This window comes from Amycolatopsis sp. NPDC005961 (assembly GCF_040629235.1).
Taxonomy (GTDB): Bacteria; Actinomycetota; Actinomycetes; order Mycobacteriales; family Pseudonocardiaceae; genus Amycolatopsis; species Amycolatopsis camponoti.
Genome location: NZ_JBEXVF010000030.1, coordinates 55,388 through 102,951 on the forward strand (window position 1 = coordinate 55,388; position 47,564 = coordinate 102,951).

A 47,564-nucleotide genomic window follows, 5' to 3' on the forward strand; every position below is an offset into this window, starting at 1 on the left:
CGACGTCGGTCAGCCAGTTGTCGTCCCGTCTTCCCCCGGAGACGAGCAACCGGACGGCCAGGGTCGTGTTGCCGGACTTGAGCGCCACGCGCACCAGGCTCGGCAGGCGCGCCACCGTGTCGGCCCAGTCCTCCAGCTCGCGCTCCACCGAGAACCCGGTTCCACGGTCCCCATCGGACAGCCCGGGGATGTCCGCCGCGAACGGGCTGGTCAGCGGGAAAGATCGGTCAGCCACAGCCAGCCCGTCCTTCCCGCGTGCCGCCCGCCGGTCACCGTGACCTTCGTCCAGAACCACGCCTGGGACGGCACTAGCGAACTCGGGCGGATCTCGATCCGCTGCAGCGGCGTGCCCTTCGGCAGGGCGGCGATCGTCACGCGCGTGACCGGGTTGTCCCACAGCTGCGCGGTTTTCGCCGTCACCGTGCGGTTCTCGGCGATCGGCACCGCCTCCGGCCGGGCGTCACCGGTGGTCTTGCTGTCGTTCCACAACCGGGCCGCGGCCAGGAAGGCCGGCGACGGCACGCCCGCCGAGACGACCTCGAACTTCAGCAGCTCGGGAGCCCGCCGTTCCGGCCAGCTCCAGCCCCACCGCACGGAGCCGTAGTAGGTGCCCTTCTGCGGCCCCGCGGTCGCGACCGCCGCCGTCTCGAACTGCTGGCTCCACGCCCCGGTGTGCGCCGCGGCCGCCGACGTGCCGTCGTCGCCGGAGCTCAGGTTCGGCCCGTCGGTCATCGACGCATCCGTCGGCTTTTCCTTCGCGTCCTTGCGGCGACGGCCGGGAGTCGCCGGGGCGTACCACGGTACCGGGCTCCGCGGGAACTGGTCGATGTGCGCGCCGTCGCCGGGAACCATCCGGCTTTCGGCGGTCTTCCGCTCCTGGTCGGTCGCGGCGTACTTGTTGTACGGCGCGCCGTTCTTGACCGACCGCGCCAGCTGGACGAACTCGATCCGGTCGGCGTCGACGAACGCGTTGGGCCGGAACGACATGCCGATGGCCGCCCCGTACCCGACGACCAGGTCGCCGACGTCCGGGAACACTTCCTGAAGGGCGTAGCGGCCCACGGTGAACGAGCCGGCCCACGTCCCCACGGTGGCGATCCGGCTCGGTGCCCGACCGGCCGGGCCTTCCCGTTCCACCGCCGGCGGCTCGGGCCCGGACGGGTGCGTCCACTCCCACTCCCACCGGGGTTCGGGGAGCGTCCAGCCGCGCACCGTCCTCACTCCTTCCGGCCGTTGACCGAGGGCATGAGGGTCGCGCCGTTCGACGACGGCACCTTCGCGCCGGACGGCGGCGACGCGGGCACGGGCACCCGCAGCGGCTGGGTGCCGGTGACGACGGGACGCGGGTAGGCGGGCGATTCCTTGACCCGCTCGCCGGTGGCCGACTGCCAGTTGTTGATCACCGAACGGGCGTCGCTGACGAGGTTGTTCTTGCCGGTGAACAGGCTCGCCGCGGTCTCCTCGGTGTCGAACAGCCCGAGCTCGATGCCGCGCAGCAGCGTCGACATCGGTTCGGCGAGGTCGAACAGCTCCCGCGACCGCAGGGCCGGGGTGATCCCCACCTTCTGGCCGAGCGCGCCCAGCCGGTCGGCCGCGTTGCTCGCCTGCGCCTGCAGGTCGGTGATCACCGACGTGTCGGTGTCGATGGTCAGGTGGAACCAGTTCAGCATGGTCACGTAGGCGAACTCCTCGCGGGCGAGCGCGCCGCCGCGGCGGCGGTTGCCGAGCAGGTCCTTGATCGCGGTGGACAGCAGGGCGATGTAGCCCGGGTCGGTGGGGTTGGGACCGCTGTTGTTCGCCGTGTTCTCCAGGCCGATCCAGACCTGGCGCAGGAACTCGCTCCACTTCTGCCGGAAGTCGAGGTTCACCGGGCCGGTCAGCGCCGTCCAGTCGGCGAGCGGGCCCGACCCGGCCCACACCGGCGGCACCGGGTGCGCGAGGTCCAGGCCGAACATGCGCCAGTACGCGTTGCGCCGGTTGGTCCGGTCGAACGGGCGGACCTCGCTGAGCACGCTGGCCACGGAGAACGTCGGGATGTCCCGGAAGAACAGCTGCTCGGTCGCGCGCAGCCAGGCGATGCTGTCCGGCGACAGGACGCCCATCGTCTCGCCGACCAGCAGCCGCCGCACGACCTCGGCGAAGATTTCGACGATGCCCGTGCTCTCGAGGACGTACGCGTAGGCCAGGTGGTGCCAGAGCAGCGGCGGGCAGAACAGCTGGTTCGGCCGCCCGCTCCACTCGAACGGGCCGCCCGAGTTGACGCCGGACGGCGCCAGGAACGCGTCGAGCCCGTCGGTCGAGGTGAACGTGTCGTCGCCCGGCTGCGTCGGCAGGTCGAGCGCGTCGAGCACCTTGTCGTCGAAGAACGTGGTGAAGAAGACGAGGTCCGACTGCCCGGTCGGGTCCGGGATCTGCGGTGTCCGGCGGGCCGAACCCCACACCTCGTCCAGCAAGTACGCGATCTGCCAGGGATGCAGGCGGAACACCCGCTGCGTGCCGAGGATCTTGGCCAAGGGAAAGAACATGACGCTGTCTCCGTTGTCTAGGGGGTCATTCGCCCGGTACCGGGTCGAGGCACGGGCCGATCGCGACCGGCGTCCCGTTGCGCGCGGTGAAGGTGACGATCGAGTCGATCCGCTGGTCGTACCGGATGGCGTCCTTGCCGTCGTCGATGGTCACGGGGGTGCCGTCCACCAGCCCTTCGAGCAGCCGGACGACGTTGTTCGCCGCCCGGACCCGCGCCACCGTCGCCGGGCCGAGGCCGGTGAAGGTGAGCGTGCGGGTGTCCCGGTGGACGTCCACTTTGGTCAGCTGGAAGACGCTCGGCGCCCGCCGGCCCAGTGCCACGCCGAGGAAGTTGTAGGCGAAGCGGACCCGGTCCGGCTTCGAGGTGTCGTCGGCCGCCGTGGCCGTCACCTGGGCTCCGGCGGAGCCGTTCTTCTGCTGGGCTAGTTCGCCGATCGACTGCGTGAGCGAGACCAGCTGGGCCAGCATGGCGTCGCGGTCGCCGGTGGACTGCACCTCCGCGGCGGCCGGCTTCGCACGGCCGGCGACAGCGCGGGATTCGGAGGTCTTCGGATTCGTCATGGCGTCTTCTCGTTCCGTCCGGTCAGGCTGCACGATGGGGGGCGAGCGGTGCGGCGTCCGCGCCGACGGCGGTGACCCAGGCCAGCAGGGCCGCCTGGTGGTCCGCCGCCGCCTCGGGAGCGAGCACCGCGCGGGTGGACAAGTGGGCGAGGATCCGCAGGGGCTCGCGCCGTCTCAGGTAGGCCGAGGTGAGCAGCGACGGGCCGGCCTGCCGGGCCAGTGATTCCAGCGCCGGCGGCGACACCCGGCGCGGATCGAGCAGCGCCGAGAGCGGTTCGCCGCCGAACGCCGCCATCGGCAGGCGGGTGCACACGTCGGCCACGTCCGCCAGCACCGGGAGGCTCGCCCGCGCCAGCGCACCCGCGTCCCCGGGGGCCCGCTCGACCGGGTGCCGGTGCTGCCACGCCGCCGCGAGGTCGTCCCACGGTCCGGCGCCGAACCAGCGGCGGCAGAGCTCGACGTTGAACATCACCCGCAGGAACGGGAACGGGTGCGGGTCGCCGAACCTGATCCGGTACACCGCCGACGTGGGACCGTCGACGACGTTGGCCAGCGCGGCGACCGGTGCCCAGCCCGCCTGGACGAAGGCGTGGACGTCGCCGGCGATCTCCCCGGCCCAGTCCCGCCAGGCCTGCGCCAGCTCGGCGGACCGCGGCGCGAGCCGGGCCGCCAGCGCGTCGGCGAGCTCGGTGTTCCAGCCGGTCAGGTGGGCGACCTGGTGGCCGGTCTCGTGCAGCAGCGCGGTCGGGTAGGCCAGGTTGTGCCGGGTCAGCTTGATCGCCGCGGCCGGCGAGGGGTGGCTGTGGTCCCACAGCCGGATGCCGGCGCGCAGGATCGACGCGCCCAGCCCGTGGTCCAGGTACACCAGGGCGGGCGGCGGCTCGATGCCGACGCGGGTCAGGATCGCAGCCATGCTGTCGCCCGCGAGCGTGTCGTAGCCGCGCAGCACCGCCCGCAGTGCCGGGTTGGTCCGGCTGTTGACCGCGTGACCGTAGAAGTCGAGGATCGTCTCGACCTGGAGGTACCGCGTGCGCAGCTTCAGCACCGCCCGCCGCACCGCGCCGGGATCGCCGCCCTGGCCGAGCATGCGGCGCACCGCCGTGCCTTCGGCCACCAGCACGGCGACCACCTCGGACAGCCGGTCGCGGACCCGGCGCTGCAGGTAGTCCTCCAGTGCCTGCCACGCCTCGGGCGCGGCCACCGCGTCGAGGTCGGCGAGGGCCTCGACCGCGAGCTGCCAGTGGGCCAGCTCCGCCTCGGTCTGCCGGTCCACCGCCTCAGTCACGGTGGCGCCCCGGCCTGATCGCGACGGCCGGGTCGCTCGTGGGAGTTCCCGCCGCGAGCGCCGCCCGGTCGGCGAACCCGAACGTGAACGTCAGCGTGGCGCCCGGGGCCGGGTCCTGCGCGGCCTTGGCGAGGGTGGCCGCGGCGGCGGGAAGCTGGTCGGACACCGTGCGCAGGACGCCGTCGACGAGCCGCTGCGCGAGCTTGGCCGCCGCGCCGGCCTCCACCGTGATGCCGTGCTTGGTCATCAGCCGGGTCAGCCTGCGTTCGATCGCCCGCAGCGCGGCCGTGTCGAGCAGCTTCCGGACGATCGAGACGACCTGGACGAAATGCCGCCGCTGGAGGTGCGCGGCGAGCTCGTGGGTGTCCCGCTCGCCGAGCACGAGGTTCAGGCGGAGCACCGGCTGCGGCGCGGTGAAGTCGACCAGCACACCGAGGAAGTGCTTGCGGCGCAGGGAATGCCCGTTGCGGCGGAAGCGGAAGTAGCGGCTGCCCGGGCGCCGGTGCCTGCCCGGCGTGCCGTGGTGCCCGGCGTGGGCCAGGCGCGGGTTGCCGGCCAGCACGGTCGCCGCGGACTCGGTGAGCTCCTCGAACTCCTCGGCCGCGGCGACCGGCCCGTCGGCGGATTCGAACGCGGACACGTGCCCGAGCCCGCCACCGGGAAGGAGCTCGTACAGCTCGACCTCGCCGTCGACCGGCCAGGCCTCGGTTCCGTCGTCGACCAGCCGTCGTTCCAGCGAGTCGCCACCGGACAGGATCACCGCGCGGGCCATCGGCCGGGTGATCCGCACCGGGATGACCCGGCTGTACTTCTTGTAGCGGAAGCACGGCCGGGTGGCGCGCGGCATCATCAGCCACACCCCGTGCTCGCCGTCGGCACCCCGCTCGACCAGTTCGGGGCGGAGCACGGTCGCGGGCAGGTGACGGGCGGCCGCCTCGGCGAACGCGTCCTGGATCTCGGTTTCCAGCAGCAGCTCGTTCTCCAGCGACTCCGGCGGCAGCGTCAGCACCTCCCGCACGGTGTCCTCGGCCGCCGCGGCGAGCGCCTCGCCGCCCAGTGCCGGGTCGCCGCCGCCGGCCTCCAGGCCGAGCAGGCCCAGCCCGGCGCTCGCGATGTGCCGCGACAGCAGGTTCGCCGCGTCCTGCCCGACCATGCTCGCGATCAGCTGTGAGAGCGGCTTGGCGATCCCGTCGACGATCCGGTCGCGGCCGATCAGCCGGACACCCGTGCGGATCAACGGCATCGCCGCCATCACCACGGGGATGAACTGCTCGAGCTGCGCGACGGGCGGGACACCGGGGTCGGCCTCGGTCAGCTCGCGGGCCAGCCGGACGCGGGCCGAGTCCAGCTGGTGCGCGGCCGAGAGCGCGTACGCGTCCTCCTCCGCCGGCTGCAGCTCGGCCAGCATCCGCGCGGCCGTGGCGTCGTCGGGGGCGGTCACCAGCTCGGCGAGGCTGCGGTCGAACGTCTCCGCGAGCTCCTCCTCGTGGCTGCCGGTCTCGCCGCGGAGCTTGGCGGCGAGCTGGGTGGCCAACGGGCGCAACGATTCGGGCAGCTTGCCGATCGCGGTGTCGAGCACCTTGCCCAGCAACGGCTTGACGAGCAGGCGCAGCTGTCCGAACAACGGTCCGAGCGCGAGGTTGCCGACGACGGAAATGCCCTTCTTCGCGAGCTTGACCGCGCCCTTCGCGAGCTTCTTCGCCTTGTCCAGCAACCTTCCGAAGAACAGCTGCTGCACGTCCGCCGGATCGGTGAAGCCGTCGATCCCGGTGGCCGCCTCGATCTCGCCCTCCTGCAGCGAGTCCGCCGGGCGGTCGCCGAAGTACGCCTCCAGCGCGCCCAGCATCCGGTCGGCCTCGCCGGCCAGGTGCTCCAGCCATTGCGTGGTGTCGGCGGTGGCGAGCGTCGGCGCTTCCGAGTCGTTCGACCAGGTGCCGACCGACTTGAGGTGCCGGGCGGCGGCTTCGTCCGCCAGCGCCTCCAGCGCCTCGGTGAAACCGGGGTCTTCGAGCTCGGCGAGCAGGGCATCGGTCGCCTCGGCGGCGCGGTCACTGTCGCCCGCGGCGACCGCGGCCTCCGCGAACGGGGAATGCAGCGCCTGGCCGGGCCGCGGCGCCGCGGCCGCGGGCTCGGCCGTGGCCGCCAGGCTCACCGGCGCGAACGGCGAGGTCGCGCCCCTCTCGGTGGTCACATCTTCGCCGTACGGATCGAGCACGGGAATGCTCATCGGAACCTCCACAGCCGACCGCTCCGGCCCGGGGCCGGCGCGACGAGTTCGACATCGCGGAGAGCCGGCGAGCCGCCACGGTTCTCCGCACGCGTCCTATCTGGACGGACGATGTGACATCAGCGTGACAGCCCGCTCCGGTGGTCACCAGTGGCTTTTCCGCCACATGTGAGCAGGAACAGGGCCGAACGGCCCTGGTACTCCTGCCGCGCCGACCGGAAAGAATCGAAGGCGACACCGCACCGGCGGAGCTTCGGGAAAGGTCTCACGATGACCGACAGAATCGCGGTTCTTTCCACCGTCAAACGCACAGTGAAACAATTCGCCAAAAGCGCCGAAGACGTCGTTCAGCGCCTGCTGGCCGCGGCCGGAGCCCGCCAGTCCGAGTCGAGGCTCGCCGCCGACTCGCAGGCCTACTGGGCCGGCGCGGGCGGCGACCGGTGGCGGGCGAACTCGCACTGGCGTGCCGCACACGTCTTCGACCACGACGACCTCTGGCAGCGGATCGGCCACGACCACCTCGCGATGGCGGACCGCGGCGCGCGGATGATCGGCTTCGACCGGCCCTGGTCGCGCATCGTCGACTGGGGCTGCGGCGGCGGGGCCAACGCGGTCGCCTTCGCCCCGCGCGCGGCGGAGTACGTCGGCGTCGACGTCTCCGCGGAAACGCTGGAGACGTGCGAGAAGGAAGTCGCCGCCGTCTGCGACACGCCGTTCACCGGGCTTCGCATCGACGTCGACGACCCCGAGGCCGTTCTCCGCCGGATCAGCCCGCCCTACGACCTGTTCCTGTGCTTCTACGTGTTCGAGCTGATTCCGTCCCCCGAATACGGCGCCCGCCTGCTGCGCATCGCCGAACAGCTGCTCGGCTTGGGCGGCGCCGCCCTGATCCAGATCAAGTACACGACCGGGACGTGGCGCACGCGTCCGCGCCGCCGCGCCTACCGCACCGGTTTGGCCGAGATGACCACCTACACGGTGCCCGAATTCTGGGAGCTGGCCACCGCGTGCGGCCTCACGCCCCACTCGGTGCAGCTGGTTCCGCGCAATGAGCTCGACGAGCGCTACGCGTACTTCCTGCTCACCAAGCCATGACGTAGCCGGTGAAGGACCGGGGCGGCTCCGGTCGTCACGGTGACGTCGGCCACGACGATCTCCTTCCGCGGCAACCGGTTCAGGCGGTGAGAACGTTCAACGCCGCGGCGTGTACTCCCGGGGCGGCGGCCAGGTAGCTCTCCGAGGTGACCGTCCACGGTTTCCCGTCGAGGTCGGTGACCACCCCTCCGGCCTCGAGCACCAGCAGCACACCGCCGGCGTGGGCGCGGACGTTGTCGAACTGCCAGTGCAGATCCATCCGTCCCGCCGCGACCTGGGCGAGCTGGTGGCTCACCGGCACCGAGATCCGGACGTACAGCGCGGCCTTGGACATCGCGGCGAACGAGGCGCCCGTGCGGTCGGCCAGTGCGACGGTCGTGCCGGGCTGTGCCTGGCCGGTTCCGGTCAGCGCGCCGTCGAGTGACTGCTTGTCGGAGACCCGCACGGGCACGCCGTTCAGGAAGGTGCCGCCGCCCTCGGTGGCGGTGAACATCTCGTCCAGCAGCGGGAAGTACAGCACCGCGAGCACCGGACGGCCGTCGCGGACCAGGCTGACCCCGATGTTCCAGTCGGTCATCCCGTGCACGGCGTTGAGGTTGCCGCCGACCGGATCGATCAGCCACCACGCACCCTCGGGCAGCGGGCCGGAGCCGTGCTCGTCGTTGAGCCAGCGCGCCTCGGGGACGATCTCGGCCAGCGCGGGTTCCAGCACGTCGACGACGGTCAGGTCATTGGCGTGGAGCTCGGCGAGCAGCTCGGGCAGCCCCGGCTGGCGGGCGGCGGTGGAGTACCGCTTCAGCAGCCGGGCGCCCGCCTGGCGGACGGCGGCGGTCGTGGCACGCAACAGGTCCTGAGACACACTTATCTCCTGAGTCGGCGATCGAAAGGGTGGTGAACCGGACCGTCATTTCGCGAGCGGGAGCGCGATTCGCCCGCCGTATTCCGGCCGCTCCGCCTCGTCGAGCATGGCGGCCGCGACGGTGGCACGGCTGATCCGGGCGGGAAAGAGCCGGCGAGGAGCGTCGTCGAGCGATACCGTGCGCCGAGCCGGGCTGAGTTCCCCGTCGGACAACGGGCCGGCGTGGAAAACCGTGCCGCCGCTGCGGCGCACGATCGCGTCCGCCGTGGTGCGGTCGTCCAGCTCGTTCCGCATGAAGGTGCGCAGCAGCGTCCGGGTGAGAACGCCGGCGAACGGCGCCGACTCACCGGTGCCGAAGGCGGCGAGCCACACGAGGAAATCCGGTTCGGCGCCGACCGCCGCCCGAGCTCCCGCGGTCAGCACTCCGGGGGCGTCCTTACCGGCGATGCCGAGCCCGGACAGAATCACCTTGGCGCCCTTCAGCGCGCGGCCGATCGACTCGGGATCGCGGACGTCGCCCGCGACGCGAACCAGGCGATCGGATGCCGGCACCGTGATCCGGTCCGGGTTGCGGGCGACCGCGGTGACGGTGTGACCCCGTTCCAGAGCCTGGCGAGTCAGTTCGACGCCGGTGGCACCGGTGGCGCCGAGAACGGTGAATTCCATGAAGTCTCCGGATTCGGAAAAAGAGCGACTGACGTTTTTCACCCTAGGGCGATACGACGGTCACTTCAAATGAGTGCGCTGCACTCGTGGGATTACCCGAACGCAACTGTCGGCGCGATCGCCCTTCCTCACTGTGCCGGGGGAAGCGAGACCAGCAGCCGTCCGTACTGTTCGCGGGCGAGTTCGGTGACGAAGGCGGGGTGCCGGGTCGCGGTACCCAGATCGCGCCAGATCCGCTGCCCCGGATCCGATTCGGCGAACCGGCCGGCACCGCCGACGTCCAGCAGCTTGTCCACCGCCTGCCGGATCTGCCGCGCGGCGAACCCGCAGTCCATCCGGGAGCGGGCGATGGCGACGGAAGACAGGTGCGCGCCCGTGCGGGTGGCTCGGTCGACGGCGTGGGCGGTGCGCGCGGCCTGCAGGATCGCACTGTCGATGAGCAGGGCGGCGTCGGCGATGTTCGCCAGTACGGCGGGAGAGTCGATCGCCCGCGCGGGCGATCTCGCCGCGGAGACCAGCGGCCGGCCGGCGCGGAGTTTCTCCACGACGTGATCGTGGAGCGCCATGCCCATCCCCAGCACCGGCGCGGCCAGCGCCCCCATCAGGCCCTGCGGTTTCGGCACGCTCAGGGGCGTCGAAGCCCCCTGGGACGCGGCCACCCTGGACGGGAAGACGACCTGCTCCCCCGGCACGAACACGTCGTCCGCGATGATCGTGTCACTGCCCGTGCCGCGCATCCCGGCCATGTTCCAGGTGTCTTCGACCGACAGTTCGCTCGTCCGCACCAGGGCGAACCCGCCTTCCGGAGGGGACGCCGCGGCGTCGGTCACCACGCTGAGGATCGCCCAGGACGCGTGGTGGATGCCCGAAGCCCAGCCCCAGCGGCCGCTGAGCAGGTAGCCGCCGTCGACCGCCCGCGCCGGCGCGGCGCCGGCGGAGGAACCGCACACGGTCGCGTCCGGATCCTCGTCCCAGACCCGATGCCGCACCTGCTCCGGGAAGAGCCAGAGGGCGACACTCGCGGTGTAGTACACCGTCAGCACCCAAGACGCCGAGGGGCAGCCGCGCGCCACTTCGGCGGCCACAGCCGTCGCGGTGCACGCGCCGGTCTCGTGGCCGCCGTACTTCCGCGGGGTGGCGAGGCGGAACAAGCCCTCTTTGCGCAGCGCCGCGATGGTGTCGCCGGGCAGTCTTCCCGTGGCATCCGCTGTCTCCGCGTCGGCGCTCAAGGCCGGCACCAGCGACGCCGCGGCCGACACCAGCGCCCGTTCTTCCGCGGGCAGGTCGGCGGTGAGCGCCTCCAGCCGATCGTTCACGGGGGGCGTGGCGTTCGTGGCCTGGCTCGGGTCCATCGACGTACATCTCCGCTCAGAATGTGATACCGAGTAGCGTTTGTGAAACCACGGTACCAGATTTGGGGTGTAGTACCATCGGCCGGTGACCAGGCTGCCGGAGGGGGACGAGCGTCGTCCCGGTGCGCGCGAACTCGCCCGGCGCGCCATGCGGGCGCAGGTGTCCGAGATGGCGCTCGACCTGTTCCTGGACCGCGGCTACGAGCAGACCACCATCGACGACATCTGCGCGGTCGCCGGGATCTCGCGGAGCACGTTCTTCCGCTACTTCCCTTCGAAAGAAGACGTCTTCGCGAGCGAGACCTCGAATGCCGTCGACGAGATAGCGCGGGCGTTGCGGCAGCGACCCGATGACGAATCCCCGTGGTCCGCGCTCCGCCACGCGATGGGCCCGCTCGTCGAGCACTACGCGAGCCAGACCGAGCGCGCCCACCGACTGGCCGCGCTCGCCGTGGCGACCCCCGCCCTCGCGGCGCTCAACCAGGAAAAGCACGCGAAGTTCCGCGCCCTGATCGCACCCGAGCTCGCCCGCCGGCTCGGTTCGGACCCGGACGACCCGGTTGATCCGCGACCGCGTGCCCTCATCGCCAGCGCCCTGGGATGTCTCGAGGCCGCCGTCGCGGCTTGGATCGCCGGCGATGGCAAGCACCAGCTGGGCCGGCTGCTCGACCGCGCGATGGACTCGATCAGCTCTTGACGCCTGAGCCGTAGCGAGATCGCCAGCGGCACCGAACCGGGGACGAGGCGGCGGAGACCTTCACCGGGCCGACCACGTCCACGGCGACGCCGCGAACGCGATCCGGTCCTCCCGGTGCGGCTGACCCGCTGACCGACCGGTCCTGGCGACCCCGGTGGGGGGCGCGTGTGCGGGCCGGGCCGTCCGCGCACCTCCGGATCAGCCTGAGCCTGGGCGAGCAGGTCGCAGGTGCGGGTTCTCCAGCGGGAGCACGTGGTGCTGAACGCACTGCGGCCGCACGACCGGGCGGCCGCTGCCGACAGCGGCCGGGAGTAAGGGTATGCGTCGATCGCGGGCCGGTTTCAGGGCGGAAACTCAGCTCGGTCCGCCAGGGCGACGGCGATCACGGGGTGGACTTGGGTGCCGCGGCCTTGCGGGCGCGCACGAACGCCTCGTAGTCGGCGTACGGCTTGTGGTGGAAGAGGTGCACCTCGGCGAAGCCGATCGCCTGCCGGTGGTCGATGTTCCGGAAGTCGAGAGCCGGCACGCCGAGCGCTTTCTTCGCCCATTCGAAGCCGGTCTTGGACGGGTTCCAGAACTGGCCGAACTTGTCCGGGTCCAACGTCTCGTTGAGTTCACTGACGACGGCACCGGTGAACCGCGAAGGGTTCTTGGTGATGAAGTTCTCGACCGTTCGCTGCTCGTTCTGCACCATCCGGATGTCGAAGTCGAACCCGCCGATCGGCCCGGGCGCACCGGTCACCGGGTCGCGGGGTTGCTTCCATTCGAAGATCAGGTTGTGGATGACCTTCATGTTGAGGGCGAACAGCTGTTCGTTGACGTCGCGGAGGATCTGGCGAGTCTCCTTGCCCAGCATCCCCGCGCCCAGCGCCGTGTCCACCGAGCCGACTCCGGGCGTTCCGGTGACCACCGTGGCCGCGTGGAAGAAACGGATGTCACGCAGGGGACCCGGTGTGTTCCGGTCGAATTCGAGGACGTAGCTGATCAGGTCGTAATAGTCGTGGCGCTGGCGCACCGTCGTGTATTCGGCGGGCAGGACGTTCTGCGTGTTGTAGAACACCGCGCGCATGAACGTGTTGGACGGGGACAGGGACCGGATACCGCCGTTGAGGCTGAGGATCTCCCATTCCTGCCGGTCCAGGGCCAGCCAGTCGGACGGGCCGACGTTCGCCCGGTTGCCCCCGGCCAGTGACGAGTCGATCTCCTTGCGGTGCACCTGCTCCGCCCCGGCCCGCTGCTGCAGCACGTGGGTGAGCTCGTGCGCGATCAGCGACCGGCCGGCCGGCGTGTCGGGCTGGTACTGGCCGGCGCCGAACACGACGTCGTCTCCGACCGTGTACGCGGCGGCCGAGAGCGAACGCGCCGCGCGCTCCGCGCCGGGCCCGGTGTGCACCCGCACCGAACCGAAGTCGGGGCCGCCGGCGGTCGTCGGTGCGGGCCCGGCGACCACCCTGGCCGCGATCGCGTCGGCCTCCCGCTCCCCGGCGTCTCCGGCCTGGCTCACCGCGGACTTGCCCTGCGCCGATGCCGGCGCCGGCGAGACGGCGGTGCCCGCGAACGCCTGCTCCATCGACGAACGCACCCCGTCCGGCAGCGGCATCCCGGAGCCGTGGGCCACCGTGTCCCTGGCGAACGCGGCACCCCACCAGTGGTTGCCCAACGCGCGGTGGACGGCCGCCACCGGGCTGACCGGTACGGCCGCCGGTGCGGTCCCGGCCGGTCGAGCCGGCCGGTTCGGTTCCCTGCTCGTCACACGTTTACTGGCCATGTCCCCTCCGGAGCCGCGACCGGACGGAGGCCCGGGAGCCTCCGTCCGGTCGCCGATCAGTCGTCGTCCTCGAAGCCGAGCAGCCGCCTGCGGATGTCGATCGTCGGCAGCAGCACACCGGCGGCCGACACCTTCAGCGTCGGCCGCTGGCGGTTGGTGAACAGGATGACCCGCTGGTAGGTGCCGTCGGTCTGCACCGGCGCCGGCTGGTGGTTGACGACGTGCTGGAACGCGCCGTCCCGCAGCGCGAAGATGACCTCGTCGTCCTTGCCGGGTCCGAGGTCTTCACCGCGCTTGTCCTGCGGCAGGACGACGACCTGGGCGGCCAGCATGCCGCTCGGGTCGTGGGCGATCCGGGTCACCGTGATCTTGGTGGCCTTCGGGTCGACCTTCACCCGCACGAACGTCGTGATGGTCAGCTCCCGGGTGAACGGGTTGCCGTTCAGGTCCGTGCCCGCCACCGACAGGTGCCAGACGTACGTGCCTTCCTTGAACACCTTGGCGAACGTGTTGGTGTAGTTGCCGTCGCCGTCCGGGTCGAACAGGCCGTTCGTACCGTCGACGAACAGCCCGCTGCCGCCGTGGCAGGTGCGCGGCAGCGTCTTCCACTGCTGCTTGGTGAGCAGCGCGCCGATGCGCTGCTCCATCCAGGTCGGCTTGTCCGGGCTGCCGGCGACCGAACTCGACGCCGCGCCGGTCAGCGCCGTCAGCTGCTGGCCGAGACCGACGGTCGGCGCGTCCAGCGTCGCCGTGACGGTCGCGCCGCGGATCGGCTGGTCGTCCTGGCGGACGCGGACGGTCAGCACCATCCGGTCCCCGGTCAGGTAGGACGGCTTGTCCAGCACCACGTCGGCGAGCAGGTGCAGGTCGAGGTAGACCAGCACCTGGCTGGGGTCCAGCTCCTCCGCGGTGGACGGCCCGGTGCCGTGGATGAGCCGCCAGTCGATCTTCTTCCCCTTGGCGACGGCGGGCAGCTGCGCCACCGACAACGCCCGGTCCGACTGGGTTTCCTGGATCTCCACCGGGAACGGCTGGAACGAGGCACCGTCCCACCGGGACAGCTGGATGGTGTCGGTGAAGACGGTGGTGCCGGCCTTCGGGGTCACGGCGAGCACCAGCCGGTCGACACTCGGTTCGGTGGAGAAGTAGACCGCGGGCAGCACAGCGGGGGCCGGCGGCGCGTCCGGGTCCGCAACACCCGTGGTCGGCGTCGTGGCCTTGGTGACCGCGTTCACCTTCTGGACGTCCGCCAGGATGTCCCCGACGTGCTGGGTCAGCTCGCTGGGGTCGTTGGCGAGAGCGAACACGCCACCGTTGAACTCCGACAGCTTCGAGAGCACGTTCTGGTCGGCGCTGGGGCCCAGCGCGATGGCCGAGAGGGAGCAGCGTTTCGGGTCCAGCACGGCCTGCCGCAGCGAACTGGAGTTGACGGCGTCGTGGAAGGAGATCGCCCCGTTCGCGGGCGTCGCCGACGCGGGCACCAGCGCCACGTGACCGCCGTTCTCCTGACCGTCGGTGAACATGATGATCGAGAACCGCTGGTCGGTGATCGGTCCGGCGTTGCCCAGCAGGTCGATGGCGAAGATGAGCCCGTCCCCGATCGGCGTGTTCGTCCCCGGGGCACCGAAGTCGAAGGCCGGGTTGTTGATGGCCTTCAGGGCGTCGTCGAGCGGGGTCAGCGGCAACAGGGCCACGATCCGGCTGGACGGCGGGCCGGCGCGGAAGCCGGCGACCTCGTCCTCGAACGCGACGATGGCCACCCGGTCGTCGGTGCCCACCCCGGTGAGCAGGCCGTTGATCAGGTGGACCAGCACCCGGCTCGCGATCTTGGCGTTCTCGAAGCGGTTCTCCAGCGCCATGCTGCCGGAGCGGTCCAGCACGAAGACGATGTCCTTGCGGCGCTGGGTGATCGTCGTCGGCGCGGTCGTGGAGTTGTGCAGGAATCCGGTGTAGAGGCCGGCTGTGTCGGTCAGCTTGACGTTCAGGCCGAACTGGATGGGGACCTGTTCGTACACGCTCGGCAGGTTGACCGTCAGTGTCGTGCCGTCGGTCTCCGTGGGCTCCGTGGGATTGTTCGAGATGGCCGTGATGGGAGCGGCGCCGGTGTAGGACCAATCGTACTTCGCGGTGAAGCCCGGCGGCGTACCGGCGAACGTCGTGGCCGGCATGGCGTTGCCGGCGTGCAGGTCGAGGTTCTGCAGTTCCACCGCCGTGGCCGGCACGTTCAGCGTGGCCACCGGGTTGACGGCGGCCCACTGGACCTTCACGTTGTCGCTGGAGAAGCCGAGCGACCAGTCGGCCGGAGCACCGGCGGAGACGCGGAGCTCCCACAGCTCACCGTCGACGACACCGCCGTTCAGGTCGGTGAAGGTGACGCCGACGTTCACCGTGTCGCCCTGGACGGTCTCGGTCACGACGTCGATCTGGTACTGGTGGGTGCCGGTGGGCGGCACGAACAGGGTGCCGTTGGCGGGCAGCTGCTGGGTGATGCGGGCGCCGGTGCCGGTGTCGATGTGGGTCAGCGACGACGTCACGCCGGTCACCGTTTCGGCGTACTGCAGGGTGAAGCTCTCCTGGGAGCCCCCACCTGCTTGCAGGGCCACGGAGAACACCGTGACGAACGCGCTGGTGTCCGACATCGTGTAGGCGGCGGCGCCACCGGTCGTCGGGTCGATGGTCGGGTCTGGCATGGTGTTTCCCCTCAAATTGCCGTGATGATCTGCTTGGCGTAGATGTCGAAATCCGCGGCGGCGCGATTGCTCTGCCACAGCAGCCACAAACCCAGGTTCGGGACCAGGAGCGGGTGCGGCGCCTGGTTGATCTGGACGTTGGTGATCAGCCGCTGCGCGTTCGCCCAGCCCCCGCTGATCGGACTGCGCCTGCGCAGCACGAGATCGATGAGGCTGTTGGAGAGCACCCGGGCGCTCACGAGGTAGACGGTGCCGTCGGCGTCGCGCACCAACGTCGGAAAGCCGTCGATGGCGTCCGAATCGGCGATGTGGCTGGTCGTCCACACGCCGTTGCTGCACGAGGCGATCCCCAGCCCGGCGGTGCCGTCGTCGTAGCAGACGAGGGCGTCGGTGGCGCTGAGCGCGAGCACGAACACGTCCAGCGCGCCGGTCGCCGCCGTGTTGAACGTGAAGTCGATGACGGGCGGGTCCTGCGGGTTCGAAGTGGCCGGCACCGGGTTGAACCGCAGCGCCTGCAGTTTCGTGCCGTCGGCGTAGGCCACCCACACGACACCGCCCGCCGCGGCGCAGTGCAGGTTCCGCTGGGTGAGGCCGGTCGCGGACAGCGCCACCGGGGCCCCGTCCGGGAAGGTGTTGTCCGTGTGCCGGTAGCGCCGGTAGAACCACTGTTTCAGGGTGGAACTGCTCTGGTGGGTGAAGAACACGACCTGGTCCCCGGCGATCGCCGCGCGCGCGGCCTGGTCGGCGACGGGATTGGCGGTGTTCGCCACCGGCTGTTCGCTCGCCGAGCCGATGGTGGCCAGCGGGCCGCGCTTCATCATCACGTCGGTGCCGGTCTGGTCGAACCCCCCGGTCTGGTAGGCGACGAGGACGTCGCCGTTCGGCAGCGCGACGGCGGCCGGTTCCAGGTGCGCGCCACCACTGGTGATCGCGGGCGCGGTGGTGAAGCCGAGTTCGGGATGGGCCGGGTCGAGCCGGGCGGCGAGGATCTGGTTGGTGCCCGCGGTGCGCGCGGACTGCCAGACGGCGACCAGGCCGCCGTTCGCGTCCACCACGCTGGCCTTGGTCAGCACGTCCAGCCCGGCGGCCGGCGACACCGGGATGTCCTGGCTGGCCGGCAGCTGACCGGTCAGCAGGGCGTTGATCGTGTCGCGCAGATTCACCTTGGGACGGTTGCGGCCCTGCCGGTAGTCGGCGGCCGTGCCGCCCAGCATGTCCTCCGCCAGGGTGCTCGGCGCCAGCTGGAGGCTGCGGGGCCGCAGGTCGGTGAGGGCGGGCGGGAGGATCGCCGGGGTGGCGGCCTGCCGGGTCAGCTGGGCGAGCGGCAGGTAGGAGTGCCCGGCGGTGAAGTCGCCGTCCCCGCTCGCCGGGACCGTCGTGGCGCCCGTCCGGACCCGCACCGCCCACTCCCGCTTGAGCCGCACGCTCGTCTCGACGCCGACGAACGGATCGACCAGCGAACCGTCCTCGGCGGAGGTCACCTCGCGGTCCCACACGTCGAGGTACACCAGGTCCGACCGGGTGCCGCTGGACGGCGCGGAGAGCGGCGCCACGACGGGCACGCCCCACGCGGCGGCCAGCGCGCTGTTGGCGTACAGCGGCTGGGAACCGTAGGCCGACCGTCCTTCCTGGACGGCGTCCCGGCCCTCGGCCAGGCAGCGCCCCGCGCGCTCCGGTGTGCCGTCGCCACCGGTGATGACGAAGTCGTCGCCGGCGCCGGCGGACGCCGTGACCCGGGTCGCGGACGCGTTGATCGCGGCGGCCACCTGGGCGGCCGAGAAGCTCCCGGCCGCGAACGTCACCGTCTCGGCGGCGGCACCGTCGGCGGCGATCGACAGCGTCATGCCGGCGGTGAGCGCGAACGGCTCGGCCGCGTCACCGATGAGCCGGGCGGGGGCCAGCCCGCGGGTCGCCTGTCGGTTCGCCGTGGTGAACCCGAGCGCGGCCGCGGCCGTGGAGTGCGCCAGGTCCACGCTCACCGTCGAGGCGGTGGGCGCGGACGCCGTCGACGTGAGCCGGATGGTGGCGACGCCGCCCCCGGCGGCCGCCGCGATCCGGAAGCCGTCGTTGCCGGCCGGGACGCCGTCGCCGACGAACCACTTGAGGAAGGCCTGCACCTCGAAGCGCCGGATGTCCTCCAGCTCGTTCCAGTCGGCGTCCACCAGCGGCACGCCCTGTTGCAGGCGAACACCGACGTAGTGCTTGACGCGGTCGAACGTACTGCGTGAAAAGTCACCCACGGTGACCCCCCTCTGCGATGATCGTGCCGGTTCGCGGCGTGATGAAGACGGATCTGGTCGTCACCGGTGCGAAGTCGTCGAGCACCCCGGCCAACCGGTCGGTGGTCGCCTTCACCTGCGCCGGATCGGTGACGGTCGGCGTGAGGTAGAGCCCGAGGGTGTCTCGCGAGATGTGCACGTCGTCGTCGCGCTCGCCGTTGGCGCCGGTGTCGTAGGTGTAGGTCTGGAAGTCGTCGAACTTCCCGCGCCGGTCCAGTTTCTGCGCGCCACCGGTGTCCACAGTGGTCGTTCCCGCGTAGCGGTTGTCCAGCGTCGCGGTCGCGCCGTACTCGCTGCTGGCGTACGGGATGCTCGCGTTGGACCGGTGCACGAGCAGGGTGCCGGTGCCCAGGTCGGCCGCCATCGGGCCGCGTCGCGCGTACGGGCCGTCGACCACCAGCTGGTTCGTGCCCCAGGTGAGGGTGCCGACGGCCAGGGAGTTGCGGACGATGGTCCAGCCGCCGTTCTGGGTGGAGCTGAAGAACAGTTCGATGTCCCCGGTCGCGGTCACCAGCGGGGCCGGCTGCCGATCGTGGTAGGCGGTCGTCGTCTTGGGCAGCGATCGGACCGGCGACCAGTCGGACGCGTTCAGGTCGAGGCCCTGCTTGACGCGGTGGACGATGCTCCACCGGGTCTGCCCGGCCGGGCCGCCCGGCTCGTGCCGGGCCCAGAACAGCCACAGCCGCTGCGTCGTGCTGGTGGGGTGGAACAGCACGTACAGGTCGTCCTCGACCCTGGGGTTCGCGCCGCCGTCCGAGGGCAGGGTGGGCGGCGTGGTCGACTGCCACGCCGTGCCGTCGTGCCGGTTGTAGCGGACCTGCCAGCCGCCCGCCACGAGTTCCAGCCAGAACAGCCAGACGCCACCGGCGTTGTCGGCCACCGCGGCCGGCAGCCGCCGCTGCGTCGCCGCGTCGCCGAACACCGAGGGCGCCGACCAGGTCGTGCCGGTCCGGGTGGCGGTCGAGATCCGCCAGCCGAAGGCGGGGTCGTAGGTCTGCCAGAACAGCCGCAGCAGGCCGCCTTGCACGGCGACGGCCGGGTTCTTGTCGATGCCGGGCCGGTCGACGACCGGCACGCTGGGCTGCCACGCCCCGTCGGCGAACCGCTTGGCCCAGATGTCCCAGCCGTGCTGCCGCAGCGTGTGGAAGAAGACCAGCGTCGAGCCGTCGGTGTCGCGGACCGCGACCGGACGGCCGTCGTAGGCGAAGTTCACCGACGCCGGCGCGGGCGCCGACCACGTGCCGGTGGCGTCCCGCGTCGTGGACCACAGGTTCAGCCGCTCCGGCTGGTTGCTGCGCGCGACGTTGTGCACGAACTCCTTGGTGCGGTTGGCCCACCCGGTGACCCGGGCGACGGTCGCGTCCAGCGTCGGCACGCCGCCCACGGTCGGGTAGAGGCGGGGCGCGTAGCGGATCTCGTTGCGCTGCGCACCGACCGGCAGGCGCGCGTCGGTGGGCCAGCCGATCCACTGGGCCAGCAGCGGCAACAGCCGGCCGTCGACCCGATCGGTGTCCAGGAAGCCCAGCGCGGCCCGGTTGAGGCTGTACAGCCGGTCCAGCTCGGCGCCGGGCAGGTCCAGGAACCCGCGTAGCTGTCCGGGATCGGTGACCGGCGACTGACCGGGCCGCAGCGCGGGCGGGCGTTCGGCGTCGTAGCGGCGGTAGATCGACGGCAGCAGGGCGTAGAGCCGGCCGGCGAAGTCGTAGGACGCCGTGGCCATCGCCTCGGCCACGTTGTGCGGGTCGGGGTCGTACACCGGCGGACTGCCGGTGAACGGGAACAGTGTGTAGTAGTAGACGTGCTCGCCGAGCAGGCCGGAGTCGGTGGCCGTGGTGATCCCGTTGCCCTGCGCCACGAGCACGCCGTCCTCCGGTCCCACCGGATGGGTGCGCTCCGCCCGGACCACCCGGACGCTCACCGGGTGCTCCGGGTCCGGGAACGACCAGGAGAGCGTGATGCGGTTGCCGTCGCTGTGCGCGGTAGCCGTGATGCCGACCAGTCGCATCGTCACCGGCCCCCTTGGTCGACCAGCACCACGTTCAGGCCCAGCGCGTAGGCGGCCTCGGTGGGAACGATCGGCACTTCGTTCGGGCCGAGCACGATCGTGCCGTGCGGTTCGACCGCGGGAGCCGAGACGTCACCGCGGCGGAACTCGGTGATGTTGACGAACCGGACGCCGGGCACGTTCTGGCTGTCCTCGTAGAACCGGCTCAGGTACACGGTCTGGCTGAAGCCGACGTTGTCGAACGCCAGCAGGTCGGCCGCGGCCTGCCGGACCGCGGCGATGACGTCGGCGGGCACGAAGAAGCTCTGCACGGCGATCTCGGCCGTCACGAAGATCGGCACGTAGTCCACATCGGACACTTCGACGATCTGGCTGAGCATCCGCTTGTCCTCGAAGTAGCCGATCAGGCCAGCTTCCAGCACGTCGCTGACCTTGCCGCCCCCCTCCGGCGCGACGTAGAGCGTGATCGTGTTCCAGCCGGTGGCGGCGGCCCGCACCTTGCCGACGCCCTTGTAGCTCAGGGCCAGCGCCTCGTAGTCGGCCCCGGTCACGGCGCGGCGCAGCGAGCGGAACACCGACGGTGCCTGGGCGACGGCGTGGGTGACGGTCTCCCGCTCGGCCCCGCCGGTCGCGGGCGCCGGGTTGGTCACCGTGGCGCCCAGCAGGGCGAGCGCGGGCGCGTCGGCGATGGTGGTGATCGTGCCCGCCGCGACGTTGCCGGCCTGGCCGCCGCCGGTGCGGTAGGTGGCCGTGACCAGTGCGCCGTTGCGGGGGACCACACCGAAGCCGCCGTCCCCGAAGATGACCACGGCCTGGTCGTTCTCGTCGACCTCGACCACGTAGTCGTGCTGCCCGGCCTGGCTGAACGCCAACGTGTCCCGCCGGGTCCAGACGTCGATCGTGCCGGCCAGTTCGGTGCGCACGCTGATGTCCTGGCCGGTCGGCTGGGCGACGCCGGGCCGGCCGAGCAGCGCGCCGGGGTGCGTCAGCGCGAAGCGCTGGTTCGGCGTGCCGTCGGACGTGCCGAGCACCTCGCGGTCGACCAGCCTGCCCTCCTGCACCGACAGTCCGGTGAACACCTTCCGGCCGGTCGACGGATCGGCCGCGATCGCGCCGAAGTCGATCACCAGCGGCGAGTCCCTGGTGTACTCGAAGCGGGCGGCCGGCCGGTCCGGCCGGCTCTTCGTCGCGAACGCGGTGCCCTTGGCCAGCGTCACCGTCGACGTCACCGACCCGGGCACGGTCACCGTCAGGTCGGCCGCGGCCGCGGCGGCCGTGCCCAGCTCGTAGCCGATCAGCCGCAGGTGTTCGATCACGCTGCGCCGGGTCTGCGCCGTGCCGAGGAAGCTCTCGTTCGCGACGCGGTCCTGGTAGTAGCTGAGGATGTCGCCGATGTGCGCGAACAGCTGCAGCAGGACGTTGCCGAAGTCGGCCTCGTTGGTGAAGTCCGTCCACTGGCCCAGCTTCCGCGGAATCTGGTCGCGCATGGCCTGCAGCAGGCTCTCGTAGTCCCGAGCCGCGTAGTCGATGACCGGCTGGCCGTTCACCTGAACGATGTCCACCATCACGCTCCCCTATCTGAAGTGGACCCGGAGTGCCTGCGGCGCGAGGTCCTTGCGGCGCACGTAGGACACCTCGACGGTCATCGCCTCGTCCGCCGAGCTGACGTCGACGCCGGCCACGGCCAGCTCGTCGCCCAGCCACCGGGTCAATGCCTGACCGATGGAGAACTCGACGGCGGCGGCCATGATCGCGTTGTCCGGATCGAACACGAGGTTGAACAGGCCACAGCCGAAGTCCGGCCGGTTCACCCGTTCCCCCGGCGCGGTGAACAGCACCTGGAGCACCTTGCCGCGCAACTGGACGGCGTCGTCGTCGACCGGCCGGATCGACCCGGCCACGTCGACGCCGAACGGGAACCCGAACCCGGTCACCATCCGGCCCACCCCCTCATTCCGCGCATGTCACGAAGTCCTGGCCCTGCGCCGCGACCGACGACGCCGCCGTCGTCGGTGCCGGCCCGCAGGTGTCGAAGCTGTCGCCGTCGAGCAGGACCCCGACGCCGTCGACGGTCAGCAGGCCGCTGCCCGCTCCGCTGCTCGGTGCGCCCGCCCCCAGCGGCGTGTCCAGCAACGACACCGGCGAGTTCGGCGCCGGCCCCGGCGCACTGAAGTCCTTGCCGCTCAGGGGGCCGTGACCGCCGGTCGCCGTCTCGGCGGGGCCGAGGGAACTGCCACTGGTCACCAGGGCCACCGGGGTGCCGCCGATCGAGACGAAGTCGCTCGGCTCCGCGGTGACCGACCCGTTGTAGGCGAACTTCCCGGTACCGGCGTAGGCACTGCCCTGTGCGGTGGTGCCGGACACGGTGTGCAGGTCGGTGCCGGTCACCGGATCTCCCTTCACCACGACGAGCTTTCCCATGGTTCAGCCCTTCTTCAGGTCGATGCCGGCACAGATGATCTCCACCGGCTGACCCGCGGCGTCGATCTTGAACGGGACCACGGCGGTCAGGGTCATGGCTTCGGCGGTCATCTCGATCGAGTTGCCCGTGGCGTCGGTGACCGTGATGCCGTCCTGGTCCAGGACCACGAGATGCCCCCGCGCGCCTTCGCGGATGATGATCGACTCGCCACCGTCCTTGTCCTCGAACTGGACGGTGTGCCCCTTGCCGGTCCTGATGATCTTGGCGGTCGGCGGTCGCTGGACCTCGCCGGACTCGGTGCCGTCGGCCTGCTGCGGCTTGGGCACCTGGCTGCCCGGCCCGGGTTTGGCCCAGTACGTGCCGACCCAGATCGGGAACTCCAGGTCGCCTTCCTCGAACTCCACCCACACCCCCGCCTCGAGGTCCGGGACGAACAGGGCACCTTGGCCGGCGGCGCCGCCGTAGGGCGCGCACGGCGTCGCCCATCCGGTGACGACGTCGATGCCGAGCACGCTGGGCACCTGCAGGCGCAGCCGGCCGAGGCCGGCCGGGTCGTCGTTGTACTTCACGATCCCGCGGTACTTGCCGTAGTACCGGTGTTCCAGCTTGTCGGCCAGGCCGGCGACGATCCGTTCCAGCGTCACGGCAGACTCACCCCGCCGCCGGTCAGCACGGCGTTGCGCTTGACCCGGAACCGCTGGACGTAGCCGTCGTCGGTGAACCGGTGCGTGACGTGCGTGACGTAGTAGGTGCCGCTGTGCGTCTCGCCGATCCCGTGGATGACGACGGTCCGGCGCGGCAGCAGGATCGCGTCGTAGGAGTTCGCGGCCACCTCTCCCTCACCGGTCACGAACCATTCGTTGTCGTCGAACACGGCCTGGCACAGCGCCGCCATCTCGGCGGGGCCGGTGGTCACCGTCTGTCCGATGAGGACCTGACCGGCCGTGATCCCGGCGGGCAGCACGTCGGCGGGCCGCCGGGCACCCAGTGCCGGCTGGTGACCGCTCTGCGCCGCCTCGACCCGCACCTCGCCGGTGCCGTGGTCGATCCCGGCCATCCCGACGGCCGCCGGGGTGAGCGCGTCGACCTCGACGCGGAACCGGTTGACGTTGGACTGCTCGCCGGCGTGCACGGTGAGCACGACCTGGTGCGCGTCGTCCAGTACGGGCGGCCGGAAGTAGCCGGTGTCGCCGTCGACGAAGCACTCGAACCCGTTGCGCCGCGCGAGCCGTTTCAGCAACCGGATGTCGGTCTCCCGCTGGACGATCGTGCCGACGTCCTCGTCGTGGACGATGCCGGTGTCGGTGACCTGCGGCTTGAGCCGGGCCTGCTCGAACAGCCGGGTCGCGACGTCGCTGTCCCGCATGTTCGGCCAGGTGGTCAGCACGTCGGCGCGGTCCATCAGCACGCCGGCGTCCATCCCCCAGATCGTCAGCCTGCACTGTTCCAGGCCGGCACCGAACTCGGAGGCCACGTGGGTGATGTAGCCGGTGAACAGCTGCCGCGAGTCGCCCTCCAAGCCGGCCGTGATCGCGACCTTCGTCCAGACGGCGAACTGGTCGTCGTCCACGTAGGGCCACGAACCGTCAGCCTTCAGCAGCAGCGCGACGGTCAGCCGGACCATCCCGGTCAGCTGGTCGTCCAGCTCGATCTCGAGGCTGATCAGGTTGTCGGCCAGCCCCGGCACCTCGGCGCCGCCGAGCTCGATCAGCAGTCGGTCGGTGTTCACGTCAGCTCACCGCCGGCGGGATGACGATCTGCCGGCCCAGCCGGCCGCTGTCGGCCGGGAAGCCGACGGCGAAGCCGGCCGCCTTGATCACGTCGATCACGGCGGTCACGTCGAGGTCGGTCCGGTTGTACGTGACCTCGATGGTGTCGCCCGTCACGATCACCGCGTCGACGCCGACGGTCCCCGACAGCGCCGCCCGCAGCGCCGCCCACGGGGGCGTGCCGGCGGCCGTCACCGGGAACCGCGTGGTGACCAGGGGTTCCTGGCCCAGCAGGGCGAGCGGGGACAGGAAGTCCGGGTTCGCGTCGCACACGTGCCAGTACTGCGACGGCTGGCCGTAGAAGGTGAACGCGAGCTGGTCGAGGCGGTCGCCGCTGTCCACCGTGTGCGTGAACGTGCCGGTCACCTCGGGCAGCGGCCGGAAGTCCTTCGCGGCCACGACCCGACCGCGCGCGTCGACGACGGCGATGTCGGGCACCAGCCGGTACCGGGAAAGCTTGCCGAACACGTCACATCACCCCGGGACCACGACGTTGGCGGCGTCGGCGGCGTTGGCCACGTTCAGCACGGACATCGCCTCCAGCATCGACTTCGAGTACAGGAAAGGCAGGTTCTTGCCTTCGATGACCGTCAGGTTCACCGACACGGTCGCGCGGATCGGGTTGAGATCGGCGCTGAACTCGGTCTCGGTGATGCCCATCGTGGTGATGTTCACCGGCAGCACCCGCTTGCGGCCGAAGACGAACAGGATCATCGGCGGGTTCGGGCTCCTGGCGAAGCTGAACCCCTTCGACTTCCCCAGCAGCGCACCGACCGCGCCGCCCAGCAGGCTCTCGTCCTTGGGCGCCACCATCAGCTCCAGCGTGGAGATCTGCGGTCCGATGCCGAACTGCTCGGTGATGCCGTCCCGGGCGTCGAGCTTGTCGGTGGCGTCCAACCGGATGTCGAACGCGATCGTCTGGTCCTGCACCGCGACCAGCTGCTGCTTCTGCAGTTCCAGCAGGTCGCCGAATTCGGCGCGGGCCTGCCGGAGACTGCGTTGCGGTACGGCGGCCGGCGCCGTACCGGTCGGCGTCGGACCGGGCACGCCGGGGAAGGCGAACGTGAGCGCGCGGCTGCGGGTCAGCTGCACCGGGTTGAACTGGAACACGACGACCAGCGGTGGCACGCTCAGGCCGAACTCGACGAAGGCGCCCCGGAGGATCTTGGGCTTGTTCGGAAAACCGTCGCTCATGACTCCCCCGTCCGGACCGGAAGATCGGGCCACAACTTGCCGATCTTCGCGAACTCGCCTTGCACGCCGCGCAGGATGTGCGACCGATGGATCACGCCGCCGTCGGCGGCGGCCAGGAACGCCGCGTTCACCGCGATGTTCCGGATGTTCGCGCCCGTGACCGCGAACCGCGCGGCCAGGTCGGCGAAGTCGACGTCCGGCGCCAGTGGCGCGCCGGGCGGGATCACCGCCTGCCAGATGCGGCGCCGGTCCTCGGCCTCCGGGAACGGGAACTCGACGACGAACCGGATGCGCCGCAGGAACGCGTCGTCCATGTTCTGCCGGAGGTTGGTCGCGAGCACGACGATCCCCTCGTACTCTTCGATGCGCTGCAGCAGATAGCTGGTCTCGATGTTGGCGTACCGGTCGTGCGCGTCGCTCACCTCGGTGCGCTTGCCGAACAACGCGTCGGCCTCGTCGAAGAACAGGACGGCGTTGGCGCTCGCCGCCGCCTCGAAGATCCGGGCCAGGTTGCGTTCGGTCTCGCCGATGTACTTGCTGACCACCCCGGCCAGGTCCACTGTGTACAGATCGAGGTCCAGGTCGCCGGCCAGCACCTCGGCGGCCATCGTCTTGCCGGTGCCCGGCCCGCCGCTGAACAGCACGGTCAGGCCGGTGCCACGGCTGAGTTTCGCACCGAAGCCCCAGTCGGTCAGCACCCGCTGCCGGTGCACGACCTGGTCGCGGATGTCGCGCAGCCGGCCGACGCGGTCGGCCGGCAGGACGAGGTCGTCCCAGCCGGCCCGGCAGGTCGCCTTGACCGCGGCCCCACCCAGGGTCCGCGCGGACTGCTGCCGGCAGGCGGCCGCGACGTCGGCGAGCGTCAGGGCGCGCGGCCGCGGCTGCGCCAGCCGCAGGTCGTCGGCCAGGCGGACGGCGGCCCGGATGCGGGCCGGCGGCAGGCGGTAGCGGCCGGCGAGCTCGGCCGCCCACTCGGCGGCGGCCTCGGTGTGCGGGGTCAGGTGCCGGTTCCAGAGCTCGACGGCACGGTCGACGTCGGGCAGGGGCACGGCGATCGGGTGGACGTCCAGCGTGCCGGTCCATTCCGGCTCGCCGGTGAGGAAGACCGGCCGGGGGTGGTCCTCGACGGCCGAGCGCAGCGCGGGCTCGTGCGCCGGCGCCAGGTCGGCGATGTGCACGGCCGCGTCGTGCAGCAGGGCGTCGCGGAACGTCAGCCGGATCAGCTCGGCGGCGTCCTGCTCGGGCAGGGTCGCGGCGTTCAGGCTGAGCAGCGGCAGGCCCATCCGGAGGCTCGCCCGGGCCGCCAGGTCGAGCTTGCCGGCACCGGCCGGGCCGTGCAGGTAGCACATCCGTGGCGAGAGCCGGACCAGGCGGTCGGCCACCGGGTCCGCCGTGTCGGCGTCGGCGTCGGACAGCCGGTGGATCCGGGCGTGGCCGGCCAGGCGCGGGTCCAGGCCGGTGGCGCCCAGCAGGAACTGGCGGATGTGCGGGTCCAGCACCAGGAACCGGGCCAGATCGGAGGAGCCGGACGGGCTCTGCGGGTCGTCGACCGGACGCAGGATGCCGTACCGCAGCAGCGGTGCCGTCGCGGTGAACAGGCCGGTGGCCGCCCACCGCCGCGGTTCGCCGTCGCACAGAAGCTTCAGGATCAGGTCGACGCTGGGGCGACGGCGGGTGATGTCGTCCTGCAGGTAGGCGTACACGCGATCGTATTTGTGGCGCAGCTCCGGGGCCAGGCAGACGACCACGGCACCGAGCTCGACGGCGGACAGCCCGAACAGGCGGCCGAGCGCGACCAGCGGCAGGTCGTCGCCGGCCTCGATCCTCGCGTCGATCTCGAGGGACAGCTGCTTCAGCGCGACACTCTCGATCGGCGGCATGCCGTCCCGGCCGTCGGCCAGCAGCCAGTCGACCTCGTCCCGGGTGATGTAGACCGCCCGCGCCGGCTGGGTTTCGGGGAACTCCTCGTTGTGCAGCGACAGCGACGTCAGACGCGCGCCGATCAGCAGATCCAGCCGGCGGAGCTCGTCGGCCAGGTGCTCGACGGGGTCGCGGTAGGCCGTCATGGGGTCACCTCGAACAGGAACGTGCGCCGGGCCAGCCGGGCGACGTCCACCCGCAGCTCGTAGAAGCCGGCGCTCAGCGCGGGCACCACGGCGGTGAAGGAGTCGGCGGTCAGGGGCTGGTCGGGCAGCACGGTCCGGTCGCCGACCGAGACCATGCCCCGCCAGCCGGCCAGGTGCGCACCGGTGAACGTGACGACGGTGCCCGCCGGGCCCGCGGCCGGCGTCATGCCGGTGATCACGGGCAGGTCCAGCGGCGCCCTGATCTCCGGCACGCCCACCGTGCGCACGCGGTTGGCCAGCGGGCGCTGCGCGGCGGGCAGCCGGTCGAGCTGGACGGTGGACACCTGGTACATCACCGACAGCCGGAACGGCTGGGAGAACGTGGTCCAGATGCCGCGCAGCTCCTCGGGGTCGAGCAGGTCACTGGCGATCTGCAGGTGTTCCCTGGCGTCGGCGAGTCCGGGATCGAGGTAGATCGCGGGGACGACCGGGTTCTCGTGGAACACCCGCATCGCCTCGCCGAGGATCTGGTGCGCGGTGGCGTTGCCCTCCAGCGGGTCGTTCGGCGCGTAGGGCGTGAGCAAGTAGAACAGGTTGACCGACAGCGGCGCCGGCACCAGCTGGTTCGGGCTGCCGGCCTTGACGGTGAAGTCCTGGTTCTTCAGGAACTGGTTCTCGGCGAGCTTGTAGAGGAACAGGTTGACCCGCCTGGTCGTGCTCGCCTCGTCGGGCGCCAGGATCGTCACGTCCGGCGCGGGGTTCAGCCGCATCTCGCCGACCAGCAGGTTGCGCAGCGACGCGCTGACCATGCCGATCGCCGTGCCCGCGCTCATCGCACGATCCGGTTCGTCAGGCGGCCGAGGTTCCGGCGCTCCCAGAACGCCGGGACGGCCACGGCTTCGTCGGGCGCGTGCACCACGACGATCCGCGGCGGCGCCGGCGGCTGCGCGACGACCGGCGGCGTCTCCACGACGGTGCCGTCCGGCTTCGGGGTCTGCCGGTGCGGCGGCCGGTTGGAGGCCACCACGGACTGGACGGCGCCCAGCCCGTGGTCCGGCTTCCGCTCCGGGCGCACCGCCGGTGCTGCTGCGCGCAGCGTGCGGATCGGCCGGGGCGCGGCCGGGGTGCGACCGGTCACCGGCGCGGGTCGCGGGGTCTCGGTGGGCCGTTCCGGGCCGGACAGGGCGGCAGGCCGCGCCGAACCGACGGTCGTCGCCGTCGCGGCCACCGCGGGTTCCGGCCGGACGGCCGGCGCGTCCGGCCGTCCGGCGAGCCCGAGGGGCCCGGGCCGCTCGGCCGGCGGGTTCGACGTCGGCCGCGGAAAGCCGGAAGCCGGCGCGGACATCCCCGGTGCCCCCTGGCTCTTCGCCGACGGAGTAGCAGGCAAGGCGGTCAGCGGCGAGGAGAGAGGCGCGGCGGCTGACCGTTCCGGCGCGGCGGCGTCGGCCGGTGACACCTCCGCCACTCTCGCGCCGACCGGCCGGGGCACCGGCTCGACGACAGTCGCGGCCGTCCCCGGCCGCACCGGTTCCGCCGCGTGCGCAGTGGCCTGCGGTTCGACGACGCGCCTCAGGTGATCGGACCGGCGTTCGGTCGCGTCCGAAACGTCCACCGGGACCGGTGCCGGTGTGAGCTCGAAGTCGTCCGTCTCCGCCAGCCAGTACGACCCGTCGTCCCACTCGGCAGGACCCGGCGCGGCCGGGGGGTGCTGCCGCACGTACCGGAAGCCACCGCGTGGCGGGCGTGGGGGAAAGGCGACCCGCACGCCGTTGTCGTCGGCCGCGCCGAGCAGTTCGCGGACGCCGGCCCGGAATCCGAACGGCCGCGCTCCGTCGGCCAGCACACCGCGCAGGTAACCGTCAGGCGCCACTGTTGAGCACCTCGATCGTGTCGGCGAGCACGTCGATGTACGTGTGCCGCTTGTCGCGGGTCATCGCCATGATCTCGCTCTCGCTCCAGTGGTAGTGGTAGGCCAGGTAGTGCACTTCCTGGTAGAGCACGGTCGCGTCGGTGCGCAGCTCGCCGAAGAAGAACCGGTGGACGTCGAACGGCGCCACGAACGTCCGGCCGCACTCGGCGCAGCGCGCGGCGAGGGTCTGCTCGACCTTCGGCGCCAGCTCCCGCATCCGGTCCTCGATCTCCAGCCGGGCGGCGGCCGGCAAAGCCGCCACGCGGTCGGGGTCCGGCGGGCGGTCCCCGATTCGCAGGACGCACCGGGACAGCAGCGCGGTCAGCGCCTCGGCCTCGTTGGCCGCGAGCCGCTCGGACAGCAGTTCCTGGTCGGCGCCGGTCGGCAGCCGGAACGCGACCTCCGTGCCGCCGGACAGCGTCATCGCGTACTGCGGCGCGCGGTCCGGCTGCTCGTCGACCGGCACGTCGGCGATCGAGAAGTCGACGGACATCTGTTCGCCGCACTCCGCCCACGGGCAGGTCAGGGCGGCCCGCACGACATCGCCGAACGTGGCCTGCCGCAACCGGAGCAGCAGGTAGAGCCGGTCGGCGACGAGCAGGTGCCGGGTGACGTCCTGGGTCACCGGGCTGATCGCACCGAGCCGGGCGACACAGCGGCTGAGCACGTCGGTCACCAGCGCCGCGGTGGGTGCCGCCGACCGGTGGGCCAGCAGCTCCTCCTCGCGACCGGTGAGCGGCGCCAGCTCGAACTCGCGGTGCAGCACCCCGCCGGCGTCCCGGTAGCCGCCCGGCAACAGGTTCATCAGTTCTCCTTGACCTCGGTCACGGAGGTGTCCCGAACCCAGCCCTCGTTCTCCAGCTTGACCGTGCTGATCAGCACCGCGTTGCCACCGGCGTCCAGCTGGGGCAGCGCCTGGTACTCCGACACCCAGGCGCGGTAGACGTTGTACGCCAGCACCTTCTGGCCGCCGAGGTTGTAGACCTCGATGGTGATGTCCTTGCGGAACGTGGCCAGCGACGTCGCGGCGTCGCCCTGGAAGTTGTTCACCTTGTTGGCCCAGTCCTCGAAGGTGGTGTCGTGGGTGACACCCGCCTCCATGACGATCGCGTCGTACTTCGTCTTGCCGGGGATCTGGTGCGGACCGCTGGCGTCGCCGCCCTCGTACCACGGCGTGACCTCGGTGGTTTTCTTCAGGGCGCCACACTTGTTCAGGGCGGCCACGTACTGGCCGTCCACCTTGATCTTGAACCGGAAACCCTGGTAGGGGTCCAACCGTGTGGTGTTGACTGTGAACTTGGCCATCTGGCCCTACTCCTTTCGTTGCGCCGCAGCACTATCCGGAGGCCAAGCCCGCCTGCTGGCTGATCCTGACCACGACGAACTCGGCCGGCTTCAGCGGCGCGAAGCCCACCAGCACGTTGACCACGCCCGCGTCGATGTCGGCCTGCGTCGTGGTTTCCGCGTCGCACTTCACGAAGAAGGCCTGGGCCGGCGTCGCGCCCTGGAAGGCACCCTGGCGGAACAGGCCGGTCATGAAGGACCCGACGGCCAGCCGCAGCTGCGCCCACAGCGGTTCGTCGTTCGGCTCGAAGACGGCGAACTGGATACCGTTGTAGATGCTGACCCGCAGCATGATGGCGGTGCGGCGGACCGGAACGTAGCGCCACGACGGATCCGACGAGATGGTGCGGGCGCCGAACGCCACCACACCCGCGCCGGGGAACCGGCGGATGACGTCGATACCCTTCGGGTTCAGGTTCCCGTGGTCCACATCGGACAGTTCCACGGCCAGGCCGACGACGCCGTTGAGGCTCGCCTCGGTGCCGGCCGGCGCCTTCCACACGCCGCGAGCCGCGTCGATCCGGGCGTAGAGGCCCGCGACGTGACCGGAGGGCGGCAGCAGGATCGGGTCCCGGGACTGGCCGGTCGGGTCGAGTGCCTTGACCCAGGGGAAGTACACCGCCCCGTAGGAGTTCGCCGTGGTGAGCTGGTTGCGGAACGCGGTCGCCTCGGCGACGGTGTCGTCGTGCGAACCGGTCTCACCGAGGTAGAAGACGTCCTGCAGCGGCCGGTTGGCGGCGTAGGCCATGCCGAGATCGGCCATCGCCGGGGTGCTCTCCCCCGGCACCGCGAGCAGGCTGAAGTCGGTCACGCGGTCCAGCAGCGGGAAAGCGTTGCTGAAGCTCGTCTCGCTGATCGCGGTCGTGCCGTCGGATCCGGCCACCGCCGCGGTGACCGGTGCGGCCACGGCCGCGTCACCGACCTGGATCGCGGTGGCGTTGGCGGGCCGTTGCACGGCGTTGCCGCTCTCCGACCGGCCACCGCCGCCGTCACCGAGCTTGAGCTGGATGGACGCGTCGTTCGCCGCGGCGGGCTGCACCGCCACCGAGGACGCGGCCGTGCCGGTGCCGGACTGCAGCACGAGCCGGGACTGCGCGCCGACGGTCTCCACCGTGCACGCGAAGGCGGTGAACGCCGCCGGGTCGGTGGACGTCTTCTTCTTGACCAGCAACCGCACCGCGGCCTGGATCGCGTCGCGGACGTCGTTCAGCGCGGTCGCCGTGCCGGCGGCGGTGGGCAGGGTCACGGTCTGGAGCCCGTCACCGTCCACATTGATCCGGAAGCTGAGGTTGGCGTTCAGCGGCAGCACCGGGTTGACGCCGCCGCGATGCACGCCGTGCTGCAGGCTGGCGGCGTTGGCCGGGAGCACCTGCACGTCGACCAGTGCGGAACCCCGGCCGACCACGGCGGCCACGTAGTCCGGCGAGCCAGGGTCGATGCTGAGGTTGTCGAACACCTCCAGCGGGACGATGCCGAGCGGATCATCGGGCAGCACGCTCGCGTTGTCCTGGCGGCGTACCGACAGCTTGAACAGGTTGCCGGGGTCCAGCGTGCCGTCCTCGATCTGCAGCAGCAGGGTGTTGCCCCAGGCGCCCTTGTTCTTGGCGCTGAAGGTGAAGCCGGCGACCGGGGCGGCGGCCCGGTTGTTCACCGTCACGCTCGCGACGGTGGCGTTGGAGCGGGTGACCCGCACGATGTAGCACTGCCGGCCGCCGTTGTTGAAGTACTGGAACACGCTGTGCGCGAGGAAGCCGTCCGCGATGAACGAGCCGTAGGTGCGCTGGAAGGCCGTCCAGCTGGTGACCAGGGTGGGGCCGGTGTCCGGTCCCCGCTCGGTCAGCCCGACGAACGCGGCCGTCGACGTACTCGCGGTGTCCAGCGGTTTCGCGCCGCCGGGCACTTCCTGGACGTAGACACCCGGATAGCTCAGGGTCGGCATGATCGTCTCCTCTCGCTCATTCGGTGGTGTCCGGACGTTTCCGGGAACGCGGGCGCTCCGGCTCCGGCGCCGGTTCGGCGGCGGCGTCGTCGACCGTCTCGACGTCGATGAGTCCCCGCCGGCGCAGTTTCTCGACCTTGTCGCTGCCGGCGACCTCGACGTCGGGCACTTCGTCCGACTCCTGTCCCGGGGACAGGCGCACGGTCCGGCCGGTGCTCAGCGGCACCGAGATCGGGCCGGACACGAGCAGGCTCCTGATCCGCACGGCCATGTTCGTTCCTCCTCGTTTGGTTGTCAGCCCGGGTCGGCGGCCGACCGGAGCACGGCCGCCAGGTACTCCGGCCACCCCGCACCGGCGCCCCGCGCCCGCTCGACGATCCGGCACACCCGGACCGCCCCGAGCCGGTCGGTCGGATCGACGACCGCGACACCGAGCCGCGGGTTGTCCCACATCAGGTCGAGATAGCCGCACAGCGAATCCGGCCGCGACGCGGACAGCAACAGGACGTCGAACCCGGGGCAGAACAGCGCTTCGGCTGCCTCCTCGGGCCCGCTCACGGAGCCCACGATCGTCATGTCGGTCCGCTCCCCCGCGATCCGCCGCACGATGTCGCAGTCGAGCGCGACCATGTGTGTGATGAGAACTCGGATCGGACCCATCGGCGTTCACCACCTCGGACACCGAGTCTGCTGGCCGGTGCGGCGACCGTCATGAATCCCCGGGATCAGGGTTCGGTCTGCAAAGGATCCGGATCAGCTGGATTCCGCCAGCACCCGCACCGGCGGGGGCGCGGTCTCGATGCCCCACTGCCGGCCGCGGATCGCCGCCATCACCTGACCCCGGCCGCGGACACCCAGCTTCTCGAGGATGTTGTGCACGTGGTTCTTCGCGGTGGTGAGCTGGATCTGCAGCAGCCGGGCGATTTCCTTGTTCGAGTACCCGGACTCGATCAACGCGACGATCTCCAGTTCACGGGACGTCAGGTTCACCAACGCCGCGGGACGGCGATCGCGGGCCAGCACGGCCAACCGGCCCACCAGGCCGGCGGCGATGTCCGCCCCGCAGGTGAATTCGCCCTTGGTGGCCGAGCGGAGCGTGCCGACGAGATCGGCGAAGCCGTGCTCGTTCGTCACGTAACCGGCGATCCCCGCCTCGGCGCAGGCGATCACCTCGGCCGGCCGGTCCGGGATGCCGAGTACGACGCACGGCACCGCGGTGATCCCGGCCAGCCGGTGCAGCGCGGTCAACCCACGCTCGCCGGCCATGTCCCCGGTCATGTCGAGCAGGATCACGTCGACGTCCGGCCGGTCCAGCAGCGGCACGGCGGTGTCGACGCCCCCCGCCGTCCCGGTCAGCCGGATGCCGGGCTCGGCGTCGAGCAGCTGCGCCAGGCCTTCGACGTAGATGCGCACGGGTGAGATGACGACGACCCGCAACGCCGGTGGTCTCTCTTCCATAAGGCAGAACCCCCAGTCCCTGTGGGGACCACGCTGACACGAGCCGTCGACAATCCGTCGACAATCCCGCTTGGCCCTAGGCCGTTCCAGCGACCCGGTTACCCCCGGTTGACGTAGTGTCGACGGATTGTGGACGCGCTCCGTGATCGTGGCGTCGACTCGGTCCGCTCGGCCCTGGACGGCGGCACGCAACGCCTTCGACGCAGCCATGATCGACGGATCCAGGCCTTCACCACGATCCACGACCTCACGGTGCCGAACGTCGCGGCGCCGCGCGGACCGGCACGCCACCTTCGGGACGATCACCGCCGCGGACGCCGCGGCCCTCGCGAAGATGGGCGATTCCCACAACAGACCGGGCGCGGTCTTCACCACCGACGGCAAGACGCCGCACGAGCCGTCCACGAACGACCACTGGCCGGACAAGGTGTCGAATCTCGTGCCGATCCAGCTGTCACTGGGTGCCGCCGGCCTACGAACTCCCGTTCACCGGCGGGGCTCCCGGCGCGTTCGAAAGGGCAAGATCGGCGCACGGTCGTCGATCGTGCCGGGCTCGGGCTCGTCGGGCGTGAAGAACAAGCCACCGGTCGACGGCGCCAACCCGAACATCCCGCGCGCCCCGGACCGGCTGCTCAACACCAGCCCGGACGTCCGGACCTCCCGATGCCGAACAACGACGACCACAAGGAAACCGCTCCGGTTCGTCCCGAGCGGGCCAACCTCGACGGCATCGTCGACGCCGTCGAGGCGGACCTGGAAGGCACGTCCGACGGTGGCCAGTCGAACGACCGGCTGTTCCTGCCCGCGACGGCGTACAACCGCGTGGCGGTCACCCGGGAGATCAACGACGGGCTGCTTTCGCCGCGCTTCGCACCCAGCCGGCGCGCGTGGGTGCTCAGCGGCGACATCGCCCGCGTGAGCCCGCCGGTCCCGGCGTCGATCCCGTAGGACGGCGACAGCAGATAGCGGGAGGGGGCGGACCGGGCCGCTCAGGCGCGCCGGGCTTCCTCCACCGCGTCGCGTCCTTTGTAGATCATCGCCGTTCTCCCGCGGAGGCCCGACCCCATCGGGACAACCCTGAATACGCGGGAAGTCACTCCGTCACGATCGCGAGGCGGTTTGTCCCGGGATGTGCCTCCTGATCTAGGGTGGGCGCATGATTCTGCGGCGTACCCTGCTCGCGGCGATGGCCCTGAGCGCGGCGATCGTCACCGGCTGCTCCTCCTCCGACGGCGACGGCGGCGGCGGCGCGTCGCTGCCCGACGCCGGCGCCCTCCTCAAGGACAGCGCGCAGGCCGCGGGCGGCGTCACCAGCACGCACTTCACGCTGAAGGTCAACGGCACCGTGCCGGGCCTGAGCGTGCACAGCCTCGACGGTGACCTGACCAAGGCCAACGGCGGTGGCGCGAAGGGCACCGGCACGCTGGAGCTGATGGGCCAGGTCGTCGACGCCCAGTTCGTCCTCGTGAACGGCTCCCTGTACATCAAGGGGCCCACCGGCGGGTTCCAGCAGATCCCCGCGATGCTGAGCTCCTCGATCTACGACCCGTCCGCGATCCTCGACCCGCAGCGCGGCATCCCGAAGGTGCTGTCCTCGGTCCAGAACCCGAAGACAGAGGGTAAGGAAGACGTCGACGGCACGCCGACGTACCGCGTCACCGGGACGGTGCCGAAGGACGCGCTGGCCGCCCTCGTGCCGGGGGCGTCCTCGGATGCGAACGCCACCTTCTGGCTCCGCCAGGACGGCGGCCACCTGCCGGTCAAGGCTTCGCTGGGGTACCAGGGCGGGGCCAGCGTCGACGTGACGCTGTCCGACGTGGACAAGCCGGTCACCGTCACCGCGCCGGCGTGACCGGGCTGACCGGCTCGCGCGGCGGCCGCGCGCTCGCGGTCGGCGCCGGTGGTCTCGCCGTGCTGCTCGGCGCGTTGGACACCTACGTCGTGGTCGGCCTGCTGCGGCAGATCATCGACGACCTGAGCGTTCCGGTGAACCGGCTGGAGATCGTCACGCCGGTGATCACCGGCTACCTGCTCGGCTACGTGGCCGCGATGCCGCTGCTCGGCCAGGCCTCCGACCGGTTCGGCCGCAAGCTGCTGCTGCAGGCCTGCCTCGGCGGTTTCCTCGCCGGGTCGGTCGTCACCGCGCTGGCCGGCACGGTGCCGGTGCTGGTCGTGGGCCGGGTGATCCAGGGGACCGCCGGGGGCGCGCTGCTCCCGGTGACCCTCGCGCTGGCCGCGGATCTGTGGCCGGGCAACCGCCGCTCCGCCGTACTCGGGACCGTCGGCGCCGCGCAGGAGCTCGGCAGCGTGCTCGGGCCGCTCTACGGGATCGGGCTGGCCGCCGCGACCGGCTGGCGCGGCGTGTTCTGGGTGAACGTCCCGCTGACCGTGCTGGCCGCCGTTGCGGTGCAGGTTTCCGTGCGCGGCACGAAACCTGCCGTACGGCCGCGAGTCGACCTCGGCGGTGCCGCGCTGCTGGCGCTCACGCTGGCGTTGCTCGTCATCGGCCTGGACAACCCGAACCCGCGTGAGCAGGTACTGCCGCCGTGGGGCGTGCCGTGCCTGATCGGCGCCGGGCTCGGCCTGGTCGCATTCCTCTGGTGGGAGTCGCGCGCCGAGGTCCGGCTCGTCGACACCGCGAACGTGTCACTGCGGCCGTTCCTCACCGCACTCGCGACGAGCGTCGCGGCGGGGGCGGCGTTGATGATCACACTGGTCGACGTCGACCTCTTCGCGCAGACCTTGCTCGGCCGCGACGACGGCGGCAGTGTCGGGCTCCTCCTGAGGTTCCTGGTCGCGTTGCCGGTCGGTGCCCTGCTCGGCGGCCTGCTCGCCACGCGGATCGGCGAACGCTGGATCGCCGGCGCCGGGATGCTGATCGCGGCCGGTGGCTACCTGCTGATGTCCCGCTGGCCCGCCGACGTTCTCGCGGCCAGGTCCATCCTGGGGCTGCCACGCCTCGACGTCGACCTGGCGCTGGCCGGCCTGGGGCTCGGCCTGGTCATCGCCCCGCTGTCGGCAGTCGCGCTGCGTGCTGTGCCGCGCGCCCAGCACGGCGTCGCGTCGGCCGCGGTCGTGGTCGCGCGGATGACCGGCATGCTGGTCGGCGTCGCCGCCGTGTCCGCCTTCGGCCTGCACTACTTCCACACGTTGACCGCGTCGCTGAACCCGCCGATCCGGATCCTGTTCCCCTCCGCGCCGGCTTACGACCACGCACTCGCCGACTACCTCGGCGCGGTCCGCGAGGCGCTGCTGACCGAATACCGCGCGATCTTCCTGATCACGTCCGCGGTCTGCCTGGCCGGCGCGGCCGTCGCCGTGTTCATCGGCGGCCGGACGCCCCGGACTGCCGTGAGCGCTGAGCCGAGCCGGTCCTCCACGGCACCTTGATCAAGCACCTGACCTCGGGCTGACGCGGAAACCGCGCCTTGCGGGGTGGATCGGATCGAGCTATTTTCGATACGAAACGGTAGCGTAGCGGAAGTGAGAAGCAGCGTGGGTACACCTGGGTCCAGCGGCATGCCTCGGCCCTCGGCGAAGGGACGGCCGCGGGATTCAAGCCGTGACCTGGCCATTCTCGACGCGACCCTGGCACTGCTGACCGAGGTGGGATACGACCAGCTCTCGATGGAAGCCGTCGCCGGGCGTTCCGGGGCCGCGAAAACGACGATCTACCGCCGCTACCCCGACAAAGCGACGCTGGTCGCCGCGGCGGTCGAACGCCGCGGACCCGCGAAACCCCCACCGCCCAGGGGAAAGAGCCTCCGGGCAAACGTGCATGCCCTGACCACGTGGCTCGCGCGGAGCATCTCCGAACAGGACGTCGGCCTGCTCGGAGCCCTGTTCACCGGCATGCGCAACGACCCGCGGCTCGCCCAGGCGATGCGGCGGATCCTGCGTCGGGACGAGACCGCGATGACCGACAACCTCGGTCACCCAGGGGCCGAGCCACTGGCACCCGGGGCGGCCACACTCTTCGCCGAAGTCGCACCGGCGCTGATCGTGCATCGCGTCGTCGTCGTGGGCGAGCCGTGCGACGCGGCCTTCGTCGCGCACCTCGTCGACGACATCCTCCTGCCGCTCCTGCGCCGCACCTGAGCGTGCGGCCGACCCGAATCACCGGCAAACCGGGAGACACGATGAAAGCTGTACGGTACGACCGATTTTCCGGCATCGACGGGATCTACCTCGCGGACATCCCCGAGCCCGTGGCCGGCCCGGGCGAAGTGCTCGTGCGGGTCGAAGCCGGTGCACTCAACCCGGGAGCACTGCCGGCGCTGCACGGCAGTTCCTACACGCCGGGCCGCGATCTCGCCGGTGCAGTCGTGACGGTCGGCGCCGACGTGCCCGGCTTCACCGCCGGTGACGCGGTGCTGGGCCGCCTGCAGAGCTGGGACGCCCACGCCCCGTTCGTCGCCACCCCCGCGGACCAGCTGGTGCGCAAGCCCCAAACCCTCTCCTGGGACGTGGCCGGCTCGCTCTGCACCACCCCGATGGCGGGCCTCGGCGCCATCCGGGCGGTCGCACCCCGGCCCGGCGAGACCATCGTGATCTCGGGCGCATCGGGCGGCGTGGGGTTCACCGCCGCCCAGCTCGCACGCCGCGCCGGAGCGACGGTGATCGGCCTGACCAGCGACGCCCATTCCGACCTGCTCCGCCACCACGGCATCGAGCCGGTCCGGTACGGCGACGGCGAACAGGAACGGATCCTCGCCACGACCGATCGAGTCGACGCCTTCATCGACACAGCCGGTGGCGGCTACCTCGACCTCGCCCTCACCCTCGGCGTTCCGGCAGACCGCATCGACACCGTCGTCGACTATCGCGCAGCGAAAGAGAAAGGCGTCAAATCCCTCGGAACGAACGACGCCGGCGGCCTCCCGGCGCTGGCCGAACTGGCCACCCTCGCCGCTTCCGGCGACCTGCACATCCCCATCGCCGCAACGTATCCGCTCACCGCCGTGCGCGACGCCTACCAGGCACTGGCCGACCGCAAGAGCCACGGGCGCATCGTGCTGCACCCCCAGGACCTCGCCTGAGCCCGTCGAAGCTCGCGTCGAGCGTCCTGCCGAAACCCGGCGGGACGCGGAGCCCGCGCGCGGGCATCATGGCGGCCATGCCACACCGCGTCCTGCTCGCCGACGACGACCGCGCCATCCGGGAGTCGCTCGTCCGGGCCCTCGACCTCGAGGGCTACCACGTCACCGAGGTGACCGACGGCGTCGACGCGCTCGCCACCGCCCGGCGCGACGACTTCGACGTGCTGATCCTCGACGTGATGATGCCCGGCGTCGACGGTCTCGGCGTCTGCCGCGTGCTGCGCGCCGAAGGCGATCCCACCCCGATCCTCATGCTCACCGCCCGCGTCGAAACGCCCGACCGCGTGGCCGGCCTCGACGCCGGGGCCGACGACTACCTGCCCAAGCCGTTCGAGCTCGACGAGCTCCTCGCCCGGCTGCGGGCCCTGCTGCGCCGCACCTCGCCCGAGCCGGAGGCCCGGCGCACCCTGCGGCTCGGCGAGCTCGCCGTCGACCCGGCCGCCCGGCGGGTGTGGTGGCAGGGCACCGAGATCACGCTGTCCAAGACCGAGTTCGACCTGCTGGAACTGCTGGTGCGCAACGCCGGGATCGTCCTCGACCGCAGCACGATCTACCAGCGCATCTGGGGCTACGAGTTCGGCTCCGACTCCAAGAACCTCGCCGTCTACATCGGCTATCTGCGCCGCAAGCTGGAGCACGCCGGCGCGACCGAGCTGATCCACACCGTGCGCGGCGTCGGCTATTCGGTGCGGCCGGCATGAACCTGCGCAGCAAGCTCGCGATCGCCTTCGCCGGCGTCGGCGCGGCCGCGGCCATCCTCGTCGGCGTCCTGAGCTACCAGGCCGCCTCGGAGCGGATCGACGCGGAGCTGGACCGGTCGCTGCTCACGACGTCGGCGGAGGTCGCGGCCGGCGCGACGCAGGTCCTGGCGCCGAGCCCGGTCACCCGCGGCCCCGATGACGACGACCACGACGAGGCCCAGCCGATGGTCGCCCAGGCGATCGCCGCGGACGGCACCGCCCGGCCGATCGGCGGCCGTGCGGTCCACCTCGGGGTCGACGACGCCGACCGGGCGCTGGCCGCGACCGGCTCGCTCGGTGACCACCGCTACTGGAACCTCACCGCCGGCCGCGACGACTACCGCGTGATCACCGTCGCCCTCGGCCCCGGCCGCGGCGCCGTCCAGCTCGCCATCGACGTCGACGAGTCCCGGCACGTGCTGGATGGCCTGGCCGCGCGCATCAAGGCCGTCAGCGCCCTGGTCCTGGCCGTCGCGGCGCTCGCCGGCTGGCTGCTGGCCCGCCAGATCACCCGGCGGCTGGTCCGGCTGACCGACGTCACCGAGCAGGTCAGCGACGGCCGCCTCGACGACGTCTCCGTGCCCACCGGCGGCCGCGACGAGGTCGGGCGCCTCGCGGTCTCGTTCGATCGCATGCTCGGCCGGCTGGCCGACGCCCGCGCCGATCAGGAACGCCTGGTCCAGGACGCCGCCCACGAGCTGCGGACGCCGTTGACCAGCCTGCGCACCAACGCCAGCGTCCTGCGCCGGTTCGCCGAGCTGAGCCCCGAATCGCGCGGGCGCCTGCTCGACGACGTCGACGGCGAGACCCGCGAGCTGACTCACCTCGTCGACGAGCTCGTCGAGCTGGCCACCCGCCGCTACGAGGCCGAGGAGGCCACGCCGGTCGAGCTGGGCGAACTCGTCGAGCGCGCCGCCGATCGCGTGCGGCGCCGGTCGGGGCGCGCCATCACCGTCGAGGCCGGCGCGTCGGCGCTGACCGGGCAGGCGAAGGCGCTGGAACGCGCGGTCGCCAACCTGCTGGAGAACGCCGTGAAGTTCGCGCCCGACGGCCCGATCGAGGTCGAGGTACGGGACGGCCGCGTGCGGGTGCTCGACCGCGGCCCCGGCATCGCCGACGACGACGCGGCCCGCGTGTTCGACCGCTTCCACCGCGCGGACGGCGCCCGCCGCCTGCCCGGCTCGGGGCTCGGGCTGGCCATCGTGCGGGACATCGCGCTGGCCCACGGCGGCACGGTGTTCGCCGAGCCGCGCCCGGGTGGCGGCGCCGTGGTCGGGTTCACCGTCGGCGCGGATCTTCTCTTACCGAACTCTCACCCTCGTCACGTCGACGGCTAACCGGGTTCGGGAAGGGTGGATCCGAAGCGATCACCCCGAGGAGCCCGATGTCCGCCACGCTCGCCACCCGCCGCGTCGCGCGGCCCGCGGTGCGCGCGTGGTGGCGGGACGCCGCGGGCCTGACGGCCTGGCTGAGCGTGCTGTTCGTGGTCGCGCTCTGGGTGTCGGGCCGCGGCCTGCAGGACCTCGGCACGGACTTCTTCACCTCCACCGGACGGCTGACCGGCCTGGTGTCGGCCGACCTCCTGTTGCTGCAGGTGCTGCTCATGGCGCGGATCCCCTGGGTCGAACGCGGCTACGGCCAGGACGAGCTGGCTCGGCGGCACCGGCTCGCCGGGTTCACCTCGATCACCCTGCTGGCCGCGCACCTCGTGCTCATCACCCTCGGCTACGCGGCGACCGACCGCGCCGGCGTCCTGGCCGAAGCCTGGGCGCTGGTGACGACGTACCCGGGGATGCTCCTGGCCACCGCCGGGACGGCCGCGCTCGCCATGGTCGCCGTCACGTCGGTGCGCGCGGCCCGGCGGCGGCTGCGCTACGAGTCCTGGCACCTGCTGCACCTCTACGCCTACCTCGGCGCCGGCCTCGCCCTGCCGCACCAGCTGTGGACCGGCGCCGACTTCACCGCCTCCCCGGTCACCACGGCGTTCTGGTGGACCGCCTACGCGTCGGCCGCGGGCGCCGTGCTCGTGTTCCGCGTCGGGCGGCCGGTGTGGCTCAACGTCCGGCACCGCCTGGTCGTCGAGCAGGTCGTGCCCGAAGGCCGGGGTGTCGTTTCGGTGTACCTGCGCGGCCGCGACCTCGACCGGCTTCCCGTGGCGGCGGGTCAGTTCTTCGTCTGGCGGTTCGCGGCCGGACCGGGCTGGACGCGCGGCAAGCCGTTCTCCCTCTCCGCCGCCCCGGACGGGCACCGGCTGCGGATCACGGCGAAGGACCTCGGCGCGGGCAGCCGCCGGCTCGCCACCCTGCGGCCCGGCACGCCCGCGCTGTTCGAAGGCCCGTACGGCCGGCTGACCGGAACCGTCCGAAAAGGACGGAAGCTCGCGGTGTTCGCCTCCGGTATCGGGATCACGCCCCTGCGCGCACTCCTGGACGAACTCCCCTACCAGCCCGGGGAAGCCGTGCTGTTCCAGCGCGCGGGCCGCCCGGCCGACCTGCTGTTCCGCCGGGAGCTGGCGGACCTCGCCGCCCGCCGCGGGATCCGGATCCACCACCTGCTCGGCCGGCGCTCGCGCGACCGCACGTCCTGGCTGCCCGCCGGGTACGCCCCCGTGCCCGACGAGCAGGTGCTGCGCCACCTCGTGCCCGACATCGCCGACCACGACGTCTACGTCTGCGGCCCCGACGCCTGGACCGGTGCCGTGCTCGACAGCGCCCGCCGCGCCGGTGTCCCCGCCGACCGCGTCCACGCCGAGCGGTTCGCCTGGTAGGAAAGGACTTCCGATGCGCAGGATCGCCATCGCCTTCGCGGCGACCGTGTCCGTCGTCGTGCTGCTGTTCAGCTACCGCACGAGCACCGACCAGACGCCGGTCGCCACCGGACGCACCCAGCCGTCCCGCACCGCGAGCCCGCCCGCCTCCGGTGCCCCCTCCACCGCGCCTTCGGGCGGCGACGGGACGTTCACCGGAGCCGCCGCCGACACCCGCTACGGCCCGGTCCAGGTGCGGATCACCGTCGCGGGCGGCAAGATCACCGACGCCCAGGCCGTCGAGTACCCCCAGGAAAGCGGCCGCGACGTCCGGATCAACTCCGAGGCGGTGCCGGCGCTGAACCAGGAAGCGCTGCAAGCCCAAAGCGCCCAGATCGACACCGTCAGCGGCGCCACCTACACCTCCGAGGGCTACCAGCAGTCCCTGCAGTCGGCGATCGACCAGGCCCACGGGTGACCACCACGCAGCGCCGATCCTGGACGCGCCCGGTCATGGGCACCCAGGCCAGCCTCCACCTGCGCGGCCCGCGCGTCGGCTCCGACCCCGCGGTCGAACCGGCCGTGGCCGCGGTGTTCGGGCACCTGCGGGCCGCCGACGAGCTGTTCAGCACCTACCGGCCCGACAGCCAGGTGAGCGCGCTCCGCCGCGGTTCGCTGCCCCGCGAGCGCCGGCACCCGTGGCTCACCGAAGTCGTCGAGCTGTGCGAAGAGGCGCGCGACCGCACCGACGGGTACTTCGACGCGTGGCCGCCGGGCGGTTTCGACCCGTCCGGCCTGGTCAAGGGCTGGGCGACGCAGCGCGCGGCCGACGGCCTCCGCACGCTCCCCGGATTCGACCACTACCTCAACGTCGGCGGCGACATCACGGCGCGGGTCGGCGTCACGACCGCCCCGCCGTGGCACGTCGCGGTCGAAGACCCGGCCGACCGGAGCGCGTTCCTGACGATCCTCGACGTGCGCACCGGCGGAGTCGCGACGTCCGGCTCGGCCGCCCGGGGCGCGCACATCGTCGACCCGCACACCGGGACCCACCCCGGCGAGCTGCTGGCCGTCACGGTCACCGGGCCCACGCTGCTGTGGGCCGACGTCTTCGCCACGGCCGCCTTCGCGCGCGGCGGGCCCGACGTCGAGGCCTGGGTGGCCGGCCGCGCTCCCGGTTACCGGGTCGCCGCACTCGCCCGGGCCCCTTGAACCTCACCGATTCCCGCTTCCGCACACCCTCCACAAAGGACACCATGACCACCGTCAACGGCCTGCCCGCCCACGTGCTGCTCGTGCACGCCATCGTCGTCCTGCTCCCCCTGTCCGCGTTGCTGCTGGTCCTCAGCGCGCTGTGGCCCGCCGCACGCGGCAAGCTCGCCGGGCCGAACGCGATCCTGTCCGTCGTCGTGGTGGTCCTCGTGCCGATCACGACCGACGCGGGCGAGTGGCTGGAACGCCGCGTCGCCTCCACCCCGCTCGTGCGGACCCACACCGAGCTGGGCGACACCGCGCTGTCGGTGGCGATCCCGGTGGCCGTGCTGGCGCTCGTCGTGTGGTGGCGGCGCCGGGAAAGCCTGCGAACCCAGGCGGCGGACACCGCCGCCCGTCGCACGTTCCTCGCCCCGGCGTCGACCGCGGTGACCGTGGTGCTCTCGGTCCTCGCTGTCGTGGCCGCGGGTGCGGCGGTCTACGACATCTACCGCATCGGCGACTCGGGGGCCCAGGCCAGCTGGCAGAACCAGTTCAGCTCCGCCCCGGCTCCGCGCGACCCAGGCCACTGACCCCGGCGACAGTGCTCAGCGTCCGATGGGTCCGATGGCGTCCAGGCAGAACCGCAGCAGCCGTTCCGCGTCACCGGGCGCCGGTCGCGTGCCGGGCAGCAGGTGCGTGGGCCGGTCCCGCCGGTCGTGCCAGAACCGGCCGGCCGGCGGTCCGGGCCGGGTCGCCGCCAGCCAGACCGCCGTGTCGGCGCCTTCCTCGGCGGTGCGCAGCGCGGGCTCGACCAGCCGCCGGAACGACGGGAGCGAGCCGGCCAGGCCCGGGGTGTCCGCCCAGCCGGGGTGCGTGCTGTGCACCGCGATGCCGTCCGGACGCCAGCGTTCGGCGAGCGTCGGCGTGAGCTCCACCTGCATCCGCTTCGTGCGCGCGTACGCGGTCGCGCCTCGGTAGCGGCCGCCGCGGTACTCCGGGTCGTCGGCCGCGAGCTTCTGGGTGTACATCCCGCCGGACGACACCCAGATCACCCGGGCGTCCGCCGACGCCCGCAACGCGGGACGCAGCAGCTCGGTCAGCAGCAGCGGTCCGAGCACGTGCGTGGCGAACGTGATCTCGTGCCCGGCCACGCTTTCCTCCCGCCGCGGCGGGAGCACCCCGGCGTTGTGGACGAGCACGTCCACGCGCGGCTCCGTCGCCGCGAACTCGCGCACCGAAGCGAAATCGGCGACATCGCACCGAGCCGTCCGGACCTTCGCCTCCGGGACCGCCGCGCGGACGCGGCTCAGCGCCCGCTCCCCGCGTTCGACGTTGCGCACCACCAGCACCACTTCCGCGCCCAGGCGGGCCAGCCCGGCGGCCGTCGCTTCGCCGAGGCCCGAGCCGGCCCCGGTCACCAGCGCCACCCGGCCGCGCAGCGCGTCCGGCGCGGGGTCGTCCGCCGGCCAGGTGCGGCGCCGCAGCGCGTAGCCGAAGCGGGAGTAGCCGACGACGACGGTGCGGTCGAGCAGGGTGTCGAGCAGCAACGAAGAACTCCGATCAGTTCAGGACGACGATCGCCGCGTTGAGCGCCGTCGCGAAGAGCGTCCAGGCAAGATAAGGCAGCTGGAGGGCGGCCGCCGCCGTCGAGCGGCGCCGGAAGACGACCGCGGTCGCCACGATCACGACGTCGAGCACGACGATCTCCACCAGCGCGACGGTGTAGGCGCCCGCGGCGAAGAACAACGGCGTCCAAGCGGCGTTGAGCACGAGTCCGGCCGCGTACCAGCCGAATTCCCGCCGCGTCGCCCCGGTTCGCCAGAACAGCCAGCCGGACACGGCGATCGCCAGGTAGAGCACCGTCCACACCGGACCGAAGAGCCACGACGGCGGCGCCCACGGCGGCTGCGCCAGTCCGGAGTAGACGAGGCGGGACCGCGTCGCGGCGAGACTGCCGACGGTGGCGACGACGGCCACCGCGGCGACGAACCCCGCCAGGGCCAGCGGCGGAGCGGGGCGAGGGAGGGTGGTCATACCGGCTCTCCCACGGTCGGTCGTGCGTCCGATCCGGTCGTGGCGCCCAGCACGTGGGCGAGCGCGTCGCCGAGCCGGCGGTGACGGAACTCGTGCCCGGCGTCGAGCAGCCGCATCGGCCGGACCCGCTGGTCGGCGAACGCCAGTTCGCGCGCCCCTTCGCGGCCGAGCAGCAGCCGCGGGCCGAACGACGGCAGGGCCAGGACCGCCGGGCGGTGCAGCACCTGCCCCAGGGTGCGCGTGTACTCGGCGTTCCGCACCGGTTCGGGGCCGGTGGCGTTCACCACGCCGTCGAGCGCCCGATCCGTGACCGCCCGCAGGTAGACGTCGGTCAGGTCGTCGAGGCCGATCCACGGCATCCACTGGCCGCCGGTCCCCAGCGGCCCGCCCAGGCCCGCGGCGAACAGCGGGCGCTGGAGCCGGAGCACGCCCCCGCGCGGGCTGAGCACCAGCCCGGTCCGCACCCGGACCACGCGGATCCCCGCCGTGGCCGCCGGTTCGGCGGCGGCCTCCCACTCTTCGACGACGTCGGCGAGGAAGCCGTCTCCGCGCTCGCTGTCCTCGGTCAGCACCTCGTCGCCGCGCTCGGGTCCGTAGAAGCCGACCGCGGACGCCGAGACGAACACCCCCGGGCCGTCCGGCGTGCGGGCGGCGAGCTCGGCGAGCTTCCGGGTCGGGCCGATCCGGCTGTCCCGCACGGCCCGCCGGTGACGCTCGTCGAACCGTCCGGCCACCGAAGCCCCGGCCAGGTGCACCACCGCGTCGACCCCGGCGAGCAGGTCCGCGGCGGGTTCCTCCGGCCGCCACGTCCGCTCGTCCGGGGTGCGCGCGGTCCGGCGCACCAGGCGGACGACCCGGTGCCCGCCGGTGGTGAGCAACGCCGTCAGCGCGGTGCCCACCAGACCGCCGGCGCCCGTCACCGCGACGGTCAGCGGCTCGTGCCAGTACCGCCGCTGCGCGGCCAGGTCGGCGGCCAGCTGGCGGTGCCGGTAGGCGAACATCGAGCGCAGCACCGCCGCCGGCACCGGCGTCTCCACACGGTCGGTGAGCACGGTGCGGCCGGGGCCGTCGGCTTCGAACCGGTGGGTGTGCCGCCAGTGCAGGACGGCCGAGAGCCCCGGCGTGGCGAGCCGGTCGACGAACTGGTGCGGCGGCCGGTAGCCGGCGGACTCGTGCGCCGCGGCCCACTTCAGCCCGCCGGGCAGCACCAGCTCGGCCGTCCCGTCACGCAGGGAGTCGCTCTCCGCGCCGACCCGGACCGGCTGCCACGGCGGGGTGAGCCGGGTCATCGCCCCGGGCAGGCCATGCCAGGCGAACACTTCGTCGAGCGGGGCGGAGACCACGCCCGAGAACTCCACGGTCACGTTCTCCTCCGATGCAGGTCCGACTCAGATGACACCTCGACCTTACCTTTTGCCGCTGATTTCCGTCGATTTCGACCATGATTTGCGATGCATCTTCGATGCATCCGCGTGCATTCGCGGCGCACCGGTGTGACGATCGAAGCCGAGGCACGAGCCGGGAGGAGGAGTGCCGATGAGTTCGCTCACCACGCCGACCAAGGGGTCGAGCCCGGTCGAAAAGGCACTGGCCGACGCCGCGGACAACGCCGACCAGCGGTACCACGCGGCCAAGGGCCT

Annotated in this window: 45 protein-coding genes (1 of these 45 cut by a window edge); 13 read left to right on the top strand and 32 right to left on the bottom strand. The window is 71.9% G+C overall.

The window, feature by feature from the left end; all coding sequences use genetic code 11:
* The 6 genes in view from ABZ342_RS25630 to ABZ342_RS25655 are tightly spaced (at most 25 nt apart) and all read right to left on the bottom strand, a layout consistent with a single transcriptional unit that may run on beyond the window.
* Positions 1-235 carry the beginning of a hypothetical protein gene (locus tag ABZ342_RS25630; protein ID WP_360477662.1) on the bottom strand. The gene continues 914 nt to the left of window position 1, outside the view, so the window shows 235 of its 1,149 coding nt (coding positions 1-235); its start codon is at positions 233-235; its stop codon lies off the left edge, out of view.
* On the bottom strand, positions 211-1,212 hold the full coding sequence (locus tag ABZ342_RS25635; RefSeq protein WP_360477665.1) for a hypothetical protein: 1,002 nt from the start codon (positions 1,210-1,212) through the stop codon (positions 211-213). Before ABZ342_RS25635 ends, ABZ342_RS25630 begins: the two co-directional genes overlap by 25 nt.
* A gap of 5 nt (positions 1,213-1,217) precedes the next feature.
* A complete protein-coding gene (locus ABZ342_RS25640) occupies positions 1,218-2,525 on the bottom strand; it encodes a hypothetical protein (protein ID WP_360477668.1) in 1,308 nt (435 codons plus the stop codon).
* Between the two features lie 25 nt (positions 2,526-2,550).
* Positions 2,551-3,087, bottom strand: a complete 537-nt coding sequence (locus tag ABZ342_RS25645; RefSeq protein WP_360477671.1) for a hypothetical protein — start codon at positions 3,085-3,087, stop codon at positions 2,551-2,553.
* 22 nt (positions 3,088-3,109) lie between these two features.
* A complete protein-coding gene (locus ABZ342_RS25650; RefSeq protein ID WP_360477674.1) occupies positions 3,110-4,372 on the bottom strand; it encodes a hypothetical protein in 1,263 nt (420 codons plus the stop codon).
* Positions 4,365-6,599, bottom strand: a complete 2,235-nt coding sequence (locus ABZ342_RS25655) for a hypothetical protein (RefSeq protein WP_360477677.1) — start codon at positions 6,597-6,599, stop codon at positions 4,365-4,367. The genes ABZ342_RS25650 and ABZ342_RS25655 overlap by 8 nt, the downstream gene beginning before the upstream one ends.
* A gap of 270 nt (positions 6,600-6,869) precedes the next feature.
* Between ABZ342_RS25655 and ABZ342_RS25660 the strand changes: the two genes are divergently transcribed.
* Positions 6,870-7,694: a class I SAM-dependent methyltransferase gene (locus ABZ342_RS25660; protein ID WP_360477680.1), complete on the top strand. Its 825-nt coding sequence runs from the start codon at positions 6,870-6,872 to the stop codon at positions 7,692-7,694.
* Between the two features lie 79 nt (positions 7,695-7,773).
* Here ABZ342_RS25660 and ABZ342_RS25665 read toward each other — a convergent pair whose 3' ends face one another.
* The 3 genes from ABZ342_RS25665 to ABZ342_RS25675 form a co-directional block, all read right to left on the bottom strand.
* Positions 7,774-8,553: an inositol monophosphatase family protein gene (locus ABZ342_RS25665; protein WP_360477683.1), complete on the bottom strand. Its 780-nt coding sequence runs from the start codon at positions 8,551-8,553 to the stop codon at positions 7,774-7,776.
* A 45-nt stretch (positions 8,554-8,598) separates the two neighbouring features.
* On the bottom strand, positions 8,599-9,219 hold the full coding sequence (locus ABZ342_RS25670) for an NAD(P)H-binding protein (protein ID WP_360477686.1): 621 nt from the start codon (positions 9,217-9,219) through the stop codon (positions 8,599-8,601).
* 128 nt (positions 9,220-9,347) lie between these two features.
* The gene (locus ABZ342_RS25675) at positions 9,348-10,571 is read right to left on the bottom strand and encodes an acyl-CoA dehydrogenase family protein (RefSeq protein WP_360477689.1); all 1,224 of its coding nucleotides are present in this window, start codon (positions 10,569-10,571) and stop codon (positions 9,348-9,350) included.
* A gap of 85 nt (positions 10,572-10,656) precedes the next feature.
* Here ABZ342_RS25675 and ABZ342_RS25680 point away from each other — a divergent pair, with 85 nt between their 5' ends.
* Positions 10,657-11,268 (top strand): TetR family transcriptional regulator, encoded by a 612-nt coding sequence (locus ABZ342_RS25680; RefSeq protein WP_360477692.1) that lies wholly within the window; start codon positions 10,657-10,659, stop codon positions 11,266-11,268.
* Positions 11,269-11,650: 382 nt separating this feature from the next.
* On the opposite strand, the gene ABZ342_RS25685 is transcribed toward ABZ342_RS25680, so the two are convergent.
* The 20 genes from ABZ342_RS25685 to ABZ342_RS25780 all read right to left on the bottom strand — a co-directional run bounded on the left by ABZ342_RS25685 (position 11,651) and on the right by ABZ342_RS25780 (position 34,111).
* Positions 11,651-13,036, bottom strand: coding sequence for a DUF4157 domain-containing protein (locus ABZ342_RS25685; protein ID WP_360477694.1), 1,386 nt, complete (start codon positions 13,034-13,036; stop codon positions 11,651-11,653).
* A gap of 56 nt (positions 13,037-13,092) precedes the next feature.
* Positions 13,093-15,726 (bottom strand): vWA domain-containing protein, encoded by a 2,634-nt coding sequence (locus tag ABZ342_RS25690; RefSeq protein WP_360477697.1) that lies wholly within the window; start codon positions 15,724-15,726, stop codon positions 13,093-13,095.
* Positions 15,727-15,737: 11 nt separating this feature from the next.
* Positions 15,738-17,966, bottom strand: coding sequence for a DUF6519 domain-containing protein (locus tag ABZ342_RS25695; RefSeq protein ID WP_360477700.1), 2,229 nt, complete (start codon positions 17,964-17,966; stop codon positions 15,738-15,740).
* Positions 17,959-20,016 (bottom strand): hypothetical protein, encoded by a 2,058-nt coding sequence (locus ABZ342_RS25700; RefSeq protein ID WP_360477703.1) that lies wholly within the window; start codon positions 20,014-20,016, stop codon positions 17,959-17,961. Before ABZ342_RS25700 ends, ABZ342_RS25695 begins: the two co-directional genes overlap by 8 nt.
* Positions 20,013-21,575, bottom strand: a complete 1,563-nt coding sequence (locus ABZ342_RS25705) for a baseplate J/gp47 family protein (protein ID WP_155542787.1) — start codon at positions 21,573-21,575, stop codon at positions 20,013-20,015. Before ABZ342_RS25705 ends, ABZ342_RS25700 begins: the two co-directional genes overlap by 4 nt.
* A 9-nt stretch (positions 21,576-21,584) precedes the next feature.
* Positions 21,585-21,947 carry a GPW/gp25 family protein gene (locus ABZ342_RS25710; RefSeq protein WP_360477706.1) on the bottom strand — a complete coding sequence of 121 codons (363 nt, stop codon included), beginning with the start codon at positions 21,945-21,947 and terminating at the stop codon, positions 21,585-21,587.
* Positions 21,948-21,960: 13 nt separating this feature from the next.
* The gene (locus ABZ342_RS25715; RefSeq protein ID WP_360477709.1) at positions 21,961-22,431 is read right to left on the bottom strand and encodes a hypothetical protein; all 471 of its coding nucleotides are present in this window, start codon (positions 22,429-22,431) and stop codon (positions 21,961-21,963) included.
* A 3-nt stretch (positions 22,432-22,434) separates the two neighbouring features.
* Complete coding sequence (locus ABZ342_RS25720; protein ID WP_360477712.1) at positions 22,435-23,076, bottom strand: phage baseplate assembly protein V; 642 nt, start codon at positions 23,074-23,076, stop codon at positions 22,435-22,437.
* Positions 23,073-24,161 (bottom strand): hypothetical protein, encoded by a 1,089-nt coding sequence (locus tag ABZ342_RS25725; protein ID WP_360477715.1) that lies wholly within the window; start codon positions 24,159-24,161, stop codon positions 23,073-23,075. The genes ABZ342_RS25720 and ABZ342_RS25725 overlap by 4 nt, the downstream gene beginning before the upstream one ends.
* Position 24,162: 1 nt before the next feature.
* The gene (locus ABZ342_RS25730) at positions 24,163-24,669 is read right to left on the bottom strand and encodes a hypothetical protein (protein ID WP_360477717.1); all 507 of its coding nucleotides are present in this window, start codon (positions 24,667-24,669) and stop codon (positions 24,163-24,165) included.
* Positions 24,670-24,675: 6 nt separating this feature from the next.
* A complete protein-coding gene (locus ABZ342_RS25735; protein WP_155542781.1) occupies positions 24,676-25,395 on the bottom strand; it encodes a hypothetical protein in 720 nt (239 codons plus the stop codon).
* Positions 25,392-27,461 (bottom strand): ATP-binding protein, encoded by a 2,070-nt coding sequence (locus ABZ342_RS25740; protein ID WP_360477720.1) that lies wholly within the window; start codon positions 27,459-27,461, stop codon positions 25,392-25,394. Before ABZ342_RS25740 ends, ABZ342_RS25735 begins: the two co-directional genes overlap by 4 nt.
* A complete protein-coding gene (locus tag ABZ342_RS25745; RefSeq protein ID WP_360477723.1) occupies positions 27,458-28,294 on the bottom strand; it encodes a DUF4255 domain-containing protein in 837 nt (278 codons plus the stop codon). The genes ABZ342_RS25740 and ABZ342_RS25745 overlap by 4 nt, the downstream gene beginning before the upstream one ends.
* Positions 28,291-29,331 carry a hypothetical protein gene (locus ABZ342_RS25750; RefSeq protein WP_360477726.1) on the bottom strand — a complete coding sequence of 347 codons (1,041 nt, stop codon included), beginning with the start codon at positions 29,329-29,331 and terminating at the stop codon, positions 28,291-28,293. The genes ABZ342_RS25745 and ABZ342_RS25750 overlap by 4 nt, the downstream gene beginning before the upstream one ends.
* A complete protein-coding gene (locus ABZ342_RS25755; RefSeq protein WP_360477729.1) occupies positions 29,321-30,175 on the bottom strand; it encodes a hypothetical protein in 855 nt (284 codons plus the stop codon). Before ABZ342_RS25755 ends, ABZ342_RS25750 begins: the two co-directional genes overlap by 11 nt.
* Entirely contained in the window at positions 30,175-30,675 is a 501-nt protein-coding gene (locus tag ABZ342_RS25760) for a phage tail protein (RefSeq protein WP_360477732.1), read from the bottom strand. Before ABZ342_RS25760 ends, ABZ342_RS25755 begins: the two co-directional genes overlap by 1 nt.
* Positions 30,676-30,706: 31 nt before the next feature.
* Complete coding sequence (locus tag ABZ342_RS25765; RefSeq protein WP_360477735.1) at positions 30,707-32,653, bottom strand: phage tail sheath subtilisin-like domain-containing protein; 1,947 nt, start codon at positions 32,651-32,653, stop codon at positions 30,707-30,709.
* Positions 32,654-32,669: 16 nt separating this feature from the next.
* Entirely contained in the window at positions 32,670-32,924 is a 255-nt protein-coding gene (locus ABZ342_RS25770) for a hypothetical protein (protein ID WP_360477738.1), read from the bottom strand.
* A gap of 23 nt (positions 32,925-32,947) precedes the next feature.
* Entirely contained in the window at positions 32,948-33,283 is a 336-nt protein-coding gene (locus tag ABZ342_RS25775; RefSeq protein WP_360477741.1) for a hypothetical protein, read from the bottom strand.
* A 123-nt stretch (positions 33,284-33,406) separates the two neighbouring features.
* Complete coding sequence (locus tag ABZ342_RS25780) at positions 33,407-34,111, bottom strand: response regulator transcription factor (RefSeq protein ID WP_360477744.1); 705 nt, start codon at positions 34,109-34,111, stop codon at positions 33,407-33,409.
* A 663-nt stretch (positions 34,112-34,774) separates the two neighbouring features.
* On the opposite strand from ABZ342_RS25780, the gene ABZ342_RS25785 reads away from it, so the two are divergent.
* The 11 genes from ABZ342_RS25785 (at position 34,775) to ABZ342_RS25835 (ending at position 44,480) form a co-directional block, all read left to right on the top strand.
* Positions 34,775-35,059, top strand: coding sequence for a hypothetical protein (locus ABZ342_RS25785; RefSeq protein ID WP_360477747.1), 285 nt, complete (start codon positions 34,775-34,777; stop codon positions 35,057-35,059).
* Positions 35,060-35,267: 208 nt separating this feature from the next.
* On the top strand, positions 35,268-35,963 hold the full coding sequence (locus tag ABZ342_RS25790) for an LppX_LprAFG lipoprotein (protein WP_360477750.1): 696 nt from the start codon (positions 35,268-35,270) through the stop codon (positions 35,961-35,963).
* On the top strand, positions 35,960-37,501 hold the full coding sequence (locus ABZ342_RS25795) for an MFS transporter (protein ID WP_360477753.1): 1,542 nt from the start codon (positions 35,960-35,962) through the stop codon (positions 37,499-37,501). The genes ABZ342_RS25790 and ABZ342_RS25795 overlap by 4 nt, the downstream gene beginning before the upstream one ends.
* Before the next feature lie 129 nt (positions 37,502-37,630).
* Positions 37,631-38,209 (top strand): TetR/AcrR family transcriptional regulator, encoded by a 579-nt coding sequence (locus ABZ342_RS25800; RefSeq protein ID WP_360477756.1) that lies wholly within the window; start codon positions 37,631-37,633, stop codon positions 38,207-38,209.
* A gap of 41 nt (positions 38,210-38,250) precedes the next feature.
* Positions 38,251-39,150, top strand: coding sequence for an NADP-dependent oxidoreductase (locus ABZ342_RS25805; RefSeq protein ID WP_360477759.1), 900 nt, complete (start codon positions 38,251-38,253; stop codon positions 39,148-39,150).
* Positions 39,151-39,218: 68 nt separating this feature from the next.
* Positions 39,219-39,911 (top strand): response regulator transcription factor, encoded by a 693-nt coding sequence (locus ABZ342_RS25810; protein WP_360477762.1) that lies wholly within the window; start codon positions 39,219-39,221, stop codon positions 39,909-39,911.
* A complete protein-coding gene (locus ABZ342_RS25815; protein ID WP_360477765.1) occupies positions 39,908-41,287 on the top strand; it encodes an ATP-binding protein in 1,380 nt (459 codons plus the stop codon). Before ABZ342_RS25810 ends, ABZ342_RS25815 begins: the two co-directional genes overlap by 4 nt.
* A 47-nt stretch (positions 41,288-41,334) precedes the next feature.
* A complete protein-coding gene (locus ABZ342_RS25820) occupies positions 41,335-42,717 on the top strand; it encodes a ferredoxin reductase family protein (protein ID WP_360477768.1) in 1,383 nt (460 codons plus the stop codon).
* 13 nt (positions 42,718-42,730) lie between these two features.
* Entirely contained in the window at positions 42,731-43,174 is a 444-nt protein-coding gene (locus ABZ342_RS25825) for an FMN-binding protein (RefSeq protein WP_360477771.1), read from the top strand.
* Positions 43,171-43,908: an FAD:protein FMN transferase gene (locus ABZ342_RS25830; RefSeq protein WP_360477774.1), complete on the top strand. Its 738-nt coding sequence runs from the start codon at positions 43,171-43,173 to the stop codon at positions 43,906-43,908. Before ABZ342_RS25825 ends, ABZ342_RS25830 begins: the two co-directional genes overlap by 4 nt.
* A 44-nt stretch (positions 43,909-43,952) precedes the next feature.
* Positions 43,953-44,480, top strand: a complete 528-nt coding sequence (locus ABZ342_RS25835; RefSeq protein ID WP_360477777.1) for a hypothetical protein — start codon at positions 43,953-43,955, stop codon at positions 44,478-44,480.
* Positions 44,481-44,495: 15 nt separating this feature from the next.
* Here the strand turns inward: ABZ342_RS25835 and ABZ342_RS25840 are convergent, their stop codons facing one another.
* Genes ABZ342_RS25840 through ABZ342_RS25850 form a run of 3 tightly spaced genes read right to left on the bottom strand, consistent with a single transcriptional unit; the run spans position 44,496 to position 47,288 of the window.
* Entirely contained in the window at positions 44,496-45,437 is a 942-nt protein-coding gene (locus ABZ342_RS25840) for an SDR family NAD(P)-dependent oxidoreductase (protein ID WP_360477780.1), read from the bottom strand.
* A 13-nt stretch (positions 45,438-45,450) separates the two neighbouring features.
* Positions 45,451-45,924, bottom strand: coding sequence for a TspO/MBR family protein (locus ABZ342_RS25845; RefSeq protein ID WP_360477783.1), 474 nt, complete (start codon positions 45,922-45,924; stop codon positions 45,451-45,453).
* On the bottom strand, positions 45,921-47,288 hold the full coding sequence (locus tag ABZ342_RS25850; protein WP_360477786.1) for a TIGR01777 family oxidoreductase: 1,368 nt from the start codon (positions 47,286-47,288) through the stop codon (positions 45,921-45,923). Before ABZ342_RS25850 ends, ABZ342_RS25845 begins: the two co-directional genes overlap by 4 nt.
* Between the last annotated feature and the right edge of the window lie 276 nt (positions 47,289-47,564).

Excerpts from the sequence above, each read along its gene's own strand:
- ABZ342_RS25640 (WP_360477668.1), bottom strand. The coding sequence starts at position 2,525 with ATGTTCTTTCCCTTGGCCAAGATCCTCGGCACGCAGCGGGTGTTCCGC.
- ABZ342_RS25645 (WP_360477671.1), bottom strand. The coding sequence starts at position 3,087 with ATGACGAATCCGAAGACCTCCGAATCCCGCGCTGTCGCCGGCCGTGCG.
- ABZ342_RS25655 (WP_360477677.1), bottom strand. The coding sequence starts at position 6,599 with ATGAGCATTCCCGTGCTCGATCCGTACGGCGAAGATGTGACCACCGAG.
- ABZ342_RS25660 (WP_360477680.1), top strand. The coding sequence starts at position 6,870 with ATGACCGACAGAATCGCGGTTCTTTCCACCGTCAAACGCACAGTGAAA.
- ABZ342_RS25670 (WP_360477686.1), bottom strand. The coding sequence starts at position 9,219 with ATGGAATTCACCGTTCTCGGCGCCACCGGTGCCACCGGCGTCGAACTG.
- ABZ342_RS25675 (WP_360477689.1), bottom strand. The coding sequence starts at position 10,571 with ATGGACCCGAGCCAGGCCACGAACGCCACGCCCCCCGTGAACGATCGG.
- ABZ342_RS25685 (WP_360477694.1), bottom strand. The coding sequence starts at position 13,036 with ATGGCCAGTAAACGTGTGACGAGCAGGGAACCGAACCGGCCGGCTCGA.
- ABZ342_RS25690 (WP_360477697.1), bottom strand. The coding sequence starts at position 15,726 with ATGCCAGACCCGACCATCGACCCGACGACCGGTGGCGCCGCCGCCTAC.
- ABZ342_RS25705 (WP_155542787.1), bottom strand. The coding sequence starts at position 21,575 with ATGGTGGACATCGTTCAGGTGAACGGCCAGCCGGTCATCGACTACGCG.
- ABZ342_RS25710 (WP_360477706.1), bottom strand. The coding sequence starts at position 21,947 with ATGGTGACCGGGTTCGGGTTCCCGTTCGGCGTCGACGTGGCCGGGTCG.
- ABZ342_RS25715 (WP_360477709.1), bottom strand. The coding sequence starts at position 22,431 with ATGGGAAAGCTCGTCGTGGTGAAGGGAGATCCGGTGACCGGCACCGAC.
- ABZ342_RS25735 (WP_155542781.1), bottom strand. The coding sequence starts at position 25,395 with ATGAGCGACGGTTTTCCGAACAAGCCCAAGATCCTCCGGGGCGCCTTC.
- ABZ342_RS25740 (WP_360477720.1), bottom strand. The coding sequence starts at position 27,461 with ATGACGGCCTACCGCGACCCCGTCGAGCACCTGGCCGACGAGCTCCGC.
- ABZ342_RS25745 (WP_360477723.1), bottom strand. The coding sequence starts at position 28,294 with ATGAGCGCGGGCACGGCGATCGGCATGGTCAGCGCGTCGCTGCGCAAC.
- ABZ342_RS25755 (WP_360477729.1), bottom strand. The coding sequence starts at position 30,175 with ATGAACCTGTTGCCGGGCGGCTACCGGGACGCCGGCGGGGTGCTGCAC.
- ABZ342_RS25760 (WP_360477732.1), bottom strand. The coding sequence starts at position 30,675 with ATGGCCAAGTTCACAGTCAACACCACACGGTTGGACCCCTACCAGGGT.
- ABZ342_RS25765 (WP_360477735.1), bottom strand. The coding sequence starts at position 32,653 with ATGCCGACCCTGAGCTATCCGGGTGTCTACGTCCAGGAAGTGCCCGGC.
- ABZ342_RS25770 (WP_360477738.1), bottom strand. The coding sequence starts at position 32,924 with ATGGCCGTGCGGATCAGGAGCCTGCTCGTGTCCGGCCCGATCTCGGTG.
- ABZ342_RS25775 (WP_360477741.1), bottom strand. The coding sequence starts at position 33,283 with ATGGTCGCGCTCGACTGCGACATCGTGCGGCGGATCGCGGGGGAGCGG.
- ABZ342_RS25780 (WP_360477744.1), bottom strand. The coding sequence starts at position 34,111 with ATGGAAGAGAGACCACCGGCGTTGCGGGTCGTCGTCATCTCACCCGTG.
- ABZ342_RS25785 (WP_360477747.1), top strand. The coding sequence starts at position 34,775 with ATGCCGAACAACGACGACCACAAGGAAACCGCTCCGGTTCGTCCCGAG.
- ABZ342_RS25790 (WP_360477750.1), top strand. The coding sequence starts at position 35,268 with ATGATTCTGCGGCGTACCCTGCTCGCGGCGATGGCCCTGAGCGCGGCG.
- ABZ342_RS25800 (WP_360477756.1), top strand. The coding sequence starts at position 37,631 with ATGCCTCGGCCCTCGGCGAAGGGACGGCCGCGGGATTCAAGCCGTGAC.
- ABZ342_RS25805 (WP_360477759.1), top strand. The coding sequence starts at position 38,251 with ATGAAAGCTGTACGGTACGACCGATTTTCCGGCATCGACGGGATCTAC.
- ABZ342_RS25810 (WP_360477762.1), top strand. The coding sequence starts at position 39,219 with ATGGCGGCCATGCCACACCGCGTCCTGCTCGCCGACGACGACCGCGCC.
- ABZ342_RS25815 (WP_360477765.1), top strand. The coding sequence starts at position 39,908 with ATGAACCTGCGCAGCAAGCTCGCGATCGCCTTCGCCGGCGTCGGCGCG.
- ABZ342_RS25820 (WP_360477768.1), top strand. The coding sequence starts at position 41,335 with ATGTCCGCCACGCTCGCCACCCGCCGCGTCGCGCGGCCCGCGGTGCGC.
- ABZ342_RS25825 (WP_360477771.1), top strand. The coding sequence starts at position 42,731 with ATGCGCAGGATCGCCATCGCCTTCGCGGCGACCGTGTCCGTCGTCGTG.
- ABZ342_RS25835 (WP_360477777.1), top strand. The coding sequence starts at position 43,953 with ATGACCACCGTCAACGGCCTGCCCGCCCACGTGCTGCTCGTGCACGCC.
- ABZ342_RS25845 (WP_360477783.1), bottom strand. The coding sequence starts at position 45,924 with ATGACCACCCTCCCTCGCCCCGCTCCGCCGCTGGCCCTGGCGGGGTTC.